This is a genomic window from Pseudoalteromonas sp. MelDa3 (genome assembly GCF_002863625.1).
GTDB lineage: Bacteria > Pseudomonadota > Gammaproteobacteria > Enterobacterales > Alteromonadaceae > Pseudoalteromonas > Pseudoalteromonas arctica.
This window is the reverse complement of sequence record NZ_PJBR01000004.1, coordinates 1-57671: the sequence shown is the minus strand read 5'-3', so window position 1 is coordinate 57671 and position 57671 is coordinate 1. Positions and strand designations below refer to the sequence as shown.

Below are 57671 nucleotides of genomic sequence, written 5' to 3'. Positions count from 1 at the left end.
GTAGATAGTAGCGCCGTAAAAGTGAGTAGCTTTAATGTCAAACCAGCACAGGCTATCGATGTAGAAAAACTAGGTGAACATGATACGCAAACATTATTTTTTGAGCATCAGATGGTCGTTACTTTAGAAGGTAGCTACTTTAGCTTACAAAAATATTTAGCCGCATTAAAAAATAATCAAGATAAGTTATTAATACAGGAGTTTAGTTATCAGGTACTAGAGTACCCTCAAGCTGAATTAACTTTACAAATTGCTACAGTGAGCGCTAATGAAAAATTTATCGCATTATAATTTATGTTTTTTATTACTTTTGTTCACTTTCGCACCCAGTGCATTAGCGCAATTACGCGATCCTACTCAACCAAATATGTATGTAAATAACAACAAGAGTGTAACTCAAAACACAGAACTTAAATTGCAATCTATTATTAAAAACAGTACAGCATTTAAGGCTATTATTTCTGGCCATATTTATCGAGTGGGTGATGCTGTAGACGATTTTCGGGTGCTAAGCATAAACTCAAAACAGGTTGTGCTAGCAAATGACGATAAACAAATAAAATTAGAATTATATGACTATGAAATTAAAAAATAATTTATCTTACCCGTGGCTTGTTCTCCTATTATTGCCTACATTTTTAACGGCTTGCCATAGCTTTAAGCCTGGTAAAGAAGTTAAAACTCATATAGAACAAGAGCTGGCTGAAGAACCTGTAGAAGCTAAAGCGATTGCGCCTTTACAGATGCCGAGTGAGCTTACCCAAAGCCTACTATCATCAATAAATAATGAGCAAACTATAAGTGATGATTTATCTATAAAGCGTTTTGATGTAGCCGCTAATGACGTTGAAATAGGTGCCTTTTTTGCAGGCTTAACGGACGATACGCCTTTTAGTGTTGCTGTGCATCCCGAGGTAAATGGCACAATTAGTTTAAATCTTAAAAGCGTTACTTTTAATGAAGTCATTGCAGTTATTAAGCGTATGTATCCTTTAGACATTGTTAATGAAGGACGAATAGTACAAGTACTGCCAGCCAAAATGCGCACAGAAACAATACCTGTAAATTATTTAATGATGCAGCGCCATGGTCAGTCTACAGTGAGTGTGGTTGCTGGTGGGGTTAGTCAATTTGCACAAAGTGGCAGTAGTTCGAGTGGTTCAAGTTCAGGTAGTAGTAACCAGCAAAATAATGAGTTTGGCGGCGATAATCAAAGCTTAGATTTAAACGGTTCTCGAATCCAAACAATTAATAAAAATGATTTTTGGAAAGAATTAGAAGTCGCCCTTAAGTCTTTAATTGGCGCAAGCGATGGGCGCTATGTTGTTGCAAGCCCACAAGCTAGTTTGGTAACCGTAAATGCACTACCAAGCGAAATTAGTCAGCTAAAAGAGTTTTTGCGTCAAAGCCAAGAAAACCTGCAACGCCAAGTTATTCTAGAAGCAAAAATAATAGAAGTAACTTTAAAAGATGAGTACCAACAGGGGGTTAACTGGGAGCGTATAGCGAGTGGTTTAGAAGGCGGTATTTCGTTTGCTACAACAGCGGGTTCTACTATTAGTAATAGTATTTCAGCCGCAATTGGTGGAGCGTCATCGCTAACCATTCAAAAAGGAGACTTTAACGGGGTTATTAATTTGCTTGAAACGCAAGGTGATGTGCAAATGCTATCTAACCCTCGAGTTACCGCTACAAACAATCAAAAAGCAGTTATAAAAGTAGGGCAAGACGAATATTTTGTTACTAATGTATCAAGTACGACGGTAACGGGTACTGCTACAACGACCTCGCCTGAAATTGATTTAACGCCGTTCTTTTCTGGTATTGCCCTTGATGTGACACCGCAGATTGACAAGTATGGCTCAGTAATTTTACATGTTCACCCTTCAGTAACTGAAACAGAAGAGCAGCTAAAAGTAATTACATTAGACGATCAACGTTTTGAGTTGCCTCTAGCACAAAGTAACATTCGAGAATCAGATACTGTTATTCGCGCTCAAAGTGGCGAAATAGTGGTTATTGGTGGTTTGATGCAAACATCAACACAGGATGAAGAATCAAAAACCCCGGTGTTGGGTGATATCCCACTATTTGGCAATTTATTTAAAAGTATTCGTAAACGCCAAGAGAAAAAAGAACTGATTATTTTAATCAAACCAACGGTTGTTATGCCAGATACGTGGAAAAAACAACAAGGTGAAAGCCGTCAGCTTTTAAAAACATGGTATGAAAACTAACCATGTATTTAAGCTTTTTTAATTTAAGTGAAATGCCTTTCACGTTAACCCCTAACACAGAGTTTTTTTGTGCACTTGAACCGCACCACGAAGCGATGCAAGTGTTAACAACAGCTATTGAAATGGGTGAAGGGTTTATTAAAGTCACTGGTGAAGTTGGCACTGGTAAAACGCTACTGTGTAGAAAGCTATTAAACCAACTTGAGCCAGATTACATTGTGGCTTATTTGCCTAATTCCTATTTAAGCCCTGAAGAACTTAGATGGGCGATTGCAATTGAGCTGGGCATGGATGTAGATAAAGCATTAGATCAGCAAGCACTAGGGCAGCTTATAAATCATCACCTACTTGACTTACAAGAAGATAATGAGCGTGTAGTGCTTTTGATAGATGAGGCGCAATGCTTGAGTTGGGAGACTCTAGAAGCGTTGAGATTATTTACAAACTTAGAAACAGAAAGCGAAAAGCTAATTCAAGTTGTGTTATTTGGGCAACCTGAACTTGATGAAAAGCTGGCAAACAATAAAGTAAGGCAATTACGCCAACGTATCAGTTTTTCGTATAAATTACGGGCGATGACTGGCGCTGAGGTTGTTTATTATATTAATCACCGCTTACAAGTTGCAGGGTTTAATAGGCCTCCTTTATTTAATAATAGTATAGGGCTCAAAATTGCTAGAGCTAGCCGTGGAATTCCTAGATTAGTTAATGTTTTATGCCACAAAGCACTATTACAAGCTTACGGTGAAGGGTTAAATACAATAACAAATCGCCATATTCAACTTGCCATAAAAGATACCGAAGACTGCGCAAAGTATCGAACCGGACAATATTGGAGCTACAGTGCTTTAATGTTTAGTGTTTTAGCTATTGCTGCCATATGGGCATGGAGGCAGTGGTTATGAGCGTTATAAATAATATGCTTAAAAATATTGAGCAACGAGAAGCTAAACAAGTAAGTACTCAAGAAGGTATAAGCTTAAAGCCGATATATGATGTAAAAAATATTGCATTTAAAGCCGTAATTTTACTTATTATGCTAAGTGTCATTTTTTTAGCATACCTATACTTACCGACCGCCGACAAAAAAGAGACTCAACGTGAGTCTGTGTTACCACAGCAAAAAATGGTCGCGGTTCTAAGCTCTAATTTATCTGATTATCAAGATGAAAAAAGTAATGTAGAACCTTTAGTTGAGCAAGATGCTGTGAAAACGGTTGTGCAAGTTGAGCAGATAAAACCAGAAGTGAATGATTTAGCTGAATCCAAGTTGAGTGAAGCAACATTACTGGTTTCTCAACCAACGGCTGAGCCAGTTGTAATTGCTGAGGTTAAACAAAGGCCTGCACTAGCTAAAGATAATGTGTTGGTAGCTAGCGAAGTTATTGTCATCAAGCCAAAAATTACTTCAGTGACTAAAACTAAGTCTCAAAATACTATGACTAAAAGCGTGGCAGAAGCTAAGTCGCCACAGGCTTTATTGATTGAGCAATTAGCCACAGCTAAACAAGCAATACAGTTTGGCTTATACAACGAAGCCATTAGTGATTTAAATATTATTTTAGCGCAATCGCCTTTACACGTAGAGGCTCGAAATTTACTCGCTGCAACCTACTTTAAACAACAAGATATAAATTCAGCACAACAGGTTTTGCAATCAGGTATTCGCCAAAACCCTAACGTACTTGAATGGCGTGTAATGCTAAGCAAAATACTCATTATGCAACAGCAGTATGAAGGAGTATTGCTGCTTTTAAGTGATGAATTTGAGACTCAAGCGAATCTTGATTTTTGGGTGTTGCAAGGTACTGCAGCACAAAGTGCGAGTAAGCACCATAAAGCACTTGAAAGCTTTAAACATCTTACACAACTACAGCCTAGTCAAGCTAAGTGGTGGCTGGCACTTGCAACTTCAAAAGATGCATTAGGAGAGTACCTCGATGCTAAACAGCTTTACAAAGTGGCTCTAGATTTAGGTGGATTAAATACAGCTATGACGCAGCATGCATTACAGCGTTTAGTTGCGCTAAAGGAGGCCGTATGAGACCTAGTTTAAAAATGCGCTTAGGGGACTTACTGGTTCATGAGCACATGATCACCGAAGCGCAACTAAGCGAAGCGCTAAACGTTCAAGCTGCGACGGGTCGTAAATTAGGTTCGACGCTTATTACACTTGAGTTTATTAGTGAACCACAACTATTACGTTTTTTAGCGCAGCAATTACAAGTACCTTTTTTAGATATATCACAGCGAAAAATATCAGCTGATGTATCTAAGCTTTTATCTGAGGTTTATGCACGTCGCTACAGAGCATTAGTAATTGAAGACAATGGTGACTCTGTTTTAGTCGGGATGAGCGATCCTGCTGATCTAAGGGGGCTTGATCAACTTGCAACTATGCTTGCTCCTAAACGAATAGATTTAGCTGTTGTACAAGAAAGTCAAATAATGGCTGCGTTTGACAACGTATATCGTCGTACAGATGAAATTACTAACTTTGCAGCACAACTCCATGAAGAATATCAAGACGTAGAAGAGTTTGATTTAAACTCTTTAGGTGATGAAACATCTGATGCAACCGTTGTAAAGCTACTGCAATCAATATTTGAAGATGCTGTGCAAGTTCGCGCATCCGATATTCACATTGAGCCAGATGAAGGTTTGCTTCGCATTCGTCAACGTGTAGATGGCATATTACAAGAGCACACTCTTAACCAAGTAAAAATAGCATCGGCACTAGTGCTACGTTTAAAGCTTATGTCGGGATTAGATATATCTGAAAAACGCCTCCCTCAGGATGGTCGCTTTAATATAAAAGTGCGCAGCCATAGTATTGATGTGCGCCTATCTACCATGCCCGTTCAGCATGGTGAATCAGTTGTAATGCGTTTGCTTGATCAATCAGCAGGATTATTATCGTTAGATGAAACAGGCATGCCAGTACACATATTAAAACGTGTACGCAGCATTATAAAACGTCCTCATGGCATGGTTTTAGTTACTGGGCCAACAGGCTCGGGTAAAACAACCACGCTATACGGTGCATTAAGTGAGTTAAACCAACAAGAAAGTAAAATTATTACAGTAGAGGATCCCGTTGAGTATCGTATTGGCCGTATTAACCAGGTACAAATAAATAATAAAATAGGGCTGAGCTTTGCAAGTATTTTACGGACCACTCTAAGGCAAGACCCTGACATTATAATGGTGGGCGAAATGCGTGACCAAGAAACCGTGGATATTGGATTAAGGGCCGCTTTAACAGGCCACCTCGTACTATCAACGTTACATACCAATGATGCAATTACCAGTGCTATGCGCTTAATCGACATGGGCGCACCAGCCTATTTAGTTGCAAGTTCACTGCGCGCGATTATTGCCCAGCGATTAGTAAGACGAGTATGTAATGACTGCAGAGTACCGTACTTGCCAGATCATCAAGAAATAAGCTGGCTAAAATATTTAGGCGAAGATGTTACTGAAGCTCAATTCTCTAAAGGGCAAGGTTGCACAGCATGTAACCATAGTGGTTATAAAGGGCGTGTAGGTATTTTTGAGTTGCTCGAAATGGATGATGCAATGATGGATGCATTACGAGTTAACGACACGCAAGGTTTTGCAAAAGCCGCTAAAAATAGCGCGAATTTTTCGCCGCTCTCAACAATGGCATTAAAATACGCCAAGCAAGGTGTTACCTCTTTAGATGAAGTATTTAAAGTGGCTGAATATATCCCAGAAATAGTAGGGGATATTGATGCAACTATATAGCTACAAAGCTAAAGACAGCAAAGGTATGTTGGTTAAAGGCCAATTAGAAGCGAGTAACCAAGCTGGCGTAGCTGATAGTTTAATGAAGCGTCAATTTATACCAATATCAATCTCTTTAGTTGAAACAAAAAATAACATCAAAATTTTTGATAATTTATTTGTCGAAAAAATAACGCTAGACGACATGATTATGTTTTCTAGGCAAATGTATTCGCTATTAAAAGCAGGTATACCAATTATACGAGCAATGGTTGGGTTGGCAGAAACAACACAAAATAAAAAATTTAAAAATGTACTAATAGAAGTTACCAAGCAGCTCGAACAAGGTCGCGACTTATCCAGTGCAATGGCTATGCATAACTTGGTGTTTAGCCGTTTAACCGTGTCAATGGTGATGGTTGGTGAAGGTTCTGGTCGATTAGAGGATGCTTTTTATCAACTCGCTATTTATTTTGAAAAAGAACAGGAAACCCGCAAACGAATAAAAGCAGCAATGCGCTACCCCACTTTTGTTATTTTGGCTCTTGTAGCAGCTATGGTTATTTTAAATATTTTTGTAATACCTACCTTTGCGAGCATGTTTGCCAAGTTTGATGCCGAATTACCGTTAATGACACAAATACTAATTGGTACTAGTAGTTTTTTTGTTAATTTCTGGTGGTTGTTGTTGATCATGGGGATTGGCGCGGTATTCGCTTGGAGGCGTTATTTAAATACAGAGCCTGGACGCTTTAAGTGGGATCAATATAAATTAAAAATTCCATTTATTGGGGATATTTTAAAACGGACATTGCTTGCGCGCTACAGTCAAAGTTTAGCTATGGTATTGCGCTCCGGTGTGCCTATGACCACTGGTTTATCACTAACAGCGCATGCCGTAGATAACAGCTATATGGAAAAAGCGATTATTACTATGCGCCAAGATATAGAAAAGGGCGATAGTTTGCTTAGGGCCTCAAAAAGTTCTCAGCTGTTTTCTCAGCTTGTATTACAGATGGTAGCGGTAGGTGAAGAAACGGGCCGGGTTGATGAGCTATTACAAGAGGCTGCTGATTATTATGAGCGTGAAGTTGATTACGATCTACGTAGTTTAACTGCAAAAATCGAACCTATTTTAACTGTGTTTGTTGCCATTATGGTGCTGATTTTAGCGTTGGGTATTTTTATGCCTATGTGGAACATGATGTCAGCGATTAAAGGTAATTAACCAAGTGATTGCGTCAAAGGCTTACTCAAAAGGTTTCTCATTATTTGAGTTAGTTATTGTTGTTATTTTACTGGCAGTAATTTTGAGCTTTGCTATACCTCAATATATAGGTATTAAAAATCAAGCGCATAATGCAAGCGTAGATGCTATTGCAGGTGGCTTTTCATCAGCCGTTGGCATGGTTAGGGGTCAATGGGAATTAGAGGGGAGGCCAAATAGTAGGTCAAATAAAACATTTGTTAATTATGGAGGAGTAATAGTTGGTGTTGATGGAATGTTAGGTACACCAACAAGTGATGAAACAGAAAAAAAAGATACTCGGGTAAAAGCTGTAAATGCTAATAAATGCCGCCAAGTATTAAATGTAATTTTACAAGATGCACCCAGTAGTACGTTAAGTAATGAAATATCAAGAATAAAAAGTGTAAGTTTTTTAGTTAGGTACAATGCAGAAAGTTCGCAATGCGTCTATTATTTAACTCATACCATTGATATTAAAAGTATACCTAGCAATACGGGTAAAATATTAGGGTTAACAGGTTTTTCATATTTTGCTAAAACAGGCAAAGTAAAAATATTTAAAAATTAAGTAATTTAAAAGAGGCTTACTTATGAAAACGCAATCGTTAAAAAGTTTACCAATGAATAAACAAGCAGGTTTTACACTTGTTGAATTGATCATCGTAATTGTTATTTTAGGTATTTTAGCTGTTACTGCAGCACCTCGTTTTTTAAACTTGCAAGGTGATGCCAATGCTTCAACACTTGAAGGTTTACAAGGGTCGATTCGCAGTGGGATGAATATCGTAAATGGTAAGGCTATTATTGCAAGTTTACATAAAAAAACCGCCGCTGAAAACGCTGAGATAACAGGAGATAATGGTGAAAATGTTCCTATTGTTTTTGGTTATCCAGCAGCTTCACTCATTGCATTTAATGCATTTTTAGATGTAGATTTTGCGGAAGGCACTGCTACAGGAACAACCGTGGATACTGGTGATTTTAATCTTGTACAGGTTGCAGCTGATAAGAAAGTAATAATTTTCCCAAATAGCTATGTACAGACAGACCTATGTCGCATCGAATATACAGAAGCTAGTGATGCGAATGCAGGTACCCCCCCAGTTTCAGTAGAAAAACCTACTATTGATATTTATTTAACGGGCTGTTAATTACATAAATGATAAGCAGTAGTAAGCAACGATTGCGTGGCTTCACACTCATTGAGTTAATTATTACTCTAGTAATATTGGGAATACTGTCGGTAACGGCAGTTCCCAAATTTCTGGGCAGCTCAACAGAAGATGCCTATTCGTATAGAGATCGTACTTTAAATGCACTGAGAACAGTGCAGCTACGTGCAATGCAAAATACAGCCATTTCAAGTTGTCATACCCTTTATATTACCTCCACACTTATTGCTCCCTCCACACCCGATACATGTACCGGTGGAGCAGATACCAATAACACCGATCATTTAGTGGTACAAATAAACACGCAAAGAAGTGATATAACATTTAGCGCTTTAGATAGTAACGCGAATATATTTACCCAAATTAGTTTTGATCCTTTAGGTAAATCAAATCAAACCTGTACTACGCAGTGTCGAATAGATGTTGGATTAGCTGGCGTATGCATAAGTGGTGAAGGGCTTATATATGCGTGCCCTTAAAGTAAAAGGTTTTACCTTAATTGAGCTTATTATTGGCATAGTTATGTTTGCGATTGCATTGAGCATTATTACAGCTTTAATTGCCCCACAAGCCAAAAAAAGTGCAGAGCCTATTGTGGCTTTAAGAGCCTCTGAATTTGGCCAATCACTAATGAACGAAATTCAAAGTAAATCATTTGATGAACACAGCGACAGAAGCTCTCCTTTTAAGCGGTGTGGCGAAATATCTATAGGTGCTGAGGCTTGTACCGCACCTGCTGACTTCGGAGTAGATAACTCAGAAACCAGAACCAGTTATAACGATGTAGATGACTATATTGCACTGTCTAACCAGCCTATTACTAATAGCTTAGGTGAGGTGTTAAGGGAGTACAGCGACTTTAATTTAGTTGTTACTGTTGAGTACGATAGCGACTTTAACGAATCGACCACCAACGATGGCACAACCTTTAAGCGTATTACTATTGAAGTAACATCACCCTTAGGCGAAGTTTACGGATTTAGTGCATATAAAGGGAATTACTAATGCAAAGAGCTAAATACCAAAATGCATTTACCCTTATAGAACTATTACTTGTCATGGTTATTATTGGTATTTTAGCCGTAAGTGCATTTTCATTTATTGGTGCTGGAGTCAGTATTTACTCACAAGGGGTTGAGCGCCAAGAAGCAGTAGCTCAGGCCCGCTTTTTAATAACGCGACTTAGTAAAGAGCTTCGCCACGCTACGCCAAATTCGTTAAGGCTTTCTTGCGATAACAGCACTAGCGGAGCGTGCAGTGCTCAGCAGTGCTTAGAATTTACGCCGTTTTTATCGGCGACTCACTATACAAATTACCTACCTACCGTAGCGCCTTTTAATGTTAGCGCTGTTGATTTTGAACTTAATAATTTAACGCAGCCGCAAGCTGGAGATTGGGCAACTATTTACCCATTAAGCAGTGCTGATATATATGATGAAAATAATAGTAAGCGCTTGCAAGTATCAGCATTTAATAGTTCAGCGAGCGAAATTGATGAGTGGCAATTTAGTAAAGCATTTGCCCAAGAGTCGCCGAGTAAACGCCTTTATTTACTCTCTCAACCTGTAAGTTTTTGCGTTGAAGGGCAGTATTTATATAGATATACCAATTACGGTTTTATTGTTAATCAATTAGATGCCGTGAGCTTACAAATAAGCAGTGGTGTTAAACGTGATTTATTAGGTATTTACATTGCCAATAATTTAGCGAGCGATTTATTTTTTACTCTTGATGCGCTCTCCCTACAAAGAAACGCTGTGCTTAATGTGAATGCGCAAATGCAATTTAACGATACTGAAGTAATGAATTTTAACCATGAGGTGCATATTCCTAATGTACCTTAAAAAAAATCATCACGGAAAAGCCTTACCCAGTAAACAAAAAGGGAACTTAATAATTGTTTCTTTGGTAATTATTGTTGCTTTATTAGCACTAGGGTTAGCATTAGTTAAAGTGCTTTCTGGTGCATCACAACAAAATACGATTGAGTATTATGGGGCTCGCGCTTTTATGGCAGCACAAAGTGGATTAGAAAGTGGTTTAACGCAACTCTTTCCAATAAATAGCTCAGTGCAAAACTGTGCATCAGTTACAACTAATTTAACCTTTCAAACTGCATATTTAGCTAATTGTAACGTGCTGGTGAGTTGCGATGAATATATAGACCTACCCGACAGCAGCACAACAAACGGGCTTGTTAATATTTATTACTTACAAAGTAGTGCAACGTGCGCCGCAATTGATTGCCCTGCAGGAAATGATTGCAGAAAGGATTATTGGGAAACACAAAGAACACTCAGTGTGGAGGCTAAAACTTTACCATGATAAAAAGTGCATTAGTCATTATATTTTTTAGCTGCGTGTTACTTTGTAATCACGCAAATGCAGTGCCTCCAAAAATCGAGGGCCGTTATATAGAGCTGCAAGATACATACACATCGCCTGTTTGGACAAAAGTAAATTTTCAACAGCAATATATAACGCCTCCTGCTGTATTTATGCTCTCAACAAACCAAGGTGGAAACCCTGCAATAATAAGAATACGTAATATAACCACAACTAGCTTTGAGGCCTTACCGCTTGAACCTTCAGGAGAAGATGGTGGACATATTAGTATGGGGGCGCACTATTTAGCTGTTGAGTATGGTGTGCATCAATTTCCAGACGGCACAATTATGGAAGTGGGCAGTACAGACTTATTACTCGAATTACAGTATGGCTCTAAGTCTGGCTTTGCTCCACTGACACCTAAAGGCTATAAGTCTTTAACATTTGCTGAACCGTTTACTCAAAGGCCAAACTTTTTCCATTCGTTACAAACACTCAATAGCATAGACAGCAATCCACCTTCTGAGGCATTAATTCCGTTTTTAACAGTTGCAGTAGAAAGTAATTCGCTATCTGCCAGCGGCGTTAATATTGCTTTAGAGGCATCTGAAACAGCACTTGGGCTCATAAAAAACGAAACTGTTGCTTACATGGCAGTGGAGCCAGGAAGTAACCGCACATTTACTGACGATAATGGCGTTGAGGTATCGTGGGAAACTTTTTTCACAGGCTTTGAAATTGACGGTTGGAGCGATGGCTGTAATTACTTTAGTTTTACTAATAACTTTAGTGTGGCTCCTTTGGTGGTTGCAAGTAAAAACTCACGCCAAGAAGATGATGGCGGGTGGCTACGCAGCTGTAACCTAAGAACTGACAGGCTAGGGCTTGTTGTTGACGAAGACCGTGATGGCGATAACGAGCGCCGTCACGTAAACGAGGAAGCATCAATACTCGCCATGACCAGTACCTTTGTATTTAATGGTGATATTTTAGATTGTGATACGTTATTCCCAGGCGCTATTTCTACTTATAACAACGGTGAAGTACAGCTGGTGCAGGGGGTAGAAATAACCGATGGTAATGCGCAGTTTGTCACCACCACAAATTTAATTTCTACAGCGCTGACGAGCCCTCCTTTGTGTAATGGTCAGGCGTGTGTTGCTGGTGGTTATAACTCTTTAGAACCGAATCAAGCGGCGCAGGTGCCAACGGTTACAAATGATGGTAGCTCAACAGGGCCCGTACCTACTTCTTTAGCTGGCGACTATTATTACGATGAGTTGCAGTTAAGTATGCTGGAAACACAATACAGAGTAACAGCGCCTACACGTATTTTTTTAAAAGACACAACCTCACTTCTATCAACTTCATTTTTGAATATAGGTAAAACAAATATAGTAGTAGAAACTGGCGCGTACTTGGCTATTTATGTCGATGGTGCGGTTGCTATTGCAGCCGATGCAAATATTGCGGGCTATATTGTTGCCACTGGTGAGGTAAGAATCGCTCAAAATGTGACGTATCAGGGATCAATTACATCGGCTACTCAAATTATTACCGAAGGGAGCTCAACGTTTGACGCTCTACCAGTACCCGAAAGTATCCCTGGTTTTTGTGGTATTTATACACCAGAAACACTGGATCATTATCGTTTAACAATAAGCGATAACAAAGGTCTAACGTGTGAAGCTAAAGAAATGACACTAACAGCCTGCGCTAATGATGCCTGCGACTTATTATTTGCGGAACCCTCTAGTTTAAACCTTTCTCCAGATAATAGTGGTCAGCAAAGTTGGGTTACAGGGGAGAATATTAATTTTACAGGCTCAACAACTGTTGAGTTTGCTAAACGTACAACTGGTAGCGTTACATTTGGATATAACACTGCTGATCCTTCTGCACCTCTTCGTTGTTATATCGGTGGTAATAATGTTGGTTTGAGTGGCTGTAAAGTTACGTTTTCTGATGCTGGATTTATTTTTAATAATGATACAGATGGAAATACTACAATTCCTACTCAGTTATCAGCAAAGCCTTCAAATACTGGATTTAATGCAAAAGCGCTATCTATTCAAGCGGTAAAAACAAATACCACTACGGGCGTATGCGAAGCTGCATTTCCCGCTGGTGGTGATGTAAGCTTAGATTTATCGTATACATGCAGTGCTGGTGCAAGTTGTTCTGATACGGTTTCACTTAGTAACAACAATAATACCTTTGCGGTCGAGCAAGCAGCTAAATCGTTCACGCTAAACTTTGATAGTGAGTCTAAAGCACCGATTGTTATAAATTATCCCGATGCAGGAAAGTTGAGTTTAAATGTAAACACCAATTTAATTTTAGACCCAGTCACTAATTTATCAGTAAATTTAACGGGTAGTTCAAATGAGTATGTTGTAAAGCCATTCGGATTAGCGATGGAAATTGCAAGTGATGGTTATGCAGCAGACGCTGATGGAAGTTTATTTAGATTAACTGGCGAAGCATTTGATTTAAAGATGAATGCGGTGCGATGGCAAACAGGGCAAGACACTAACAACGATGGTTACCCAGATAACTACAGCAATATAATAAATAACACCATTGCCAAGCACTTTATTACAGAGCAACCACTTGTAGAGGCATTACTTAAAGCGCCTACGCCAGGCGTTCAAGGTACGCTTGAAGCGATGAGCACTGTTGCCTTTAGTGACACAGGCAGTTTGAGTGAATCTATATCGCAGTATAATTACGACCAAGTTGGCATCATTGATTTAACAGCAGGTCTGCAAGATGCCGATTACTTTGGCGCCGGAGATGTAAAAGGTGAGCTGTACAACGTTGGTCGTTTTGCACCTTCGCAGTTTCAGGTAGTGGGGGTTCAAGCTGCCGCAAAATGCACGCAATACGGGAGTAATTTAACTTATCTTGATCAACCTTTTGAACTTGGCTTTACAGTACAAGCACAAAATCAAAATGGTGTGCTAATGACTAATTATAAAGAGGGCTTTGATAAATCGAGTGTAGACGTTAATGCCGAAAATAATGAAGTAGGTAACTATGTACCTGCAACTAATTTTGCTAGCCGCTTAGTAAACCTAGGAAATAATAACTGGGGAGATACAAACGATGGCCAATGGCAAATGAGTCAAATAAATACCACACTTAAAAGGTTAGGTGTAGGACAAGCAGACGGACCGTTCGCTATGGTGAGCTTAATGGCAACGCTTTCTGACATAGAAGGGGCAACACTCATTGATGCAAATGATAAACCTAATACACAAACAGCATGCTCGGGTGGTTGTAATAGCGTACGACTAAATGCATTACCAATAGAGTTTAGATTTGGACGCTTAGTACTTGGTAATAACGCAGGCTCCGATCTCGACCCTTTACTTATTCCTATTCAGGCTCAGTATTACAACGGCAGTGGATTTGTAAATAACGCTGAAGATAATTGTAGTGTATTTGATCATACCCAAATCACTCAAATAGCACCTAGCAGCCCACAATTAACCTATAAATACGGAAATGATGCATCTGGCCAGCTAGAGGCGGGTGTGTATCCGGCAGATAACGGTATTTATGCACAGCCAAATGGTTTGGGTGAATTTACCTTAGAATATAATACTTATGATTGGTTAAAGTGGGATTGGCAGGACGATGGAACACAGCTTGATCCTCGTACTATTTTACAATTTGGACGCTTTAGAGGAAATGATCGGGTTATTTACTGGCGTGAAACACGCGAATAGTTGTAAACTAATATAATAATTGAACAAAGCTTGTGTTTTGTGCTGCAAGTACATAGCATAAGGCTTTAATTATAAAAAATAATAACGACCAAATAATTGCCGCTTTTTGGGACTGGAATATATGCGAATTACTCCTTTATCTCTGTTAATTTCAGCTAGTTTGTTAGCTAGTAGTGCATTTGCACAAGACACAGCTACAGTGACTGGAATTGACTCAGAGATTAGTGTTAAACAGACAGAATACGATAACTCGACAAGAATACTTGAAAAACATCTTAAAGAAGAAAGTCAGTTACAAAATCAATTAGAGCTACTTCGTTCTCGTTCTACAGAGCTAGATAAAGAAAAAAACCAAGCGCTCGATGCGATGAACGAAATGTACCGTCGTTTAATTGATGATCCCACTATTAATATTAGTGCGGCTCAATCACGCTATCAAAAAGCGGTGATTGATCATAAGCAAAATAAAGATGACATTTCTATGCAGTTGGCGGCAATTGCATCCCACCGTAAAGATATAGAACAAATTCGTGTTGCTAAGCATACGCTTTTAAATACATTAGAAAGTTTAAAAGAGCAGTTAACTACAGCCCGCGTAGAGCGTTTACGTAACGAGTTTACACGTGAAGGTACGCTTGAGGTTAACCACACTATTAACTGTAAGCGAACAGAAACGCTAGCAGCATGTGAGCAACGCGGTCAGCAAATGGGTCTACAAAAAGCAACTAAACGCTTTGTTGATCAAATTTTTGCAAATCTAACAGAAGAGCGCATTGTTGAGCCAAAACGTAATTTGGCGGGCGCTCAAGTACAAATATTAAGTAGCCATGTAGTTAACAGTGCATTTAGCGGCCAAGGTAATTACAACGTGAACTTAAGCGTAACTATGCGTGGCGAAGTTAATAGCAGCCGTTTATGTAGCTTATTAAGCATAGATAACCGCTATTGTTCTGAGTATGGCACGCCGCTTACGGCTGCTTATCAACCAGCGTATAACAATACATTTACTGATAGTCAGTTAACATTCAGTAATAGCGCGGATAATAGCAACACGGTTTCGGTTTCTCGTTTAAATGAGCAGCCAATACGTGATTATTCAGTTAAACCTGCATCGGTAAAAAAAGATTACCCTTCTATCCTTAATAAGAAGAAGGATCAATCAGTAGAGCTGACATTACGATCAAACGTATACGACGATGAAGTGTTTATCGATGGTGTAAGCTTTGGCTCAACACGCTTGATTACACGTTTACCGCCGGGCATTCATAACATTGAAATACGTAAACTTGGTTATAAACCTTATCAAGCACGTGTTGATTTGAATAAAGCGCAAACAATTAATGCAAATTTAGTAAAAAAGCCTAAGTCGATTGCTGCACCGACCTATACTCGAGAGCAACCAGAAGTAACAACACGCCAGGTTAGTGAAAACGTTAATGTATTAAATGCAAACGTTGAAACGCCGGTTGTCGTTATTCCTGCAGGCAAATTTAAAATGGGCGATATCAACGGCAATGGTTTAGCTAATGAACGTCCAGTAATTGAAAAAGTAATAGCGAATTCTTTCGCTATGCAAAGTAAAGAAGTAACCGTGGGTGCCTACGAAAAGTTTGTAGCAAATACAGGTTATAAAACTCAAGCGGAAAAAAATAAAGGGTGTGCGTATTATTTAAATGGCGAACCAGTATGGGAAGCAAATTTAAATTGGCGTAATCCTGGTTTTGAGCAAGGTAGTGACTTTCCTGCTGTATGTTTAACTTATAACGATGCAAAAGCTTACGCTGAGTGGTTATCGGGTCAAACAGGACAGCAATTTCGTTTACCTAACGAAGTTGAGTGGGAATACGCAGCACGCGCAGGAACCGAAACAGAATACCCTTGGGGTAACGAAATTGGTAAAAACCTAGCTAACTGTGGTTGGTGTGGTAGTGAATGGTCAAACAGACGTGCATCACCAGTAGGTTCTTTTTCTCCAAATGCATTTGGATTATACGATACCGTAGGCAATGTATGGGAATGGACCGATAAAGAATCAGGTGAGTCTGATGTAGCAGTAAGAGGCGGAGCGTGGAACTTTGCACCAAGCCTTGCTCGCGCATCTACGCGTTTAATTTTAGCGCCTGATTTTAGATCTAACTACATTGGTTTTCGCTTAGTTCGCGAACGATAAAATTCAATTAAGGAAGCTTTGCTTCCTTTTTTCATAAATTCACAAAGGCGCTGCGCTTTATATTGCTCATACAGTTGAGCATGTTAAAGTGAGGCAGCTAATATAAGAACGTATTTCAAAGGTCATCCAGCCTCATGTTTAAAAAACTCCGTGGTATTTTTTCTAACGATCTATCGATCGACTTGGGTACAGCCAATACCCTAATTTATGTAAAAGACGAAGGCATTGTATTAAATGAACCTTCAGTAGTTGCTATCCGCCAAGAACGTGCTGGTGGGCCTAAAAGTGTTGCATCTGTAGGTACAGAAGCAAAGCTTATGTTAGGTCGTACACCGGGTAATATAAAAGCGATTCGTCCAATGAAAGACGGTGTTATAGCCGACTTTTTTGTAACAGAAAAAATGTTACAACACTTTATTAAACAGGTTCACAACAATAACTTTATGCGCCCAAGTCCGCGTGTACTAATTTGTGTACCATGTGGGGCTACTCAAGTAGAAAAACGTGCAATACGTGAATCTGCAATGGGTGCAGGCGCTCGTGAAGTTTACTTAATTGAAGAACCAATGGCAGCGGCTATTGGTGCAGGCTTACCAGTATCAGAAGCAACAGGCTCTATGGTTGTTGATATTGGTGGTGGTACAACTGAAGTTGCTATTATTTCACTTAATGGTGTTGTTTACTCATCATCTGTTCGTATTGGTGGTGATAAATTTGACGAAGCTATTATTAATTATGTACGCCGTAACTTTGGTAGCTTAATCGGTGAAGCGACAGCAGAAAATATTAAGCATCAAATTGGCTCTGCGTTTAAAACTGATGAGCCAATCGAAATTGAAGTACGCGGTCGTAACCTTGCAGAAGGTGTTCCGCGTTCATTTACACTGAACTCACACGAAATCTTAGAAGCTCTACAAGAGCCGCTAATGGGTATTGTGAGTGCAGTAATGGTTGCGCTTGAGCAATCACCACCAGAGCTGGCATCAGATATTTCTGCGCACGGTATGGTACTTACTGGCGGTGGCGCATTGTTAAAAGATTTAGACCGTTTATTAATGGAAGAAACGGGTATTCCGGTTGTTGTTGCCGATGATCCACTTACATGTGTTGCACGTGGTGGTGGTAAGGCACTTGAAATGATCGATGTTCATGGTGGTGACGTTTTTAGTTACGACTAATGAAATTAATGTTTGGACGCACAGTCTCTTTGCAACTGCGACTTTTTGTCGCAGTGCTTTTGAGTATCGTACTCATAGTTGGAGACAGATATACGCAAGGTGGTACCGTTGTTCGTACCAGCCTAAATACTTTAGTTAGCCCACTCATTTATGTTGCTAATTTACCCTACGAACTATTTAGCTTAAGTGCTAAAAGTCTACATACGCGGGATCAACTTCTTACCGAAAACGAAGCGCTGAAAAAAAAGCAAATGCTACAAAGCGAGCAACTTCAGCAGTATCAATTTCTAGCCAGAGAAAATCAAAAACTACGCGCCTTATTAGGCTCATCAGCAAAGCAACCAAATCGTAAAATTATTGCTCAAGTACTTTCTGTACATTCAAATCCATATAGTCATCAGGTTGTTATTAATCGTGGTACTACTGATGGGCTCAGTGAAAGCCAAGCCGTAATTGATGAGATGGGTGTAGTAGGGCAATTAACTAAAGTAGGGTCAACTACGTCACGCGTATTACTCATGACCGACACTACGCATGCCACACCTGTGCGTATACTGCGTAACGATGTGCGAACTGTTGTTGAGGGCATAGGTAAAATTAACGTCGTTAAGCTCTCTCACGTTCCGCACAGCTTAGATGTGCGAATTGGCGATGTACTTGTTACATCAGGATTAGGTGGCACATTCCCTGAGGGATACCCGGTGGCTGTAGTAACCGAAATAAACCGTGATGAAGGCCGCCCGTTTGCACAAGTTTTTGCAGAACCTATTGCGCAATTAGATCGCATTCGTTTGCTGGTTATTTTATGGCGTAATCAACAGGAGCAAATCAGCGATGATTAACCGTTATTCATTGTTAATTGCGCTAAGCATCTTTTTTGCGTTAATAATGGCATTAATGCCGCTCCCTTTTTCGTTTGAACCATTTAGACCTGACTGGGTTTTACTTGTACTTATGTATTGGTCGTTGGCAGTACCGCATCGTTTAAATATTGGTACTGCTTGGGTTGTTGGTTTATTAATAGATTTAGCATCTGGCTCACCGCTAGGTGTGAACTCGCTTACATTTTCAATATGTATATTTGTAACCGCGAGCAACTTTCAAAAAATTCGTAACTTTTCGCTTTGGCAACAAAGCTTATTAATTGGTTTGTTTTTAACGCTGTATCATTTAATGCAGTTTTGGCTAAATCACTTTTTGTTAGGGGTTTACTTTAATCCACAGTATTTATGGCCAGTAGCAACCGGAATGGTTAGTTGGTTTTGGGTGTTTTTACTACTTCGTAAATATCGCAGACATTTTAGGATCAGGTAATGACTACCGCAGTATATTTGGCATCAGCCTCTCCCCGTCGTAAAGAGTTATTAAGCCAATTAGGTGTCGAATTTACACAATTTAGTGTTGATGCAGATGAAAGCCCACTTCCAAACGAGCAACCTAGAGCACTTGTTGAGCGTTTAGCACGCTTGAAAGCCCAAAGCGGTGTAGAGCTTGGATATACCGATCGCCCTGTACTTGGTAGTGATACCGTGGTTGTTATCGATAACGAATCACTGGGTAAACCTCGTGATAAAAACGATTTTATACACACATTAAAACGTTTATCAGGTAACACACATCAAGTACTTACCGCAGTTGCATTTGCGACGCAAAATGATGTGCTTAGCTGTATTGTAAGCACAGATGTCACCTTTAAAACTTTAACTGATGAAGAAATAAATACCTACTGGGATTCTAATGAGCCACAAGATAAAGCCGGTGGCTACGGTATCCAAGGTTTAGGCGGCCGCTTTGTAACTCACATTGCGGGTAGCTATTTTTCTGTTGTAGGCTTACCTTTATATGAAACCGAACAATTATTAAAAACATTCTTAAGAAGGTAACATGAGTACAGAATTACTGATCAATGTCACACCGAGCGAAAGCCGTGTTGCCCTAATAGAAAACGGTGTACTGCAAGAAATACAGCTAGAGCGAATTGGTAATCTAGGTATTGTAGGCAATATTTACCTAGGAAAAATAAGCCGTGTACTTCCGGGTATGCAGGCTGCTTTTGTTGATATCGGCCTTGAAAAGGCGGCATTTTTGCATGCATCCGACATTGTAAATAGTGCCTCTATTGTTGAAGGCGTAGACGATGTACCAATAAAAAAAGTACAAGATATTAGAGAGTTAGTTCGTCAAGGCCAATACATTATGGTGCAAGTGGTAAAAGATCCGCTAGGCACTAAAGGCGCAAGACTCACCACTGATATAACTATTCCTTCTCGCTATTTAGTGTTTATGCCAGATGCGACCCATGTAGGGGTTAGTCAGCGTATTGAAACTGAAGAAGAGCGTTCACGCCTTAAAAAAATAGTCGCAGAATATGGCGATGAAAATGGCAGCTTTATTGTGCGTACAGCAGCCGAAGGCGCTAGCGAAGCAGAATTACGACACGATGCCGGTTTTTTAAGAAAACTGTGGGAAAAAATTACAGCTCGTCGCAAAAAAACCAGTAAGGCCAGCATCCTTCACGAAGATTTAACGCTTGCCTTCAGAACCTTACGTGATTACGTAGGCGAAGATATGGAACGCATTCGCGTTGACTCTAAACTTACTCATGAAGAGCTAAAGTTATTTACTGAAGAGTTTGTTCCACAGCTTTCTCAAGTACTAGAATACTACCCAGGTGAGCGACCTATATTTGATTTGTTTGACGTTGAAAACGAAATTCAAAAAGCACTACATCGTAAAGTCACGCTAAAATCTGGTGGTTATATAATTATTGACCAAACAGAAGCAATGACGACTGTTGATGTTAATACTGGTGCATTTGTAGGACATCGTAATTTAGAAGAAACAATTTTTAATACCAACGTAGAAGCAACCTCTGCAATTGCTCGCCAGCTTAGGCTGCGTAATTTAGGCGGTATTATCATTATCGACTTTATCGATATGGTAAGTGAGGATCATAAGCGCCGAGTATTACATTCACTTGAATCAGCACTCGCAAAAGATCGCACTAAAACAAATATCAATGGGCTTTCAGCACTTGGGCTTGTTGAAATGACACGTAAACGTACACGCGAAAGCTTAGAACATATTTTATGTGATGTATGTCCTGCGTGTTCTGGTCGTGGTTCACAAAAAACAGTTGAAACAGTGTGCTACGAAATACTACGTGAAATAGTACGCGTTAATAGAGCATACGCTGCCGATAAGTTTATGGTATATGCAGCGCCTGCTGTAAGTGAAGCCTTACTAAACGATGAGTACCATAACCTTGCCGAGCTTGAACTATTTATTGGTAAGCAAGTCAATATTCAAACAGAGAGCTTATACAGCCAAGAACAGTTTGATGTGGTAATGATGTAATGAAAGCAAAAGCGGTCTGTTTTTTTTGTTTTAGAAAGTTATGGCAGACCTGTGCCATAATTTTGGTATTACTGGCCGTTATTGTTTCAATTTTAAAATATACCCTCCCGTATGCAAACGAATACAAAGGTAATATAGAAAGCTATTTACACGAAAAATTTGAAATAAGCTTATCTATTGGTGAAATATCAGCAAGTTGGCAGGGCAGTGGTCCTGCATTAGTACTAGAGAATTTATCGTTTAAAGATAACGAAACTGCACCAATATCACTCACCATTGCTAAAACCAGCTTAGAGCTAAACTTATGGGAAAGCTTAAAAGCGCTACAACTTAGATCTAATTATTTTGTTATTAATGGTTTTCATACCAGTGTAAATATTACCAACTTATTTAAAACCGGTGACAACGACGAAGTCTCTTTTGAGCAAAAAGAGCTAATTGAAGAGCTGTTTTTGGGTAAAACGGGTCATTTTGCAATAGAAAATTCCAGTATTAACTTTGTTCTAGAAGACGGTAAAGAACGTAAATTACTCCTCAAAAATATTGTTTGGCAAAATGAAGATGAGCAGCATCTTGGTAGTGGGAGCTTAGCACTGCCGGGTATTTCGGTCGGTGATTTTGATGCGCGCATAGCACTTACTGGCGATACCCTAGAGCAAGTTGCGGGCGACATTTATGTGCAGGCTAACAAAGTCGATGTATCTAACTGGTTAGCGCAATATATAAATACGCAAAAGCAACAACTGCATAGCGATATTAATTTACAAGCGTGGCTAAAACTAGATAAAGGTTTTGTAAGCGATATAAAAATGCAGTGGCTACCAAGCTTTGTGCGTTGGCAGCGAGAAGAGCAAAGCCAACAAGTTAGCTTGAGTGAAGGTGGATTCCATCTATATCCCGAGCAAAATAGCTGGCACTTAAAAAGCACCGGTTTAACATTTAATAGTAACGATAAAGCATGGCCAAGTTTAGAGTTTGAAGCTCAACTAGGGGCGACAAATGAAGTGTGGCTCCATCAAGTTGATTTTGAATTACTGAGTAACCTAGCAGGGCTAAGTAATTTTAATGCACTTGAACCATTTTTAGAGCGCCAACCTAGCGGGCAAATAGATCAAGCTTATTTAAATTTTTCCAATGCACAGCAATGGCAATTATGGTTTGAGGCTGACAATATTGGTTGGCAAGAATTAAGATCGGTACCTGCAGCACAAGGACTTAGAGTAAATGGTTTACTTAATCAAAGTAGTGGTCGAATAAATTTATTTGGCGAAAATGGCACATTAGTTACAGGCGAAAGCTTTAGTAACGACATAAATTATAATCAGCTAAATGTAGAGCTAGATTTAGCTAAGCGAGATGATGGCTGGCATATAAGTAGTGACAATATATGGTTTGATAATGATGAAGTCACTCTTGCTGCAGAATTAAAAATTAGTCTAACAGATGATCCTCGATTAGATCTTTATGCTGAAGCGTTCGCCCCAGATGCCAAAATTGCAGGTCATTATTTCCCATTAAAAGCAATGAGCCCTGAGCTCGTTAGCTATTTAAATGGCGCAATTAAAGGCGGAGAAATATCTAAAGCACAAGTCTTATTTGCAGGACCTTTATCTGGTTTTCCATTCACCGATGGCAGTGGCCAGTTTGGTGTATTAGCGCAAATAGATAACGCAACCTATGAGTTTGATCCTGATTGGCCTTTGGTCACCAATGCCGACGTACAGCTACATTTTGATAATGAGCGTATGGACATATATAGCCAGCAAGGTAAGTTGGTTAATTTAGATATTGGTAATAGTGTACAGGTAAGCATTGCAGATTTAATGCATGCTGATGAACTTATTGTGCAAATTGATAAAAAAGCACAAATGGAAAAGTTACATGACTTTTTTGCAGCGACACCTATTGCCAAACCTCTTGCTGAAATTTTTAAAGTTGTGCAGGGCAAAGGCGAAGCCGATGCCAGTATTGAGCTTTTAGTAGGCTCAAAGTTTAAAGGCGGAGCCAGTGTTAGCGGCAAGGTTAATTTAAATGACTTGCCAGTATTTATAGCAACGCCAGGGATTGAGCTTAAAAACTTAACTGGCGAGCTTAATTTTAAAAACGACAATATCACACTTAAAAATGCGACTGCGAAGTGGCTGGGCATGCCGCTAACTATTGATTACAGCAGTAAAAGTGATGCAAAAAATTACCAAGCAAACATAGATATAAACGCCAAAATTGATGCCGATACACTAATAGATAGTGGACAAGGCATATTGAAAAATTATTTAAGCGGGCAAAGTGATGTTGATATTGGCTTAGTACTTAATTTTGAAGAACAAGGTTTTAATTACCGCGCCCAAGTTACTTCGGAGCTACTTGGTCTAACAAGTAATCTACCTGCACCTTATAATAAAAATAGTGAACAAGTGTGGGCGCTTGATGCAGTAGTACAAGGTGATGATATTTCTAATCTCATTACCGCAAACGCTAATCAACAGTTTTACTTTAATGCTATTTTAGAAAATGGAAAATCACAGTTTAGTAATGTCCATTTTGTGCTCGGAAAACAAGATTTAGGATTAAACCAAAAAGACTTAAGCGTAAATATAAATCTTGAACAGAGTGAACTAGTGCCTTGGTTTGATCTGATTGATCAAATAATTAAAGCTGGTAAAGCAAACCCAGATCAAGAATCAAAAGGGATTATGCCACCGCTTAATGAGGTGGTCGCAAATATAGGTTTACTTGATGCGAGTAACATCATTTTTAATGATTTTGAAATGCGTTTAGCACCATCAAAAGACGATTTATACCTAAAGCTAAATGCTAAAGAACTTAGAGCTGGGGTTTTTATTCCTACATCACAGCCTAGCCAGCCCATGCGAATTAATGCCGATTACTTAAGGCTTAATTTTGCACCGCACAATGAGCAAGTACTTGAAATAACAGATGTACTTCCTGAGAAAGACTTGAGCTGGCTTACTAAAATACCTGCTATTGAGTTTGAATGTAGTGATTGCAAAATTGACCGCTACCAACTTGATAAAGTGAGTGCGTCATTATTGGGTGATGGTGAGCGCTTATCAATATCAGAACTTGTAGTCGATAAAGGCGATCATGTACTGCGCACTAAAGGGCAGTGGCAAAATGGATTAACAACGCTAAGTGGCGAGCTTAAAAGTGATGACATAGGCGCACTGTTTGGTGAGTTTGATATAACCTCCGCGATTAAAGACTCAAAAGCCGATCTAAATTATGATCTTACTTGGCAAGCAGCACCTTATGATTTTGATGTGAAAAGTTTAAGTGGCGAGATAGCTTGGGATTTAGGAGAAGGTCACTTAACTGAAGTTAGCGATGGCGGGGCACGCGTATTTTCGTTACTGAGCCTTGATTCATTAGTACGCAAGCTGAAACTTGATTTTAGAGATGTGTTTTCAAAGGGCTTTTTTTATAACAGCATGCAAGGCACTATGCAGTTAGAAAACGGTATTGCTTACACTAAAGATACCAAAATGGACGGCGTACCCGCCGATTTAACCATTAAAGGTTATGCAAATTTAAACACGTTTGATATAGATTATGATCTTGCTGTAGCGCCGCAGGTAACCTCGAGTATTCCGGTTATAGTTGCATGGATGGTAAACCCAGTAACAGGGCTTGCTGCCTTAGCAATTGATAAAGTTATTCATTCTGCGCGCGTCATCTCAGAGATCAACTTTAAAGTGACGGGTAAAATGAACGATCCCATTGTTCAAGAACTCGACAGAAAAAGTCGTGAAGTTACGCTTCCTCAAGCTGCGCAAAATCAGCCACAAGCATCAGTCGATTTAAAACTTAAAGATGCACAAGTAACAGTAACGCAATGAACAAAACAGCAAGCATAAGCACTCCCACAATAGTTGCCCTGCAAATGTGTTCAGGGCTAAGCCCTGATGACAACATAGCAAGCTTAAAGCGTGCACTTAAAACACTTCCAGCAACAAGACCATTACTTGTTTGTTTGCCTGAGGCTTTTTTAGTGTTTAGTAAAAGTGGTAACGATACGTTACGTGTTGCTAAGCAAGTTGAGCGATACAAACTACAACTTAGTGAATTGTGCCAACACCATAATATTTGGTTAAATGCAGGGACAATGCCTGAGCCATGTAACGAACATAAATATTATGCAGCATCGCACTTATATAATAATCAAGGCGAGCTGGTTGCAACGTATAACAAAATACATTTATTTGATGTAAACGTAGATGATCAAACAGGTAGCTATCGAGAGTCAGATTTTACCCAAGCAGGTAGCGATGTGGTTGTTGTTGATTCTCCCTTTGGTAAAATAGGCTTAACAGTATGTTATGATCTGCGCTTTAGTGGCTTATTCAATGAACTAGTACGCCAAGGCGCCGATATTATTTTAGTACCAAGTGCATTTACAGTCGTCACAGGACAAGCGCATTGGCAGCCATTATTAGCAGCTCGCGCAATAGAAACGCAATGTTATGTAGTTGCAGCAGCTCAGTACGGTACACATGAAAATGGCCGACAAACATATGGCCACAGTATTATTATTTCACCTTGGGGAAGTATCCTGAGTGAATTGCCAACAGGCACCGGTTTTATAAGCTGCAACGCAGATTTAGACCAGTTACAAAAAATTAGACGAGATATGCCCGTGCAGTCTCATCAACGATTTAGAGAGCATTTATTATGAATTCGGTTGAACAGCATTTACTACAAGACAGCCAGTTAAATAGAGAAGAGCTCGAAAAAACGCTCGCTTACATACATCAGCATAAAGTGGATTACGCCGATTTATATTTTCAATCAAGCCACCACGAATCTTGGGTGCTTGAAGACGGCTTAGTTAAAGAAGGCTCTTATAACGTTGAACGTGGCGTTGGGGTACGTGCTGTAAGCGGCGAAAAAACAGGTTTTTCTTACTCTGATGCAATAAATCTTGAAGCACTTAATAAAGCGGCTACAGCAGCACGTAGTATTGCAGATGCCGGCGAAGATAGAGCGATTAAAGTATTTAGTGATGTTAAAGCTAAAGAGCAATTTGCACCGCATCAGCCAATTTCGAGTATGAGCGACACCGACAAGGTGAGCTTACTACGCGAACTTGAAAACTATATTCGTGAACTAGCACCCGATGCAGAGCAAGTCATTAGTTCAATGTCGGCGGTATACGAAGAAGTATTAATCGCAGCAAGTGACGGTACGTTTGCCACCGATATTCGCCCGCTTATTCGTTTAAACTGCTCAGTGCTGCTTGAAAAAAATGGTCGCCGTGAACGCGGTGGCGCAGGTGGTGGTGCACGTTTAGATTATGGTTACTTTAAAGAACTTGTTGATGGTAAACCACGTTGGATGGAATTTGCTGAAGAAGCTGTACGCCAAGCTAAAGTAAATCTTGAAGCTATTGATGCACCTGCAGGCACGATGGAAGTTGTACTTGGTAATGGTTGGCCTGGCGTGCTTTTACACGAAGCGGTAGGGCATGGACTTGAAGGCGACTTTAACCGCAAAGGCGCGTCTGCGTTTAGTGGTAAAGTGGGCCAAAAAGTAGCATCTGAGATGTGTACTGTTGTTGATGATGGCACCATGGCCGATCGCCGTGGGTCACTTAATGTGGATGATGAAGGCACACCAGCCGCTTACAACGTACTCATCGAAAACGGTATTTTAAAAGGCTATATGCAAGATAAGCTAAACGCGCGTTTAATGGGTGTAAGCCCTACAGGTAACGCACGCCGTGAGTCGTATGCGCATTTACCAATGCCTCGCATGACTAACACCTACATGTTAGGTGGTGAGCACAGCCAAGCCGATATTATCAGCTCAGTTAAAAAAGGGGTATTCGCGCCTAACTTTGGCGGCGGACAAGTTGATATAACCTCAGGTAAGTTTGTATTTAGCGCATCAGAAGCGTATTTAATCGAAAATGGTAAAATTACCCAACCAATTAAAGGCGCAACGCTTATTGGTAATGGACCAGAAGTAATGCAGCAAATATCTATGGTTGGTAACGACTTAGCACTTGATAAAGGTGTTGGTGTTTGTGGTAAAGATGGTCAAAGCGTACCGGTAGGCGTAGGCCAACCAAGCCTTAAAATTGATCGGTTAACAGTTGGTGGTACAGCTTAAGTATTACTCAAGCGCGAAGTGAATTCGCACCTACGTGCTTGATGTTTATTGTAGGTGAGATTTTTACACCTCGCTTTTTACGTTTAAGCTGGACTCTATGAGCGCGAAGTAAGTTCGCGCTCTTTGTTTTAATGAAGGTGGGGTTTATACCTCTCCTTCATCCTCTTTATTTTTTTCAGCCTCTTTATACCATAATGCAAAAAAGCACTCTGTTAATTTATGCTCTATCTCAAGCGCTTTTTCTGTTGGGCAAAACAAGGTAAAGCTTGCTTTAAATTCACCTAAATCGGTTGTACCAAAGTGAATTACTGGTTCTGGGCCAGATATTTTTGCATCAAGTTTACGCTCAATCATCGAATTATAACGGCTTGCTACTTCTTGAAACTCTTCGCAATACAGCTTAGCTTGCTCAGTTAATGTGTCGTGAATAGGGTACGGATTAAAGCTCTCTCTTCGGACAATAATAAAATGATGTGTAACAAAGCGTTTTACAAAGTTTAAGTTTTTAATAGAGCTGGTAATCAGCTTATTATTAGGTATGTATATGGTTTTTCTAGAAAATTGATAAGTATGTATATCAATTTCATGCATGGTTGTTTTTATCCAATCCGTTTCAGCTACTTCACCAAAATAATCACCAACTTGTATCCAATCACCGACTCTAAACGGGCGGGTTGTTACGAGGTAAAAAAAGCCTATTACACACTGAATAAACTCACGCGTTGCAAGCACAATCGCCACAGCAAAAGCAGCAATAGAAAGTGCAAAGTTTTGAATTTCGGTAGACCACACAAATAGCAGCGATATCATCATTACAAAATTAATAAAATGCTTAATATTGTGTGCGATGTAACGAATGTCTTTTTCTTTTTTTTCTGCGCGATTTTTAGCCAGCTTATCAACAAGTACTTTTAGTACAAATGCAATTGTGATCATTACAATTGAAAGAAGAAACGGATGCAGCAATATATCTTTAGTCATAATATCCAATTAAACGCGAGTTGATAAAAACAGGCTCAGTATATTGATTTATTAAACCAATTAGCAAATTTAGTGCAAAAAAAGTAACCAATAAAAATGGAGAAACGTTATTGAGTTACTTCATCAGTGCAATGTTTGTGATTTTTAGCCATTTTCTTTCGGCATATGAGTACAAGCTCAATGGCTGAAATAAAGATTAGAGTATAGCCAAGCGTTTCTATACCCTCTTCAACAATGTTTTTTACCGCACGTACGTAGTCATCGCCCATTACTGAATGCCAAAATGCACCTTTGCCCATCATTCGCGAAAATGCGAGTAAAGTAACCATGCCTGATAAGCAAATTCCATAACTAGGAGTGAGGCTATAGGCTTTTAAAGAGTTAAAAATACTTCCTCTCTTTGTTATTAAATAAACAAACACACCAGCTAAAATTGAATAGACGATACTTTGCCAAGCGCCATCAAAAAAGTATAAGTCGAGGTAGGTATCAAACTCTCTTACAAACATCATTGCCGATAACGCAGCAAGTAATACTGCCGGTATTTTGAGTTGAAAGTTAATTCGTGAAGCATAGAAAAACAAAATACAGCTTAAAAAAGTTAAAACATCTTGCATATGTTCAGTAAGAGTTTCTTCACTGTAAAGTGCATACTGTTTTAATTCAAACCCTTCAAGTTGAATTAAATGAGCAACGCCCGCTAGACACAGTAAGTAAATAAATGACCGTAGTAAAAACATAAAAAACCATGAGAAACTATAAATGCGCGAGATTCTAATTGTAAAAATGCCTTAAAGCCAAAACAAAATTTAAACTTTTAATATTTTTATCGGTCTAATATTTTTACTGTTAAAATAATAGCTTAGATATTTATTTAATGTTGAATGGATGTTTTTAATGTGACGTTTTAAGTGGTTTGTTGTGCAAAATATAACAAGCATTAAAAAGCCCTTACTATTTACTTAGCAAGGGCTTTTTATAATTGAGAACTTAGAGTTTAGCGCCTAGCGCATCGTTACAAATTCTTCCGAGCCAGTCGGGTGAATCGCAACAACGGCATCAAAATCAGCTTTAGTAGCGCCCATTTTCATGGCAACGGCAAAACCTTGAATCATTTCATCAACCGCAAAACCAATACCATGCAGGCCAACTACTTTTTCGTCAGGGCCGGCACATACAAGTTTCATTTTACAAGGCTGGCGATGTTTAGTTACCGCTGTGTACATAGCCGTAAAACCAGATTGGTAAATTTTAACGTTTTCTTCGCCGTACTGAGAAATAGCTTCTTGCTCAGTTAAACCAATAGTACCAATAGGTGGATGACTAAATACAACAGTAGGGACTAAGCTGTAATCCATTTTTAAATCATCAGGTAGTTCTTTATTAAATAAACGCTCAGATAAAGTACGGCCTGCTTTTACTGCTACCGGTGTAAGTTCAATACCATTTTCGATGATATCGCCAACCGCGTATACATTCTTAGCTGTGGTATTTTGATACTCATCAACTTTTACAAAACCATCGCTGTTAACTTCTACGCCGGCAGCAGCTACATTAATTGCATCTGTTGTTGGCTGGCGGCCAATGGCCCAAATTACTTGGTCAACGTTATGAGTTTTGCCATTATCTAAATGTAGCGTTACAGAGCCATCATCTTCTTTTACCAATTTATTTGGTACAGAGTGAGTATGTAAAGTAGGGCCTTCGGCAGCCATTACTTCAACAAGCGTATCTACAATATATGGGTCAAAACTACGAAGTGGTGCATGCTTACGTACAAATAAATGTGTCTCAGTACCTAAACCATGTAATACACCAGCAAGCTCAACGGCTATGTAGCCTGCGCCTATTACTGCAACGCGTTTAGGTTGCTCTTTTAATTCAAAAAAGCCATTTGAATCGATACCGTGTTCAGCACCTTCAATATGCGGAATGCTTGGGCGGCCGCCTACTGCAATTAATATATGATCGGCTGTGTAGTGCTCGCCGTTTACTTCAACTGTTTTATTATCTACAAATTTAGCAAAACCTTTAATTACAGTAACGCCATTGCTAGCAAGGCCACTGTCATAACCTTTATGAATTCGGCCAATGTAGGCTTCACGGCTTTCTACTAACTTGCTCCAATCAAAGCCTTTAACTTCAACATTAAAGCCGTAATCTGGGGCATATAAATTAATTGCTTCAGCAACCTGAGCACCGTGCCACATTACTTTTTTAGGTACGCAGCCTACGTTTACACACGTGCCGCCCATGTGTTTTGCTTCTATAAGTGCTACTTTAGCGCCACGCATTGCCGCTCTATTTGCAGAGGCAATACCACCACTGCCACCACCGATTGCAATATAATCAAAGTGTTGTGTCATTTTATGTCCTTAGGCGTTGAGTTTTATGCGCATTAGCATAACATTAAGTTTTAAAAATAAAGAGTGTTTAGGTGACCTATGTTTAGTAAAAAAACATTCGAATTTCTTGCTCAGCTTGATAAAAACAATAATAGAGACTGGTTTAACGACCATAAATCACAATATGAGGAATACGTAAGAGAGCCCGCTTTAGATTTCATTAGGCAAATGCAAGCACCACTTGCTGATGTTTCTAGCCATTTTGTCGCATCAGATAAAAAAGTGGGCGGTAGCTTAATGAGAATCCATAAAGACGCGCGTTTTAGTAAAGATAAAACCCCATATAAAATTAATATAGGGATTCAATTTCGCCATTTTATGGGAAAAGACGTACACGCCCCGGGTTTTTACTTTCACTTAGCAAATGACGAATGTTTTGTAGGTGCTGGTATTTGGCGACCAGAATCAAAGGCGCTTAACGCAATTAGAACCTGCATAGATGAAAACCCAAATAGCTATAAAAAAGCAATTTATGATGAACAATTTAAATCTATATTTGAAATGTCAGGAGAATCGCTAAAACGCCCGCCAAGAGGTTTTGAAAAAGAGCATCCCTTAATAGATGAGCTCAAGCGAAAAGACTTTATAGCCATTAGCTCGCTTACTCAAAAACAAGTATGTAGCAATAATTTAGTTGATACGGTGTTAGAACGTTATAAAGTGGCCGACTCATTAATGGGTTATTTGTGTTTTGCTCTGGAGCAACCATATTAAAATTAAACAACTTAAAAGCGGCTGAGTTGTTTTTTTACTTTTAGACCCAATTTAAAACGTAATGCATTAACGCAAAGAGAGTATTTATGAGCAACCCATTAATTGGCCTTGAAGGCTTACCACCATTTTCAAAAATAAAGCCTGAGTACGTAGTACCAGCACTAAAAGACGGTATCGAGCTTTGTCGTAAAGCCATTGATGACGTGTTAGCTAAAGGCTCGTATACGTGGGATGACTTAGTATTACCCCTTGAAGAAGCTGACGATAAATTATCGCGCATGTTCTCCCCTGTATCGCATTTAAATTCAGTAATGAATAACGACGAATTACGTGAAGCTTACGAGCAGTGCTTACCGTTAATATCTGAATATTCAACATTTGTAGGTCAGCACCAAGGTTTATACAACGCGTATAATACGCTTTATAACAGTGACGAATTTAAAACGCTGACTACAGCACAACAAAAAACAATTACTAATGCGCTACGCGATTTTAAATTATCGGGTATTGCTCTGGCGGCAGAGCAGCAAAAACGCTACGGCGAAATTAGCGCGCGTTTATCAGAACTTGCCTCAAAATTTGGCAACAACGTAATGGATGCCACACTTGCTTGGCACAAACATATTACTGATGAGAGTGATTTAGCAGGCTTGCCAGAATCTGCTTTAGCACTTGCAGCTGACACAGCAAAAAGTAAAGAATTAGATGGTTGGTTATTTACACTCGATTTCCCGTCGTATTTACCAATAATGGCTTACGCAGATAACCGCGAATTACGCAAAGAAACTTACACCGCGTTTTCTACGCGCGCATCAGATCAAGGCCCTAACGCCGGTGAGTTTGATAACTCTGATATTATGAGCGAGGAGCTTGCGCTTCGTCATGAACTTGCACAGTTACTAGGATTCAACAGCTACGCTGAAAAGTCACTCGCGACTAAAATGGCCGAAACACCAGAACAAGTATTCTCATTTTTAGAAGACCTAGCAGCTAAATCAAAACCACAAGCAGAGCAAGAAGTGGCCGAGCTAAAAGCGTATGCTGAGCAAAAACACGGCATTTCTGAATTAGAAGCATGGGATTTTGGTTACTACAGCGAAAAGCTTAAGCAAGAAAAGTATGCAATTTCAGACGAAGTACTACGTCCTTACTTCCCAGCAAATAAAGTGCTTAGCGGCTTATTCGAAACCGTTAATCGCTTATTTGGTATTAGCGTAAAAGAAGTTACTGACTTTGATACTTATCACAAAGATGTACGCTTTTTTGAAATTGTAGATAGTAGCAATACTCTACGCGGACGTTTTTATCTCGATTTATATGCACGCGACCACAAACGTGGCGGCGCGTGGATGGATGACTGTATGGGTCGTAAAGTACGCGCTAACGGCGAACTACAAACTCCAGTGGCTTATTTAGTGTGTAACTTTAATAAGGCGGTTGGCGATAAACCGGCGCTGTTTACTCATGATGAAGTAACTACTTTATTTCATGAGTTTGGTCATGGTATTCACCACATGCTTACACAAGTTGATGCCGCGCCAGTGGCTGGCATTAATGGTGTAGCGTGGGATGCAGTAGAGCTTCCTAGTCAGTTTTTAGAAAATTGGTGTTATGACGAAGAAGCCCTGAGCTTTATTTCAGGTCATTATGAAACGGGTGAGCCGTTACCTAAAGAGCTACTTGATAAATTACTAGCGGCTAAAAACTATAACTCAGGCGTACAAATGCTACGTCAAATTGAGTTTTCGTTATTCGATTTTAAAATCCATAACGATTACAAAGCGGGTGAGCAATGCCAAATTCAAGCAGTACTAAACGATGTGCGTAGCCGCACATCAATCGTTAAACCGCCTGAGTTTAACCGTTTTCAAAATGGTTTTAGCCATATTTTTGCCGGTGGTTATAGTGCAGGTTACTACTCGTATAAATGGGCTGAAGTACTTTCTGCTGATGCATTTTCTAAATTTGAAGAAGAAGGTATTTTTAACGCTGAAACAGGGCAAGCCTTCATGCAAAATATTTTAGAAAAAGGCGGCAGTGAAGAGCCAATGGAATTATTTAAAAAGTTCCGTGGTCGTGAGCCAAATGTCGACGCGTTACTACGCCATAGCGGTATTGCTGTTTAAAAATTAATATTTAGCACAAACCAAATTAAAGCGCCTATATGGCGCTTTTTTATTATTTTAAAATTATTATCTAATAATTTTTAGTAATTTCATCCTACCGTACTATGCTTTTAGCACACCTAATAAAATGGACTAAGGCATGGCAAAGTTGGTATTGGCAATTGATGACGACAAGTATGTTCATCATATAATTGAAGAGTCTTTAGCAGGGTTTTGTAAAATAATTCATGCAAAAGATGGCGATGAAGGATTAAGGCTAACCAATAAATACAACCCAGATATTATTTTACTCGATATTGAAATGCCAGGTATGTCAGGTTATGACGTATGTAAAACAATAAAGCAAAGTCAAAATACTCAGGATATTCCCGTTATGTTTCTCTCATCTAAAATAGAGCTAAGCGACCGGGTAAAAGGTTATAGCGTCGGCGCATCCGATTACATTACAAAACCTTTTAATGCAGAAGAGTTAATAGCGCGAATAAAGGTACTTTACGAATATAGGCAAAAATGCGCAAAACTAAAATTGGATATAGTAAAAGCGAATAAAACAGCTGAAATGGCAATGACAGAGTCAGGCGATATGGGGCGTATAATGCGCTACGTTGGACAAAGTTATCACGCTAATAACTTTCAATCGTTGAGTGAATACTTTTTTACCTTTTTTGCTCCTTTAAATTTAGATGTTGTGGTGGTGTTTTGGTATCAAGGAAAAGGTATTTTTTACAGCCAGCAAAGTGGTGTTTGCCCGTTAGAGCAAGAGCTGCTTGAGCAACATCGAAATGCTCAACGATTTGTTGATATTGGTAGCAGCACTATTATTAATTACCCCAAAGTGTCCCTTTTGATAAAAAATATGCCAGTTGATAACGATGCTTTGTATGGGCGCTACAAAGATCTGTTCCCGCATATATTAGAAGTAACCAACGAGAAGGTTGTTACCATGGAAAGAAGCGAAAGCAGTTATGAGCAGGCAGCTCAAATAAGTACAGCCCTTCAAGATATTGTTAAGCAGTTAACTACTCAAAATGTAGAGCAAAACAAAAGTACTAAAGAGTTTATAGAGCAGCTACATGAACTTGACTGCGCTATTAAGCTACAACAAACACAAGCAAATCCTGCGGATCTCACTTTATATATATCTCAATTGGATCAAACAATGCAGTTATTTGTATCGGCTAATAGTGATTTAGCCTTTATCAAATATCAGCTTAAACAAGTTGCCGAAAGCCGCAATGAACTTATATCCAATTTACGTACTAAAGCGGAAGCCGCAAAGGTCAATACGAATCATCATAGTGATATAGAGCTATTTTAGTGCTTTAAAGTAAAGCGGTTGATATACTACAGGCGTATTTTATCGTCGGAGTTTATTGTGGTTATTCAGTGTGCTTTTAAAGAGTTACGCCCTTATTTAAATGAATTAGAAACACGCTTTGGTTTAGCCCAATGGGCGCAAAATTGCAGTGGCTTTAGCTTACATTACGATGATAAAGGGTTAAGTCTATTTAAAACCGACGAGCCTAAGCTAGGTGCAATTAACGTTGATTTTGTAACCGGTGCTGCCGCCCATAGGCGTAAGTTTGGCGGTGGTAAAGGGCAAGCAATTGCCAAAGCGGTGGGTTTAAATAAAGGTGCAACGCCTGTTGTACTTGATGCTACCGCTGGTTTAGGGCGAGATGGTTTTGTACTTGCCTCGCTAGGGTGCAAAGTTATATTACATGAACGTCACCCGGTTGTAGCTGCACTTTTATACGATGGTTTAAAGCGAGCCTATAGCGATATTGAAATTGGTTTGTGGATGAAAGAAAACATGAGCCTAATATTTGGCTCAAGCCATACTTTGCTCTCTCAATGCGAAAGCATGCCTGATGTTGTTTATTTAGATCCCATGTTCCCGCATCGCGAAAAATCAGCATTAGTTAAAAAAGAAATGCGCGTATTCCAAGAGCTTGTTGGTGCAGACAACGACGCTGACGACCTACTTGATTTTGCCTATCCACTTGCCAGTAAGCGTGTTGTTGTAAAGCGCCCCGATTACGCTCCATTCTTAAACGAAAAAACTCCAAGTATGCAGATCAAAACCAAAAAGAACCGTTTTGATGTCTATGTAAAAGCGGCAATGGTTTAAGCATCAAAACAAATCGGCGTTATATCCCTAGAATTTACCCATGTAAGAATCGTAATATTGGGTTTGATCATAGGATCTAGCCTTTTGAATCTAGGATCTTATTACATTTTCATGTTAGAATTTGCGCAATTTTTTGGCATAGCAAAGTAGCACAGTAATGATCTTAAATGATATTCGCATTGTTTTAGTTAACACGTCACATTCCGGCAATATTGGTTCGGCGGCTCGCGCCATGAAAACCATGGGTTTATCAAAACTTTATTTAGTTGATCCTGCTTGCGAAATAGACAGCCAAGCAAGTGCATTAGCTGCAGGCGCAACTGATGTTTTAGGCAATGCAGTTATTGTAGGTACCGTTGAAGAAGCTATCGCTGACTGTACATTAACGATTGGCACAAGTGCGCGCTCTCGTACGCTTTCGTGGCCAATGGTTGAACCACGTGAATGTGGTGAAAAGCTCGTTGCTGAAGCCGTAAATGGTCCTGTAGCGCTAGTATTTGGTCGTGAAAACAGTGGTTTAACTAATGAAGAATTACAGCTTTGTAATTACCATGTGTGTATTCCTGCTAATCCAGAGTACAGCTCGCTTAATTTAGCTATGGCCGTACAAACACTTAGCTACGAAACTCGCATGGCATTTTTAAATCAACAACCTAAAAAGGTTGAAGAAGACGATGCAGTTTATCCAAGCTCAAAGCAAACTGAGCTGTTTTATGATCACCTTGAAGACACGTTGTTTAAAACAGGTTTTATCATCAAGCAACACCCTGGTTTAGTTATGACTAAATTGCGCCGTTTGTTCAACCGAGCTCACCCTGAAGATGCTGAAATGAATATTTTACGCGGTATTCTCACCTCAATTAATAAGGCTATCCCTAAGTAACTTAGGTATAGCTATTAGTTATAAAAGACCTAGACTAATTAACGCGCTAATACTTGACTAAATTACTCAGGTAATTACAATGGCTGTAATACTTGACCAAAGAGGTCAAGTATTGAAAATTTGTTAACTCTACAATTTAAAAGTATGAGTTTCTAAATCAAATTTTTATCAAGTGATAATACTTGACTAATTTACTCTGGTAATTAAAATTTGCACTCTTTTGTGCAGGGGGCGTTATGAAGTTAACATCAAAAGGCAGATATGCCGTTACAGCTATGCTGGATGTTGCACTACACACAGGTGTAGGTCCTGTAGCCCTTGCTGATATTTCACAAAGACAAGAAATTTCTTTGTCTTACCTTGAACAATTATTTGCTCGTTTACGTAAAAATGGCCTAGTAAGTTCTGTTCGTGGACCTGGTGGTGGTTATTTACTAGGACGTGAAGCGAGCGTTATCTCTGTTGGCGATATTATTAGCGCCGTAGACGAATCGGTCGATGCAACACGTTGCCAAGGTGCCGATACCGGCTGTCAGAGTGGTATGCGCTGTTTAACACATAATTTGTGGTCAGACTTAAGCGCACGCATAGAAGAATTTTTGAATAATATTACCCTTGCTGAATTGGTGGAAAAATCAGATGTGAAAGAAATAGCATCGCGCCAAGATAACAGTATCAATAATGCAATTAAGCAGTTGGAAAACATTCAAGTAAGCTGTCAACTTTAAGGTTGACCTGCAGCGGAGAGAGAAATGAAGTTACCGATTTATTTAGATTACGCAGCGACCACGCCTGTTGACGAACGTGTTGCTAAAGAAATGATGCAATGCCTGACAATGGACGGTAAGTTTGGTAATCCTGCGTCACGCTCACACCGTTTTGGTTGGCAAGCAGAAGAAGCTGTTGACCAAGCGCGTACAGATATTGCTGATTTAATTAATGCAGACCCACGTGAAATTGTTTTCACATCGGGTGCAACAGAATCAAATAACCTTGCTATTAAAGGTGCAGCACAGTTTTACAAGAAAAAAGGTAAGCACGTTATTACCGCTAAAACTGAGCATAAAGCTGTAATCGACACATGTCGTGAGCTTGAGCGCCAAGGTTTTGAAGTAACTTACATGGACGTTGAAGAAAACGGCCTACTTGATTTACAAAAACTTGCCGACACAATGCGTGACGACACAGTACTTGTAAGCATCATGCACGTTAATAACGAGCTAGGTGTAATTCAAGATATCGCGACTATTGGCGAAATGTGTCGCGAACGTAAAATTATGTTCCACGTAGATGCAGCGCAAAGCGCGGGTAAAGTATTAATTGACGTGCAACAGCTTAAAGTTGATTTTATGTCGTTCTCTGCACATAAAGTGTATGGCCCTAAAGGTGTTGGCGCACTTTACGTTCGTCGTAAACCACGTGCTCGCCTTGAAGCGCAAATGCACGGTGGCGGACATGAACGTGGTATGCGTTCCGGTACACTAGCTACTCACCAATTAGTGGGTATGGGTACTGCGTTTAAAATCGCTAAGCAAGATTTCGAAAAAGATCACGCACACATCAGCGCCTTACGTAATCGTTTAATCGACGGCATTATGGCTGATATGGACGAAGTATACTTTAACGGCACACAAGACCAATCAGTACCTGGCATTGTAAACATCAGCTTTAACTTTGTTGAAGGTGAGTCGTTACTTATGGCAGTAAAAGACATTGCAGTATCGTCAGGTTCAGCCTGTACATCTGCAAGCTTAGAGCCTTCTTATGTATTACGTGCACTTGGCCGTAACGACGAATTAGCACATAGCTCAATTCGTTTTAGTATTGGTCGCTTTACTACCGAAGAAGAGATTGATTACACCGTCGAATTAATGAAAAACTCTATCGGTCGCCTACGTGAGATGTCTCCACTTTGGGAGATGCATCAAGAAGGTATTGATTTAGATTCAGTTGAATGGGCTCACCACTAATAGTGTGAGCACATACCCTAGCAGGTAATGAGGATAGAATAATGGCTTATAGTGATAAAGTAATCGACCACGTAGAAAACCCACGTAACGTAGGTACTCTAGATAAGAACGATCCGTCAGTGGCAACGGGTATGGTAGGCGCACCAGCATGTGGTGACGTAATGAAATTGCAAATTAAAGTATCTGCCACTGGCGTTATTGAAGATGCAAAATTCAAAACCTACGGTTGTGGTAGCGCAATTGCTTCATCTTCACTTGTAACAGAGTGGGTTAAAGGCAAAACGCTAGACGAAGCAGCGACAATCAAAAACACTGATATCAGTGCAGAGCTTGAATTACCACCAGTGAAAATTCACTGTTCAATTTTAGCCGAAGACGCAATTCAAGCAGCAATTGCAGACTACAAAAGCAAACAAGCGAAGTAAGAAGAGAAACTCATGGCAGTGACATTGACAGATGCGGCAGCAAACCGCGTACAATCATTTTTAGCAAACCGCGGTAAAGGTTTAGGCCTGCGCGTTGGCATTAAAACGACGGGCTGTTCAGGTCTTGCTTATGTACTTGAGTTTGTTGACGATTTAAACGAAGACGATGAAACTTTTGCGGCTAAAGGTGTCACATTAATTGTTGACGCTAAAAGCTTAGTTTACATCGATGGCACAGAGCTCGACTACACTAAAGAAGGCTTAAATGAAGGGTTTAAATTTAGAAACCCTAATCAAGCAGATGAGTGTGGTTGTGGCGAAAGCTTTACCGTTTAAGCTTAAAATATCTTTGTAGTATAAATAAGCCCTGCCAGTTAATGTAGGGCTTTGTTATTTCTGAATATTATTGGTTGAAGTTATGCGTTACTTTGAATTATTTGCAGTCCCCGTTGATTACAATATTGATTTAGCAACGGTTAACAAGCACTACTTGGAATTACAGCGTACTGTACATCCAGATCGCCACGCGAATGCGAGTAGCCGCGATAAGTTAATGGCAGTGCAAAGCGCCGCCGAAATTAACGATGCGCTACAAACATTAAAGCACCCAGTAAAACGTGCTGAATATATGCTGAGCGAGCTAGGCGTTGATATTCGTGCAGAGCAGCAAACCTTGCAAGATCCAATGTTTTTAATGCAGCAAATGGAACTTCGCGAAGAGCTTGAAGAGCTAACATCGTCGCGCGATCCTGATACCGCCATTGCAAATTTTGAAAAACAAATTAAGCAACTAAACACGCAGTACAGTGCACAACTTGCCGAGCAACTCGCAAGTAACGATGAGCAGCAATATCAACTTGCCGCAGATAATATTCGTAAACTGAAGTTTGTTTATAAGTTACGTGACGAACTAGAGCGTATTGAAGACAGTTTATTTGACGATTAATTACTTGCTGCAAAGCGAGCAACACGAGTTTAAAGAGCATTATGGCATTATTGCAAATTGCTGAGCCGGGGCAGAGCGCGGCACCACACGAACATAAACTAGCTATTGGTATTGATCTTGGTACAACTAACTCATTAGTTGCAACAGTACAAAGTGGCGAAGCCCGCACGTTAACTGATGATCTTGGCGCGGCTATGTTACCGTCGGTTGTTCGTTATCAAGCAGGCGGTATTACTGTTGGCGCAGAAGCTGCACAAGCAGCAACGCAAGACCCTGCTAATACACTTATTTCGGTTAAGCGTTTTTTAGGTAAAACTCAGGCTGAAATAGAGCAAAGTTATGGGCAACTACCGTATGAGTTCTGTGAGCACAATGGTGCGCTAGCAATAGAAACTGCGGCAGGTAAAATCAGTCCAATTAAAGCATCAAGCCATATTTTAGCTGCATTAAAAGCACGAGCTGAGCAAAGTTTTGGCAACCAAGAAATTTTAGGGGCTGTAATCACAGTACCAGCGTACTTTGATGACGCACAACGCCAAAGTACTAAAGATGCCGCAGAACTGGCTGGTATTAACGTACTACGTTTATTAAATGAGCCAACAGCAGCAGCCGTTGCTTATGGTTTAGATTCTGGCCAAGAAGGTATTATCGCTGTTTACGATTTAGGCGGTGGTACATTTGATATATCAGTACTTAGATTACACCAAGGTGTGTTTGAAGTAATGGCAACTGGCGGCGACTCAAGTCTCGGTGGTGATGACTTTGACTCATTACTTGTTGATTACTTTAAGCAGCAAACTGGTGTGTCAGCGTTGTCACCTTCAGTTTTACGTTTATTCATCAATAAAGCAAAAGCGTGTAAAGAAGCATTAAGCCAATACGCTAAAGTAAACGTGGGTCTTGAGTTTGACGATCAAAAATACACAGTAGAAGTAACACGCGAAACGTTTGACGAAATGGCTATGCCTCTCGTTAAAAAAACACTGCGTTCGTGTCGTCGTGCTGTAAAAGATGCTGGCATAGAAAACGACGAAGTACTGCAAGTTATTATGGTAGGCGGTTCAACCCGTATGCCACTGGTACGTAGCCAAGTACAAAGCTTTTTTGATAAAGAGCCGCTAACTTCAATCGACCCTGATCGTGTTGTCGCTTTAGGTGCTGCGCTTCAAGCCGACGTGTTAATTGGCAATAAGCCCGATTCTGACATGTTATTACTTGATGTATTACCGTTATCGCTAGGTCTTGAAACTATGGGTGGTTTGGTTGAAAAAATCATTCCGCGCAATACGACGATTCCGGTAGCACGCGCGCAAGAATTTACGACGTTTAAAGACGGCCAAACAGCCATGTCATTACATGTGCTGCAAGGTGAGCGTGAGCTTGTTGATGATTGTCGTTCGCTTGCTAAGTTTAGCTTAAAAGGTATTCCACCAATGGCGGCAGGCGCTGCACATATTCGTGTAACCTTTAAAGTTGATGCAGATGGCTTATTAAGTGTTTCAGCAATGGAAAAATCAACAGGCGTACAAGCTGAAATTCAAGTTAAACCTTCGTTTGGTTTATCTGATGACCAAGTAGCTAACATGCTAAAAGAGTCAATGAGCAACGCTAAAGGCGACATGCAAGCACGTATGCTTAAAGAGCAACAAGTAGAAGCGTTACGCGTAATAGAAGCGCTTAATGCGTCACTTGCAGCCGATGCTGCATTACTTGACGATATGCAACTTGCTAACTTACGCGCTGAAATTGCAGAACTGGTAAAAGTGCGCGAAAATGCACAAGAGCCTGGCGAAATTAAAGCAGCTATCGAAAAAGTCGATAATGCGAGTAGCGACTTTGCATCGCGTAGAATGGATGCATCAATTAAAAAGGCCCTTACAGGGCAGTCAGTAGACAACATTTAAGAGAGATTAGAATGCCACAAATTGTTTTTCTTCCACATCCTGAATTATGTCCTGACGGCGCTGCAATTGAAGCTCCTACAGGCCAAACGGTACTCGACGCTGCACTTAAAAATGGTATTAGCATTGCGCATGCTTGCGAAAAGTCGTGTGCATGTACTACGTGTCATTTAGTGATTCGTGAAGGATTTGATTCACTACAAGAGAGTGATGAGCTAGAAGATGACATGCTAGATAAAGCATGGGGTTTAGAGCCTGAGTCACGCCTTGGTTGCCAAGCAATTATAAGAGATGAAGACTTAGTGGTTGAAATACCTAAGTACAATCTCAATATCGTTAATGAAGAGCACTAGTTTTTAACGATGTATATATTAAAAGCCGCTGTTTGATACAGCGGCTTTTTTGTTTCAAAAAAGCATTTATAAACACGTAGCAGCGACTTTATGTCGCGTTTTTAAATCTCAAACGTTTTAAGTTAAATTTTTCTAATCTCAAACTTGAACATCAAAATGATCACGTATTTTTCAGATTATATAAACGCGGGGTAAACCCGCTGCTAAGAGTTCAACCCAATCCCTAAAATCTATTTCGGAGGTTTATTTTGAGTAATCTTATTTTCTCAGACTCATTTATTAACGGCGAATTTTATAAGACTGATACGCACTTTAGCGTTAACGATCCCGCTACCGAAAAAAGTATTGTTGAAGTAAGCGATATTGACGAGCAGGGTGTAAATAGCGCAATAACCTCAGCTCAAGGGGCTTTTGTTAAATTAAAAGCGACAAATGCCACCGAGCGAAGCGAAACGCTGATGCGCTGGTATGAGCTAGTTATAAAACACAAACAAACACTTGCAGATCTAATGACCAAAGAGCAAGGCAAGCCGCTCAAAGAATCGCTTGGCGAAATTAACTACGGTGCAGGTTTTATCAAATGGTTTGCAGAAGAAGCCAAACGTAGTTACGGAGATGTAATTCCGCCAACAGATAACTCGCATCGTTTAACTAGCTTTAAGCAGCCTGTAGGTGTTGTTGCTGGTATTACGCCATGGAACTTCCCTGTTGCTATGGTTACTCGTAAAGTAGCTCCAGCTTACGCTGCGGGCTGTAGCTTTATACTTAAACCTTCTGAACATACGCCACTATGTGCTATCGCACTTGCTTATTTGGCCGATCAAGCTGGTTTTGTTAAAGGTGCATTTAATGTACTGGTTTCACAAGATGCCAAAACAGTAGGTAAAATGCTGACTGACTCAGAAGTCGTGCGTAAGTTTACATTTACCGGCTCTACCGGTGTAGGTAAGCAGTTGCTATCGCAATGTGCAGACACAATTAAACGTACCTCGATGGAGCTTGGCGGCAATGCGCCTTTTATCATTTTTGATAATGCAGATTTAGATGAAGCTGTAGAAGGGCTAATGGCGGCTAAATTTAGAAATAGTGGGCAGGCATGTGTTGCTGCAAACCGTATCTTTATACAGCGTAATATTCTCGACAAAGTACTGTCAAAAATCACGCCTAAGGTTGCAGCGTTAAAAGTGGCAAATGGTTTTGAAGACGATGTTGATATTGGTCCGCTTATTTACCCTAAAGCCAAAGAGAAAGTACAACAGTTAGTACAAGACGCACTCGATAAAGGTGCTACGTTGATTGGCGATAGTAGTGACTTAGGTGGCAGCTTTCAAAACCCATTAATAGTAAACAACGTAACTACTGACATGGATATTTACCACGAAGAAGTATTTGGTCCAGTATTAACGGTTATTCCTTTTGATGAAGAAAGTGAAGTGCTTGCATTTGCTAACGATGTACCATTTGGTCTAGCAGCCTATTTTTATAGCCAAAATATTAAGCAAATTTACCGAATTAGTGAAGGGCTTGAATTTGGTATGGTAGGTGTAAATGAAGGTGTTATATCAAACCCAGTAGCGCCTTTCGGTGGCGTTAAACAATCTGGTTTGGGCCGAGAAGGTGGGCATCAAGGGCTGGATGAGTACCTAGAAGAAAAATACGTTTGTATTAAAATATAACGGCAGTTAAGTATACAAGCGCGAATTTACTTCGCGCTTTTTTATGACGTTAATATGGCAGATATATGAACTTTACCTTTTACTGTTGCTACCCAAAGCGCTAAATGCTACCTTTGGGAACATATTTTTTGTTAATAAAACAACATAAAAAAACAAATAAAAAGTAAAAGGATTTCTATAAGTAGAAATAACCCCGTGTGTAAATGCCACCGTAAGGTGGCATTTTTTTGTTTGGATAGGTATAGGCTGTAATAAGCGCATTTTGAATAAAGGCATGGCTTATAGGTGCTAACTTATAGGTGTATAACCGGGTAAGTTATCAAAATCTATCTCATCTAGCTGCTCAGGGTTAGCATACTCGTTGATATAATTTTTATAGACTTGTGACTCAATAAAAATAGCAAAAATGTCAGCATCAAGATGGTTTTTAGCAACCATTGACCCTAAAATAAATAAACACTCACTGACCGGTTTTGCTTTTTTGTAGGGCCTGTCTACCGCAGATAGCGCTTCAAAAATATCCGTAATAGCCATTAACCTTGCAGGCACCGACATTTGCTCTTTGGTTAAACCTCTTGGGTAACCAGTACCGTCAAGTTTTTCATGATGACCTAAAGCATATTCAGTCACATTGCTTAAGTGTTTAGGGAACGGCAGGGCATCTAAAATATTTTTAGTTACATCCATATGACGTTTCATTACTTCACGTTCGGCTTCGGTTAACGTGCCTCTTCGTATTGTTAAGTTTTCAACTTCATCAGCTGAGAGCAATGGTGTATTAATATCATTTATAACGAGTTGGTATTTGTTTGCAATGCGTTCAATGTGCTCAAGTTCTGCATCACCTAAAAACTCGCCCCCTACATTCACACGCTGTAACAATGCACGGTCTAATGCCAACTGTTTAAGCTCGGTATCAAGTAGGCGTTCAAATTGTTGAACCTCGATAGGTTTTTGCAGCTTCATCGCACAGATGATTTTTTGCTGATACGCTATTTTTAAATCTCGGCTAATTATTTCAAATTTAGCATCTACATATTTTATTCGATCAAAAATAGTTTCTAGTTTTGTCGACTTTTCCATAATGTGATCGGGAGTCGCGATTTTCCCACAGTCATGTAACCAGCCTGCTATATCAAGTTCATGCCGGTCGGCCTCACTCATCGAAAATGAAGCCAAAGGGCCTTTATTTATATCATGCACGGCATCAGCTAGCATTAACGTGAGTGCTGGCACTCGTTTACAATGGCCACCGGTATGAGGAGATTTTTCATCTATTGCCATCGCAATTGTTTCAGCAAAGGTCGAAAAAAGATCTTCCATTCCCTTAATTAGTGTTGAGTTAGTTAGTGAAATAGCGCCTAAAGAGGCAAAAGATCGAATTAGAGTGACAAGCTCTTCACTAAAAGGAATGTTTTTATTTTGCGCATCTTTTACATTTATAAGCTGGATTACACCAATAATGTCATCTTCGTGATCTTTTAAAGGAATTGTTAGCATGGACTCAGAACGATAACCCGTGCGTGCGTCCATTTTGCGAGCTGCGCTCATATCAAAGGGCAGGGCATCATACACGTCAGGAATGTTAATCACTTCGCCAGAATTTGCAGAGTGGGCAACAATAGCTGTTTCGTTTGGTTTGCCATCAATAAAAAGATCTATATTAGGAAAATCTACAGGGCTCCCTAAAGTGCCACCTAAATAAAGATTTAATGACTTATTTATTACCGTTTCAAACTTGAGTTGTTTGTTTGGGGTAATAGAGTAAATGCTGCCAGCATCAGAATTTGCTATCGACATCACAACTTGCAGTATTTCATCAAGTAACTTAGACGAGTTTTTTTCTGTTGTTAGCCTAATACTAATATCGATAAAATGCTGAAGGTTTGTTTTGTCTTTAATGTGCTGTCGCATATGTTTACTACTTTTTAGTATGTTTGAAGGCACCATTCCAATCCTTAGCTAGTGTTTGCAAATCAGTGCCCTTAATACGTTCGATAAAAATGGTATAAACGTCAGAGCTAAATACGGTCGTGCTGTGTAGTTCTTTAAATAAGCTAAGCGCTTGTGGCCAGTTTTTATTATAAAAAAGCGTCATGGCCTGCTGTGATTTTTTAACTTCATTTAACTGTTCTTCATCGAGCTTATCTGTAAAATTTATAGGCTCAAACAACTGTATAGCCGTTGTTTTTCCGACAACTTGTACTTTATCTATTAAACGAAATGAAATATGAGGGCATTCGTTCATCGTTTCTTCTGTAACAAGAATAGCTACGCCATAAAATTTGGTCAAGCTTTCTACTCTAGCACCTAAATTAACAGTATCACCAAGAACTGTATAGGCTTTACGGTAAACCGAACCCATATCACCTACATTCATATCGCCAGTACTTAAACCGATACCAATTTTTATTGCAGGCTGATTGTTTTCTGCAAATAACTGATTTATTTGCGTTAACCCGTTTATCATACCCATAGCAGCTTCAACACCATGGCGAGCGTGGTTTTCGTCTTTTAGTGGAGCATTCCAAAATGCCATCACCATATCGCCTACGTACTTATCAATAGTCCCGTTATGATCAAATATGATTTTGGTAATAGCCGTAAGATATTCGTTTAAGTATTCACTTAACTGATGGGGCGACATACTTTCTGATAGTGAAGTGAAACTACGAATGTCGGCAAACAACACCGTCATATTTTTTCGCTCACTTTTTTGAGATAAACTTTTACCCTGTAATATCATCTGATTTATACGCTCAGGAGGCATATATTGGTCAAACATAGATTTTATTTTTCGGCTATGTTTCATTTCAGCGATAGAACCAACAATGATGTAATAACCCGCTAATATAATGATGAGTAAAAGGGGCATTAATAAAGGTAAACTAATTTTTTGCACTGACCATAAATAAACGTTTAAAAATATAACGACACTTGTGACTGTAAGAGACAAAACAATAATAAAACGTGCGCTCTTACCGTGGCTAAAAAACGACAGTACGCTACCCGTTAATGCAATGATGAGCAAGCTTGCTCCCAGTGACCAATTAGGTTTAGATGGCAGTAGCTCTGGGTGCATTAACCCTTCAAATATATTGGCATGTACCTCAACACCGGGATACTGTAAACCAACAGGTGTTGATCTTAAATCAGCGAGTCCAATTGCCGATGTGCCAATAAAGGCTACTGTGCCTTCTAATTCCTCTAAACCAATTTTTTTGGTCAAAATATCGGTAGCCGAATAATAAGGGAAGCTATGTGCACGCCCTTTGTAAGGAATTAATATTTGCCCATATTCATCAGTTTGAATCCACTTATCTTGAAACTTTATACCTTCGAATAACGTTATACCATCTAATATATTGGAACGAGTTTCTATGTTTTCAGCAAGGGTATAAAGTCGAGCAACTTCAAGTGCTAAAGAAGGGTAGAGCTTATTGCCAACTCGATTTATAAGAGCTGCTTTACGTATAAAGCCATCTTCATCGCTATGTGCATTGATAAAACCGGTACCCGTTGTAGAATTTTGTAACTGAGGAATATTTACAATAGCACCAGGAAACTGGTTTATCTGTGAATTAGTATGATCCGCATTTGCCCATACAACACTGCTTTTAGCTGGCAAGTTTTGATTAGTGAGTTGTTCATCAATTAATAAAAAACCAAGAACAGTATCATTTTTAGATAATGCGCTTGCTAGTTTTGTGTCTGCATCGACTTGTTTAGTAATTTCAGCAAAGGGGATGGTGTACTTTTTTGATAAATCAGGAATTTCAGACATAATTTTTGTAACAGGGTTTTCTTCCTGTTCAGAAAAAAATATATCGAATGCAATAACAATAACACCTGCATCAGTAAGCTTTGTAACAAGGTCAGCTACTTTTGAGCGACTCCAAGGAAAGCGTCCTTGTTCTTGCATGCTCTTTTCATCGATATCAATTATTACAACGGTTTCATCAATACGCCTAGGCGTCTCTGAAAGTGTTAGTAACAACCGAGAGTCGTATATTATACCTTCTACGCGGTTCACTAACTTTGCAAGCGACCCAGTTGAAAATAGCTCTATTGATGCAATTAATAATGTAATAACAGCGCCAATGAAAAAGTGCTTTGAAGTAATTGGTTTTAAGGAGCTAATGAGTAACGCTCCTTGATAGACTAAAAATCAAAAACTCGTCCTTCTCGGCCGCATTCTATTTTTACCTGTTGAGCGTACTGCGTGTGTAAATATTTTTCTATAGCTAATAACTGTTCATCGGTTCTTGATGGATCGTGGCTAATAATAACCACATTTTTAATACTCGCTTTTATAGCAAGCTCAGCCACCTGATCTATGGTGCTATGCCCCCAACCATGTTTAAGAGGCAAGTCTGCATCTATAAATTGAGCATCATGAATTAGTAAATCAGCGCCTTCAATAAAATTGACCCATTCGCTAATACTTGTGTTTGCTTTTTCTGGCGGATTTAGCTCATTGTCGGTAACGTAAGCCACCTTTTTATCATCCGCTTTAATACAATAAGCAGTCCCACCGCCAGGGTGATTTAGTGGAGCAGTCGAAACCAAAAAACCATTAAGTGTAAATTGCTTTTGAGACGATAAATCAGTATTAAGCGTAATGCTGGCAGGTAAATCTTGATAACACACCGGAAAGTACGAACCACTCATTTGCTTTAATATGGCATCTTGGCTTTTTTTATCATCAACGTTACCCACAGTAATAGTTATATCGCGGTTGGGTTGGTAAATAGGTTTAAAAAAAGGAAACCCTTGAATATGGTCCCAATGGTTATGCGTTAGCAAAATATTGATAGGACTTTGTGTTTCTAGTAAACGTGTACCGAGCTCTACAATACCGGTACCAGAGTCTAAAATGAGATCTTTGCCATTATTTTGTTCGATGTACACACATGAGGTATTTCCTCCAAAAATGTGTGTATTACTTCCTGCTGAAGCCATTGAGCCTCTAACACCAAAAAATTCAACTTTCATAATTTAAGGCTAAGCTCCATCTTCTACAAAATTGAATTTAGAAATACTAACATTGTTAGAGTTAGTGTCATTACAGGTGCTGCTTACAACAACTTGGGTGTCATTTTGTAAGATGATTGAAGTAAATACATGTGTACTGGTACATTGGTTTGCTTCATAAAATCCACTGCTATTCGCCCCAAACGTATCGTCAATTGTGCCATCAGCTAAAATACGTGCCAACATACCTTTATTATTGCCCATACCAACTAAAACGATATTGTTGTTGCTATCAAAAACGGCACTTTTTACTTCGGTATCCCCCGTTGAAGCTAACGCGTATTGGCCTAACGGATAGCTGTCATCAATTACTCCGGATGCAAGTAATCGCGTAATACTGGCTTTATTAGGCGTATCTACAATGTTTGCAATTAAATATAATTTATTTGATTCGTCGACTAAAACTTTTACCATTTTATTCTCGGTATCAGTGGTTGTTTCACCTGTGTATTTGTAGGTTTGCTCGCCGTCGGAGTCGAGCTTTAATGCTACTAATTCTGAACTGGCACCTGATACAGATTTACCACCAATAAAAATATTATCATCATTAATAAAAACACTTTCATAATATTCAAAAGGTATTCCTATAATTGTTCCATTACTACCAAAGTTATCGTCAAGTGTACCGTCAGAATCTAGCATCATGATAAACGAGCTAGGAGTATCAGCTATAACTACAGAGCCAACTGCAACAATGTCGCCATCATGAAGTGCTAAATCAGTTAAGTTAAGCTTTTCAGCACCTGAAATAGTAGTATAGTAAATACCATCACTGGCGAATGAGGTATCTAAATCACCATTTTGATCAACTTTAGCTATAAAGCCCTCTTCACCGTCAGTTTTACTTTTAGATCCCGCAATAAATAAGCTTCCGCTATTGTGTTCAACCAACGCTATATTAGATGCGCTTAAATCTATGGCAATTTCTTTATGGCCACTTTCGCTAAAGCTAGTATCGATAGCACCCGCACTCGTAAAGCGTGTTAATACTAACTTAGTAATTGAGTCCGATTTAGCCGTTGATGCAAGAATATACTTACCGGCATGAGGGTCATTGCTAAGTTGTAAAACGTGCATTGATTGATCGTCAGATTCTGCGCTTATAGTATCAAAAGCAAGATAACCAACGTCTGCAAAGTTGGTAAATAATGTGGCTTGCTCGTCAACTGCAGCAACAAATGGTTTGGTGGTTGAGTCGTCAACAACACCCGATATCCATACAGTATCATTAGCATCTATAGTTGCTGATTTGGCAAATTGTTTTCCATTGATATCTGAAATGATATTAATACCTGATGCACCATAAGTACTATCAAGTGAGCCGTCTGAAGTTAAAATACGGGCAGAAAATAACTTTTCGTTAGCTGAAACACCGGTAGTGCCAGATAAAGTAATTCCATTTTTAATTGGCTCGTATTTTACGCCTGTTACGTTCGCGCCACCATTACCTGCACCACCGTTACCATCAATATCGTAAATAGCAGTACCTGCATCACCAAAACTCGTTATAAGAGTACCCGTTTTATCAATAGCCAAAACCACGGCTTCTTTTTCACCACTGTTACGAGTTATGTAACCACCTGCAAAAGCTGTAAAGTCGGTGTTTTTAGCACCGCCAATTGCAAATAATTCGTCATCTTTATTATTCTCAGACAAGTCGAACGATAATGCTGCGCTACCATTAAAACTTCCGTTGTTTTCACCATCAGAAATTAAATAACGAATAAGTACGTCTTTATCGCCAGTTGCACTTGTTACACTGCCGGCAACCATAAGATCAGAGCTATTAAAGTTTTTAATAGCAAACGCTTCGTCATCTCTATTAGCACCGCTCACATCGACAATTTTAGGGCTTCCGGCTTCATAAGCGAGTGTAGATATATCGTATTTTATCCATAAGCTATCGTCGTCGTTACCATTAAATGACTTACCAACAGCTTGAATTTTATTGTCGCTAAACTCAAGGTCATTAATAACGAGAGTGCTTGCTAATGCGGTACAGTGAATACCTGAATTATTATCTCCAGAGTTATTACTTAATACGCCAGCGGTATTCATTTTCAACAAACATGCTTCGGTATTTGTGCCATCAAAACTAGTGTAAGCAACAAAGAGGCTTGCACCATCAGAGATAATAGCAGTTGCTTCTTCATCATTTTCTAAATCTAATACTTTAACGCCATCACTGTTAAATGCTGTATTTATTACACCACTCGTTGTATAGGAAGCAATAACAATATCTTTGTTGCTGTTATTACTAAAACCTACAAAGTAAAGGTTATTATTTAGCTCAATACTGTCATTAAATTCACCACTTGAAAAAACACCCGAAAGCTCAAGTTCACCTGTTATAGGACGACCAAATGTTTCATCTTCAACAGGAACTAGAGACTCCGCATCATCAGTGACATCAATTATTATATTAATAGTAGTTGTTTCGTTAGGCGTACCGTCGTCAGTAATAGCTAGGCTCAATATGTACTGAGGAGTTGTTTCAAAATCAAACGGGCTTTCACCTTTTACAGTTAATAAGCCAGAATCATTATTTATTTCGAATATGGGAGCACCACTGAGTAGGGTGTAACTTAAATTTTGGTTCTCAATGTCTGAGGCACTAACAGTCCCAATAGTGTCACCATCGGTTGCGTTTTCGCTAATATTAAAACCTTGGTTTGACGCAACTGGAGCATCGTTAATAGGAGTAATCGTAATTGATAAACTACCAGTATCTGTAGCGTTATTCCCATCATTTACAGTATAACTGACAACAACAATACCGTTGTTATTTGCAGCCGGTGTGTACTGTAGTTTGTTATCGACAACGAATACTGAACCGCTATCGACTGACGCTGCTGTTATGCTTAGGCTATCACTATCAGCGTCTGTATCATTAATCAGCACATCAATGAGTAGCGGCGCAGCATCTTCATCCATAGTCGCCGTGTCGGCATTTGCAATGGGTTCATCGTTTACGGGAGTAATAGTAATAGATAGTGTTGCTGTACTGGCACCACCGTTGCTATCAATTGCCGTATAAACAACAGTTGCGAGTCCATTTGAGTTAGCCTCCGGTGTATATTGAATTTGATTGCCAACTACTGAGACCGAACCAATATCAGCTGAGGTTGCACTGATAGTGAGGCTATCGCCATCCACGTCTGAGTCATTTGCCAATACGTTTATTAGTATCGGCGCTGCATCTTCAGCCATGGTAGCCGAATCGGCGTTTGCTATTGGATCATCGTTTACGGGGGTAATAGTGATAGTTAACGTTGTTGTACTGTCACCACCGCTGCTATCGCTTACAGTATAAGTAACTGTTGCTACGCCATTGTCGTCGGCTGCCGGTGTATATTGAATTTGATTGCCAACTACTAAGACCGAACCCGTATCTGCCGAGGCTGCACTGATAGTGAGGCTATCACCATCCACGTCAGAGTCATTTGCCAATACGTTTATTAGTATTGGCGCTGCATCTTCATCTACTGTCGCTGAGTCTGCGTTTGCAATAGGAGTATCGTTTACAGGAGTAATAATTATTGATAAGTTTGTAGTTGCAGTACCACCATTACCATCACTTATTGTGTAGCTAATAATTGCTGTTCCATTTGTATTAGCGGCAGGCGTGTATTGGATTTTATTATCAACAACAGATGCAGAACCTACATCTGCAGTAGCAGCTGTTATTGTAAGAGTATCGCCATCAATGTCGGAGTCGTTAGCTAGTACGTTAACTAATAACGCAGGAGCATCTTCGTTCATCGTTGCTGAATCAGTATTTGCAGTAGGGGCATCATTGACGGGTGTCACGGTAATCGTCACACTTGCTGTTCTGTCGTTTATACCTTCATTATCAGTGCTATAGCCATCCGTAATGGTGTAAGTTAGTACTATCTCACCTGAAAAGTTTGCTGGTGGAGTAAACTGTATTTTCCCGGCGACAATAGTCGCTTCTCCAGCAATATTTTCTATGTTCGAAATACTAATCGTATCGCCATCTGCATCAGTGTCGTTAGCTAGCACGTCTAATAAAGATGCAGAGCTGTCTTCGTCTAACGTAAATTGATCGTTATTGGCTTCTGGAAAAGTATTAACGCCGCTTTCACTTAATGTTACTTGAGCTGTTGCAGTTAAGCCTTGCTCATTTGAAATTGAATAAGTAAAGCTATCTACACCAATAAAACCTAAGTCTGGTTGGTAGGTAAATGAACCATCAACTTTTAATGTAAGCTCGCCATTTTGAGTTGCATTGATTGCCGTGGTGTTAACTGATAAATCGCCAGCCTCAATATTAAAATCGTTAATTAATAAGCCATTTTGTACTGTTACTTCAAATAGTTTATTTTTACTAAATTGATAGGTATCATTTTGTGCGACAGGGCTATCGGGTTCGCTGTTTATTACTAAAGTTACTGTGGCTGTAGAGGTTGCACCTAATGAGTCGATAGCTTGATATTGAAATTGATCAACACCATTAAAATTAGCATCCGGCACATAACTAAAGCTGCCATCAATTGCTAATAATAGTTGGCCATGTGTTGGTGCCACAATAAATGTTTCATCGACTGAAAAACTGTCATTATTTGGGTCAGTATCGTTACTAAGCACACCATTGGCTGCTGTAACCACAAGTGTTTCATCTTCGCTTAAACTATAGCTATCATTTTTTGTTACAGGGGCTACGTTAGTGTTTGAGCTTACAATAGTTACATTTGCAATAGCCTGAGCACCTTGTGCATCAACAACTCTATACTGAAAGCTGTCTTGGCCTTGCATGTTCTGCTCGCCTTGGTATTCAAAGCTACCATTATCAAAAAGGGTTAATTGTCCTCTTGTCGGTTCGCTAACAGGCGTTGTATCAACAGTTAAGTTATCTAAATCAATATCGCTATCGTTAATAAGTAAGCCAGGCGATAGGACAACTAAGGTTCCATTGTTTGTAATGTTATAAGTATTATCAAGCGCAATAGGGGCGTCGTTAACAGCTAAAATAGTTATCTCTACAACTGCGGTATCTGTCATACCTAACTCGTTAGCAACTTGATAGCTAAAGGCATCTTCACCATTAAAGTTTGCAATAGGGATATAAGTAAAATCCCCATTTTCATTTATATTAATGGTGCCATGCTGCGGTAGAATTAATGCATCTGCATTTACACGTAAATCGCCACTGTATTGATTCGTATCATTTGTTAGAACGTTGCCTTGCAGAGTTTGATCTTCATTTATCTGAAACTGATCGGCATTAGCTTCTGGTGCAAATGCAAGCTCTCCACCCACTGGTGCTATGTTTATTATATTAGCAAAGCCACTTTCACCACTGCCATCAATACCGGTAATAAGTACTTGATAACTTTTATCTGTAAGTGACTCGGTAATGCTTAATGCAGTATCTTGAATACTTAAAAATTGTTGTCCGTTTTCTAATTCATTAATATTAGTAGATGAAACTCCAGCTTGAGTTGCAATATAAACGTTATAACGATTAAGTTCGGGGTTAGCTTGCCACGAAAGATTAATATTATCTTCGTCTCGCTGAGCTGTAACACCTTCAATTTGATATGGTTGCCAGTTAAAAGTAATTGCATCAGCAAGGACTTGATTATTTAAAGTGTCAGTTATCCATATTTCTAGGCGTATCTCTCCTGGAATTACGCCATAAAGCACAGGGCTGAGGCCTATAATTGATTTTTCGTAGTCAAAACCACAATCAGAAGAACACAGTGATATGCTTTTATTGACGCTAGGGAGCACTAAACTAACTTCAGCAATGCCATCAGTATCCGAAGCTTCAAGTAAAAAAGAAACGTTGCCTTGCACAGTTTCGTTTGTTTGTGAAAAAACAATATTAGCGCGTGTATTAGCTATGCTTGATCCAACTACTCCTCTACTTGAAGTGACAGCACCTAAAACTTTTGTATTTTTGGTTTGATTGCTCGCTATAACATCAGCCAAATTTATATAGCTAGTCACCGTTGGCGTTACTACTTCAGCCGTAGGTGATTGTATTGTCTCTTGAGCAGGGCTTTCTTCTGAGCCTCCACAGGCACTTAACAAAAACACCATAGAACCAAGCAAAAATATATTTTTTGCTGTCATTTTAAATACTCCATAATAAAAGCTTTGTATCCAATGTGTTTATGGTTCTAATTTAAAAGAACCGCTAGCATTTACATCAGGATTATTTATTTCGTTAAGATTAAAGTTGCCAGTAATATTGTCTAAGTCATTCAAAAATATTGCATCAACATCGCCCTCGGCTTTATTGTTGCCATGGGATGCAAATGTAACGGCTAAGTCAAGTTCGCTTAAATTTATTAAACCGCTGTAAGCCGCATACCAATTTCCGCCCGCGTCATTAAAACTAATTTCGCCATCAGGCACTGTGCCATTATCAAAATCAACAGCCATAGTCATAGCAAAGTCAGTAACAGCACCCACACTCGAATTTACATTAAAGCTTGATGCTTCATAGTTAAATACACCTTGGCGCTGAGCTATTTGATCGACTAAAGATGCGCTGCTAACTGTTTGAAATTGTTGTTCAGAATATATATCCATAGTATCTGTATCTGCTTCAAAAGCATTTACTTCAACTTCAGTTACAGATGCTTGTTCAGTCTCTTCTTCGTTGTCATCTTTAGGGTCGATCGTTACTATATTTTGATCAAACACACGTGCCGCACGCGTCGTTTTTAATACTTCACCAGAGGCTGTAATTTGTGCAAACGAAAATGCCTCGTTATCACCCAAAGAAACCACGCTATTATTTTCTAAAGTTAAATCTATTGCGCCATCCCATACAGCTAAAAACACATTGCCTTCAACGAGCTGAACTTCAAAATGTGTTCCACGTATACCAATAGAGCCAACAGGGGTTTTTACATTATAAGAGCCGCCATTTTTTTTAATCACACCCGAAATAGAGCGTAAACCACCTTTAAGTAACTCAATAGAAGCAGAACCTTGTTGGGTATTATCATCAAATTCATAGTTAGCAATATTTAGTTCTGAATTTTCTTTTAAAGCGATTAAACCACCATCCGACATTGAAAATTGCGCTTTGCTTTTCTCTCCAGTCGTAATGCGATCTACACCAAAAACGGTATCTCTGCGCTGCAACTGCCGTTGTTGTTCAGAGCTTCCATCAACCGCTAGTACAGAGCCTCGCGCTAAAATAGTTTTACCAGCAGGATCATTTGCTTGTGTATAAAAACTTACACAAAGTAAAGTGGTAATTACAGGGAGTAAATGTTTCATAAATACCTTAAATTAAAATGAGTAAGAAGCGCTTAAATTGATATCTAAACGGTCATATTCGAATAAAGAAATATTACTGGATTTATCTTGATAGTTGGCAGCCAACTGTATTGCTAAATCACGATTAACTAAGTAGCGAACAGAAGTTGAGAACATAAAGAGGTTATCGGCACGTTCTTGTAAAAATAAAGGGTGATCATCTTTATAATTAATCCATTGGTATCCAGCAAGAGATAACAACTGCCAATGTTGAGCTAGTTGAGTGTTCACTTGGTAGTACAAACTCGTAATATTACGGCTATTAAATTCACCTTCAGTAATATCGGCTTCTTCATTTTTAGCGTTAATGCTTAAGCTTTGAAACCAATTTCGAGTTGCGTAGCTAGCACCCGCATTTATCGCATAAAATGAGTTATCGAGCTTTTCATCAAATTTATTGTTTAAAACACCCGCAGTCGCAGAGCTAAATAAATTAACTTGTGTATTCAGCTTATAACTAGCACCTGCTGTTAAAGCTGATTCAGTACGATAAAGATCGCCATCAAGCATTAATGGAGTCGTCGATACTTGTGCAAACCAACTTATGTCATTTTGTTTATATTGATAGGCAGCACTAATATGCGCATTTATACGATCGTATTGGCTGAGTTCTGCAAACTTGTACCACCCGGTATTAACGCTCAAAGTGATTAAACTTTTTTGATCTATGGGGTGAGAGTACTTTCCTCTGTAATTTAGTCGCGCATAGTTGTCTTGCGTACTTTTACTTTCTGGCGATAATAAAAATTCACCAATATTAGGAATTATAATCGTATTTTCTGCCGTACCCGCATTTACGTTGCCATCAACGCCAAGTGCAAGCTCAATATTTTGCTTATAAGAACGCCCAGCTTCTTGCTTTTTAAGTGTGGTTGTATCAAGTAACGACTGTGCCGAAGACTTTATGTTATTAGGTGTGTTAGGTGAGTTAATCAGTATTAAAGCTTGAGTATCGGCAGCAGGTAAATTATTAACGGTTAAATAAGCACGAACTAAGTACAAGCGAGCTTCATACCATCTAGGGTTGTTTTCAACCACGCGTTCAAAAGCAAATACAGCAGGTGCCGCATTTCCTGTTTTAAGCGCAGAGACCCCAAGTAAAAAATCATAAACAGGCTCACCTAAGTATTGAAATTCACTGTTACTTTTTTCGTAAGCCTGAGTATATTTCTTTTCAGAAACTAATTTTTGCAGTTCAATCAATAGATTATCATATTCATCATTGCTTTGAGCCAATGAGCTAAAACTTATTAAGGCCAAATAACTACATAGTAAATTTCTTAAAAGCTGTTTAATCATGCTTAATTTTATATCCCATAGGAAGTTTGATGTTTTGTAATAAAGTGATGTTATACCAATCTGCTTATATGTGAGGTCTATTTAACGTTAAGAAAATCACGCTAGAACTAGGCGAAAATTTTTGTATCTAGTTGTTCTAAATAAAAATTTTTAACAACGTTTTAGTGAAATTTAATTCGTTAAGTTGCTCAAATATTTATGCAGGTTTGGTATTAGTACTAGAAATC

45 protein-coding genes (1 of these 45 running past the window's edge) are annotated in these 57671 nt (G+C 39.3%); 36 read left to right on the top strand and 9 right to left on the bottom strand.

Features of this window, described 5'->3' with window-relative positions:
* The 23 genes from CXF89_RS01260 to tldD form a co-directional block, all read left to right on the top strand.
* Nucleotides 1–291, top strand: partial view of an agglutinin biogenesis protein MshJ gene (locus CXF89_RS01260; protein ID WP_121953570.1) — the 3' portion only. It extends 387 nt beyond the left edge of the window; the window shows 291 of its 678 coding nt (coding positions 388–678); its start codon lies beyond the left edge, outside the window; the stop codon is at nucleotides 289–291.
* Nucleotides 269–595 carry an agglutinin biogenesis protein MshK gene (locus CXF89_RS01255; protein ID WP_024594540.1) on the top strand — a complete coding sequence of 109 codons (327 nt, stop codon included), beginning with the start codon at nucleotides 269–271 and terminating at the stop codon, nucleotides 593–595. The genes CXF89_RS01260 and CXF89_RS01255 overlap by 23 nt, the downstream gene beginning before the upstream one ends.
* Nucleotides 579–2237: a pilus (MSHA type) biogenesis protein MshL gene (gene mshL / locus CXF89_RS01250; RefSeq protein ID WP_121953575.1), complete on the top strand. Its 1659-nt coding sequence runs from the start codon at nucleotides 579–581 to the stop codon at nucleotides 2235–2237. The genes CXF89_RS01255 and mshL overlap by 17 nt, the downstream gene beginning before the upstream one ends.
* Nucleotides 2238–2239: 2 nt before the next feature.
* The gene (locus CXF89_RS01245) at nucleotides 2240–3142 is read left to right on the top strand and encodes an ExeA family protein (protein WP_121953569.1); all 903 of its coding nucleotides are present in this window, start codon (nucleotides 2240–2242) and stop codon (nucleotides 3140–3142) included.
* The gene (locus tag CXF89_RS01240) at nucleotides 3139–4281 is read left to right on the top strand and encodes a tetratricopeptide repeat protein (RefSeq protein WP_121953568.1); all 1143 of its coding nucleotides are present in this window, start codon (nucleotides 3139–3141) and stop codon (nucleotides 4279–4281) included. The genes CXF89_RS01245 and CXF89_RS01240 overlap by 4 nt, the downstream gene beginning before the upstream one ends.
* Nucleotides 4278–6005 (top strand): GspE/PulE family protein, encoded by a 1728-nt coding sequence (locus CXF89_RS01235; protein ID WP_121953567.1) that lies wholly within the window; start codon nucleotides 4278–4280, stop codon nucleotides 6003–6005. The genes CXF89_RS01240 and CXF89_RS01235 overlap by 4 nt, the downstream gene beginning before the upstream one ends.
* Complete coding sequence (locus CXF89_RS01230; protein WP_121953566.1) at nucleotides 5992–7212, top strand: type II secretion system F family protein; 1221 nt, start codon at nucleotides 5992–5994, stop codon at nucleotides 7210–7212. The genes CXF89_RS01235 and CXF89_RS01230 overlap by 14 nt, the downstream gene beginning before the upstream one ends.
* Before the next feature lie 4 nt (nucleotides 7213–7216).
* A complete protein-coding gene (locus tag CXF89_RS01225) occupies nucleotides 7217–7801 on the top strand; it encodes a pilus assembly FimT family protein (protein WP_121953565.1) in 585 nt (194 codons plus the stop codon).
* Between the two features lie 22 nt (nucleotides 7802–7823).
* A complete protein-coding gene (locus CXF89_RS01220) occupies nucleotides 7824–8384 on the top strand; it encodes a prepilin-type N-terminal cleavage/methylation domain-containing protein (protein ID WP_121953564.1) in 561 nt (186 codons plus the stop codon).
* Nucleotides 8385–8392: 8 nt separating this feature from the next.
* The gene (locus tag CXF89_RS01215; RefSeq protein WP_121953563.1) at nucleotides 8393–8884 is read left to right on the top strand and encodes a type II secretion system protein; all 492 of its coding nucleotides are present in this window, start codon (nucleotides 8393–8395) and stop codon (nucleotides 8882–8884) included.
* Entirely contained in the window at nucleotides 8871–9410 is a 540-nt protein-coding gene (locus CXF89_RS01210) for a type IV pilus modification PilV family protein (RefSeq protein WP_121953562.1), read from the top strand. Before CXF89_RS01215 ends, CXF89_RS01210 begins: the two co-directional genes overlap by 14 nt.
* Nucleotides 9410–10249, top strand: coding sequence for a PulJ/GspJ family protein (locus CXF89_RS01205; RefSeq protein ID WP_121953561.1), 840 nt, complete (start codon nucleotides 9410–9412; stop codon nucleotides 10247–10249). Before CXF89_RS01210 ends, CXF89_RS01205 begins: the two co-directional genes overlap by 1 nt.
* Nucleotides 10239–10730, top strand: coding sequence for an agglutinin biogenesis protein MshP (locus CXF89_RS01200; RefSeq protein ID WP_121953560.1), 492 nt, complete (start codon nucleotides 10239–10241; stop codon nucleotides 10728–10730). The genes CXF89_RS01205 and CXF89_RS01200 overlap by 11 nt, the downstream gene beginning before the upstream one ends.
* Entirely contained in the window at nucleotides 10727–14467 is a 3741-nt protein-coding gene (locus CXF89_RS01195; RefSeq protein WP_121953559.1) for an H-type lectin domain-containing protein, read from the top strand. Before CXF89_RS01200 ends, CXF89_RS01195 begins: the two co-directional genes overlap by 4 nt.
* Nucleotides 14468–14588: 121 nt before the next feature.
* Complete coding sequence (locus CXF89_RS01190; RefSeq protein WP_024598044.1) at nucleotides 14589–16637, top strand: SUMF1/EgtB/PvdO family nonheme iron enzyme; 2049 nt, start codon at nucleotides 14589–14591, stop codon at nucleotides 16635–16637.
* A gap of 134 nt (nucleotides 16638–16771) precedes the next feature.
* On the top strand, nucleotides 16772–17815 hold the full coding sequence (locus tag CXF89_RS01185; RefSeq protein ID WP_007586338.1) for a rod shape-determining protein: 1044 nt from the start codon (nucleotides 16772–16774) through the stop codon (nucleotides 17813–17815).
* The gene (gene mreC, locus CXF89_RS01180) at nucleotides 17815–18657 is read left to right on the top strand and encodes a rod shape-determining protein MreC (RefSeq protein ID WP_180961366.1); all 843 of its coding nucleotides are present in this window, start codon (nucleotides 17815–17817) and stop codon (nucleotides 18655–18657) included. The genes CXF89_RS01185 and mreC overlap by 1 nt, the downstream gene beginning before the upstream one ends.
* Nucleotides 18650–19129 (top strand): rod shape-determining protein MreD, encoded by a 480-nt coding sequence (gene mreD / locus CXF89_RS01175; protein WP_007586341.1) that lies wholly within the window; start codon nucleotides 18650–18652, stop codon nucleotides 19127–19129. Before mreC ends, mreD begins: the two co-directional genes overlap by 8 nt.
* Nucleotides 19129–19698 (top strand): Maf family protein, encoded by a 570-nt coding sequence (locus tag CXF89_RS01170; RefSeq protein WP_121953558.1) that lies wholly within the window; start codon nucleotides 19129–19131, stop codon nucleotides 19696–19698. Before mreD ends, CXF89_RS01170 begins: the two co-directional genes overlap by 1 nt.
* Before the next feature lies 1 nt (nucleotide 19699).
* Nucleotides 19700–21172: a ribonuclease G gene (gene rng / locus CXF89_RS01165; protein WP_007586345.1), complete on the top strand. Its 1473-nt coding sequence runs from the start codon at nucleotides 19700–19702 to the stop codon at nucleotides 21170–21172.
* Entirely contained in the window at nucleotides 21172–25029 is a 3858-nt protein-coding gene (locus tag CXF89_RS01160) for a YhdP family protein (protein ID WP_121953557.1), read from the top strand. Before rng ends, CXF89_RS01160 begins: the two co-directional genes overlap by 1 nt.
* Complete coding sequence (locus CXF89_RS01155; RefSeq protein ID WP_121953556.1) at nucleotides 25026–25865, top strand: carbon-nitrogen hydrolase family protein; 840 nt, start codon at nucleotides 25026–25028, stop codon at nucleotides 25863–25865. The genes CXF89_RS01160 and CXF89_RS01155 overlap by 4 nt, the downstream gene beginning before the upstream one ends.
* Complete coding sequence (gene tldD, locus CXF89_RS01150; protein WP_121953555.1) at nucleotides 25862–27301, top strand: metalloprotease TldD; 1440 nt, start codon at nucleotides 25862–25864, stop codon at nucleotides 27299–27301. Before CXF89_RS01155 ends, tldD begins: the two co-directional genes overlap by 4 nt.
* Nucleotides 27302–27445: 144 nt before the next feature.
* Here the strand turns inward: tldD and CXF89_RS01145 are convergent, their stop codons facing one another.
* The 3 genes from CXF89_RS01145 to gorA form a co-directional block, all read right to left on the bottom strand.
* A complete protein-coding gene (locus CXF89_RS01145; protein WP_010553762.1) occupies nucleotides 27446–28282 on the bottom strand; it encodes a mechanosensitive ion channel family protein in 837 nt (278 codons plus the stop codon).
* A gap of 107 nt (nucleotides 28283–28389) precedes the next feature.
* Nucleotides 28390–29022: a hypothetical protein gene (locus tag CXF89_RS01140; RefSeq protein WP_121953554.1), complete on the bottom strand. Its 633-nt coding sequence runs from the start codon at nucleotides 29020–29022 to the stop codon at nucleotides 28390–28392.
* Nucleotides 29023–29286: 264 nt separating this feature from the next.
* Nucleotides 29287–30648 carry a glutathione-disulfide reductase gene (gene gorA / locus CXF89_RS01135; RefSeq protein WP_024594474.1) on the bottom strand — a complete coding sequence of 454 codons (1362 nt, stop codon included), beginning with the start codon at nucleotides 30646–30648 and terminating at the stop codon, nucleotides 29287–29289.
* A 78-nt stretch (nucleotides 30649–30726) separates the two neighbouring features.
* Here gorA and CXF89_RS01130 point away from each other — a divergent pair, with 78 nt between their 5' ends.
* The 13 genes from CXF89_RS01130 to CXF89_RS01070 all read left to right on the top strand — a co-directional run bounded on the left by CXF89_RS01130 (nucleotide 30727) and on the right by CXF89_RS01070 (nucleotide 43812).
* The gene (locus CXF89_RS01130; RefSeq protein WP_121953553.1) at nucleotides 30727–31401 is read left to right on the top strand and encodes a DUF2461 domain-containing protein; all 675 of its coding nucleotides are present in this window, start codon (nucleotides 30727–30729) and stop codon (nucleotides 31399–31401) included.
* Nucleotides 31402–31487: 86 nt separating this feature from the next.
* Nucleotides 31488–33527 carry an oligopeptidase A gene (prlC, locus tag CXF89_RS01125; RefSeq protein WP_121953552.1) on the top strand — a complete coding sequence of 680 codons (2040 nt, stop codon included), beginning with the start codon at nucleotides 31488–31490 and terminating at the stop codon, nucleotides 33525–33527.
* Between the two features lie 139 nt (nucleotides 33528–33666).
* On the top strand, nucleotides 33667–34845 hold the full coding sequence (locus tag CXF89_RS01120; protein WP_007586368.1) for a response regulator transcription factor: 1179 nt from the start codon (nucleotides 33667–33669) through the stop codon (nucleotides 34843–34845).
* A 57-nt stretch (nucleotides 34846–34902) separates the two neighbouring features.
* Complete coding sequence (locus tag CXF89_RS01115) at nucleotides 34903–35658, top strand: class I SAM-dependent methyltransferase (RefSeq protein ID WP_010554084.1); 756 nt, start codon at nucleotides 34903–34905, stop codon at nucleotides 35656–35658.
* Between the two features lie 157 nt (nucleotides 35659–35815).
* On the top strand, nucleotides 35816–36541 hold the full coding sequence (gene trmJ, locus CXF89_RS01110; protein ID WP_121953551.1) for a tRNA (cytosine(32)/uridine(32)-2'-O)-methyltransferase TrmJ: 726 nt from the start codon (nucleotides 35816–35818) through the stop codon (nucleotides 36539–36541).
* A gap of 236 nt (nucleotides 36542–36777) precedes the next feature.
* Nucleotides 36778–37269: a Fe-S cluster assembly transcriptional regulator IscR gene (gene iscR, locus CXF89_RS01105; protein WP_007586371.1), complete on the top strand. Its 492-nt coding sequence runs from the start codon at nucleotides 36778–36780 to the stop codon at nucleotides 37267–37269.
* Between the two features lie 24 nt (nucleotides 37270–37293).
* A complete protein-coding gene (locus tag CXF89_RS01100; RefSeq protein ID WP_002958425.1) occupies nucleotides 37294–38511 on the top strand; it encodes an IscS subfamily cysteine desulfurase in 1218 nt (405 codons plus the stop codon).
* Nucleotides 38512–38552: 41 nt separating this feature from the next.
* Entirely contained in the window at nucleotides 38553–38936 is a 384-nt protein-coding gene (iscU, locus tag CXF89_RS01095) for a Fe-S cluster assembly scaffold IscU (protein WP_002958426.1), read from the top strand.
* 12 nt (nucleotides 38937–38948) lie between these two features.
* A complete protein-coding gene (gene iscA, locus CXF89_RS01090) occupies nucleotides 38949–39272 on the top strand; it encodes an iron-sulfur cluster assembly protein IscA (RefSeq protein WP_007377674.1) in 324 nt (107 codons plus the stop codon).
* A gap of 82 nt (nucleotides 39273–39354) precedes the next feature.
* Entirely contained in the window at nucleotides 39355–39882 is a 528-nt protein-coding gene (gene hscB / locus CXF89_RS01085) for a co-chaperone HscB (protein WP_007586374.1), read from the top strand.
* A 41-nt stretch (nucleotides 39883–39923) separates the two neighbouring features.
* Entirely contained in the window at nucleotides 39924–41786 is a 1863-nt protein-coding gene (gene hscA, locus CXF89_RS01080) for a Fe-S protein assembly chaperone HscA (protein WP_121953550.1), read from the top strand.
* Between the two features lie 11 nt (nucleotides 41787–41797).
* A complete protein-coding gene (fdx, locus tag CXF89_RS01075) occupies nucleotides 41798–42136 on the top strand; it encodes an ISC system 2Fe-2S type ferredoxin (protein WP_007586379.1) in 339 nt (112 codons plus the stop codon).
* Nucleotides 42137–42384: 248 nt separating this feature from the next.
* Complete coding sequence (locus tag CXF89_RS01070; protein ID WP_121953549.1) at nucleotides 42385–43812, top strand: NAD-dependent succinate-semialdehyde dehydrogenase; 1428 nt, start codon at nucleotides 42385–42387, stop codon at nucleotides 43810–43812.
* Nucleotides 43813–44100: 288 nt separating this feature from the next.
* Here the strand turns inward: CXF89_RS01070 and CXF89_RS01065 are convergent, their stop codons facing one another.
* The 6 genes from CXF89_RS01065 to CXF89_RS01040 all read right to left on the bottom strand — a co-directional run bounded on the left by CXF89_RS01065 (nucleotide 44101) and on the right by CXF89_RS01040 (nucleotide 57444).
* Nucleotides 44101–45762 (bottom strand): HD domain-containing phosphohydrolase, encoded by a 1662-nt coding sequence (locus CXF89_RS01065; RefSeq protein WP_121953548.1) that lies wholly within the window; start codon nucleotides 45760–45762, stop codon nucleotides 44101–44103.
* The gene (locus CXF89_RS01060; RefSeq protein ID WP_257983174.1) at nucleotides 45734–47845 is read right to left on the bottom strand and encodes a CHASE2 domain-containing protein; all 2112 of its coding nucleotides are present in this window, start codon (nucleotides 47843–47845) and stop codon (nucleotides 45734–45736) included. The genes CXF89_RS01065 and CXF89_RS01060 overlap by 29 nt, the downstream gene beginning before the upstream one ends.
* 128 nt (nucleotides 47846–47973) lie before the next feature.
* A complete protein-coding gene (locus CXF89_RS01055) occupies nucleotides 47974–48807 on the bottom strand; it encodes an MBL fold metallo-hydrolase (RefSeq protein ID WP_121953546.1) in 834 nt (277 codons plus the stop codon).
* A 9-nt stretch (nucleotides 48808–48816) separates the two neighbouring features.
* Nucleotides 48817–54945: an Ig-like domain-containing protein gene (locus CXF89_RS01050; protein WP_121953545.1), complete on the bottom strand. Its 6129-nt coding sequence runs from the start codon at nucleotides 54943–54945 to the stop codon at nucleotides 48817–48819.
* A 39-nt stretch (nucleotides 54946–54984) separates the two neighbouring features.
* A complete protein-coding gene (locus CXF89_RS01045; RefSeq protein WP_007582324.1) occupies nucleotides 54985–56106 on the bottom strand; it encodes a FecR family protein in 1122 nt (373 codons plus the stop codon).
* Between the two features lie 12 nt (nucleotides 56107–56118).
* Entirely contained in the window at nucleotides 56119–57444 is a 1326-nt protein-coding gene (locus CXF89_RS01040; RefSeq protein ID WP_121953544.1) for a surface lipoprotein assembly modifier, read from the bottom strand.
* Nucleotides 57445–57671: the final 227 nt, after the last annotated feature.

Excerpts from the sequence above, each read along its gene's own strand:
- CXF89_RS01050 (WP_121953545.1), bottom strand. The coding sequence starts at position 54,945 with ATGACAGCAAAAAATATATTTTTGCTTGGTTCTATGGTGTTTTTGTTA.
- CXF89_RS01065 (WP_121953548.1), bottom strand. The coding sequence starts at position 45,762 with ATGGTGCCTTCAAACATACTAAAAAGTAGTAAACATATGCGACAGCAC.
- fdx (WP_007586379.1), top strand. The coding sequence starts at position 41,798 with ATGCCACAAATTGTTTTTCTTCCACATCCTGAATTATGTCCTGACGGC.
- CXF89_RS01155 (WP_121953556.1), top strand. The coding sequence starts at position 25,026 with ATGAACAAAACAGCAAGCATAAGCACTCCCACAATAGTTGCCCTGCAA.
- CXF89_RS01120 (WP_007586368.1), top strand. The coding sequence starts at position 33,667 with ATGGCAAAGTTGGTATTGGCAATTGATGACGACAAGTATGTTCATCAT.
- hscA (WP_121953550.1), top strand. The coding sequence starts at position 39,924 with ATGGCATTATTGCAAATTGCTGAGCCGGGGCAGAGCGCGGCACCACAC.
- CXF89_RS01055 (WP_121953546.1), bottom strand. The coding sequence starts at position 48,807 with ATGAAAGTTGAATTTTTTGGTGTTAGAGGCTCAATGGCTTCAGCAGGA.
- hscB (WP_007586374.1), top strand. The coding sequence starts at position 39,355 with ATGCGTTACTTTGAATTATTTGCAGTCCCCGTTGATTACAATATTGAT.
- CXF89_RS01040 (WP_121953544.1), bottom strand. The coding sequence starts at position 57,444 with ATGATTAAACAGCTTTTAAGAAATTTACTATGTAGTTATTTGGCCTTA.
- CXF89_RS01045 (WP_007582324.1), bottom strand. The coding sequence starts at position 56,106 with ATGAAACATTTACTCCCTGTAATTACCACTTTACTTTGTGTAAGTTTT.
- tldD (WP_121953555.1), top strand. The coding sequence starts at position 25,862 with ATGAATTCGGTTGAACAGCATTTACTACAAGACAGCCAGTTAAATAGA.
- mshL (WP_121953575.1), top strand. The coding sequence starts at position 579 with ATGAAATTAAAAAATAATTTATCTTACCCGTGGCTTGTTCTCCTATTA.
- CXF89_RS01245 (WP_121953569.1), top strand. The coding sequence starts at position 2,240 with ATGTATTTAAGCTTTTTTAATTTAAGTGAAATGCCTTTCACGTTAACC.
- CXF89_RS01200 (WP_121953560.1), top strand. The coding sequence starts at position 10,239 with ATGTACCTTAAAAAAAATCATCACGGAAAAGCCTTACCCAGTAAACAA.
- CXF89_RS01130 (WP_121953553.1), top strand. The coding sequence starts at position 30,727 with ATGTTTAGTAAAAAAACATTCGAATTTCTTGCTCAGCTTGATAAAAAC.
- prlC (WP_121953552.1), top strand. The coding sequence starts at position 31,488 with ATGAGCAACCCATTAATTGGCCTTGAAGGCTTACCACCATTTTCAAAA.
- mreC (WP_180961366.1), top strand. The coding sequence starts at position 17,815 with ATGAAATTAATGTTTGGACGCACAGTCTCTTTGCAACTGCGACTTTTT.
- iscU (WP_002958426.1), top strand. The coding sequence starts at position 38,553 with ATGGCTTATAGTGATAAAGTAATCGACCACGTAGAAAACCCACGTAAC.
- rng (WP_007586345.1), top strand. The coding sequence starts at position 19,700 with ATGAGTACAGAATTACTGATCAATGTCACACCGAGCGAAAGCCGTGTT.
- gorA (WP_024594474.1), bottom strand. The coding sequence starts at position 30,648 with ATGACACAACACTTTGATTATATTGCAATCGGTGGTGGCAGTGGTGGT.
- CXF89_RS01160 (WP_121953557.1), top strand. The coding sequence starts at position 21,172 with ATGAAAGCAAAAGCGGTCTGTTTTTTTTGTTTTAGAAAGTTATGGCAG.
- mreD (WP_007586341.1), top strand. The coding sequence starts at position 18,650 with ATGATTAACCGTTATTCATTGTTAATTGCGCTAAGCATCTTTTTTGCG.
- CXF89_RS01255 (WP_024594540.1), top strand. The coding sequence starts at position 269 with ATGAAAAATTTATCGCATTATAATTTATGTTTTTTATTACTTTTGTTC.
- CXF89_RS01195 (WP_121953559.1), top strand. The coding sequence starts at position 10,727 with ATGATAAAAAGTGCATTAGTCATTATATTTTTTAGCTGCGTGTTACTT.
- trmJ (WP_121953551.1), top strand. The coding sequence starts at position 35,816 with ATGATCTTAAATGATATTCGCATTGTTTTAGTTAACACGTCACATTCC.
- CXF89_RS01240 (WP_121953568.1), top strand. The coding sequence starts at position 3,139 with ATGAGCGTTATAAATAATATGCTTAAAAATATTGAGCAACGAGAAGCT.
- CXF89_RS01230 (WP_121953566.1), top strand. The coding sequence starts at position 5,992 with ATGCAACTATATAGCTACAAAGCTAAAGACAGCAAAGGTATGTTGGTT.
- CXF89_RS01235 (WP_121953567.1), top strand. The coding sequence starts at position 4,278 with ATGAGACCTAGTTTAAAAATGCGCTTAGGGGACTTACTGGTTCATGAG.
- iscR (WP_007586371.1), top strand. The coding sequence starts at position 36,778 with ATGAAGTTAACATCAAAAGGCAGATATGCCGTTACAGCTATGCTGGAT.
- CXF89_RS01215 (WP_121953563.1), top strand. The coding sequence starts at position 8,393 with ATGATAAGCAGTAGTAAGCAACGATTGCGTGGCTTCACACTCATTGAG.
- CXF89_RS01170 (WP_121953558.1), top strand. The coding sequence starts at position 19,129 with ATGACTACCGCAGTATATTTGGCATCAGCCTCTCCCCGTCGTAAAGAG.
- CXF89_RS01100 (WP_002958425.1), top strand. The coding sequence starts at position 37,294 with ATGAAGTTACCGATTTATTTAGATTACGCAGCGACCACGCCTGTTGAC.
- CXF89_RS01185 (WP_007586338.1), top strand. The coding sequence starts at position 16,772 with ATGTTTAAAAAACTCCGTGGTATTTTTTCTAACGATCTATCGATCGAC.
- CXF89_RS01220 (WP_121953564.1), top strand. The coding sequence starts at position 7,824 with ATGAAAACGCAATCGTTAAAAAGTTTACCAATGAATAAACAAGCAGGT.
- CXF89_RS01140 (WP_121953554.1), bottom strand. The coding sequence starts at position 29,022 with ATGTTTTTACTACGGTCATTTATTTACTTACTGTGTCTAGCGGGCGTT.
- iscA (WP_007377674.1), top strand. The coding sequence starts at position 38,949 with ATGGCAGTGACATTGACAGATGCGGCAGCAAACCGCGTACAATCATTT.
- CXF89_RS01145 (WP_010553762.1), bottom strand. The coding sequence starts at position 28,282 with ATGACTAAAGATATATTGCTGCATCCGTTTCTTCTTTCAATTGTAATG.
- CXF89_RS01205 (WP_121953561.1), top strand. The coding sequence starts at position 9,410 with ATGCAAAGAGCTAAATACCAAAATGCATTTACCCTTATAGAACTATTA.
- CXF89_RS01210 (WP_121953562.1), top strand. The coding sequence starts at position 8,871 with ATGCGTGCCCTTAAAGTAAAAGGTTTTACCTTAATTGAGCTTATTATT.
- CXF89_RS01190 (WP_024598044.1), top strand. The coding sequence starts at position 14,589 with ATGCGAATTACTCCTTTATCTCTGTTAATTTCAGCTAGTTTGTTAGCT.